Annotated in this window: 51 protein-coding genes and 1 pseudogene (1 of these 52 cut by a window edge); 19 read left to right on the forward strand and 33 right to left on the reverse strand. The window is 71.5% G+C overall.

Annotated elements, in window-relative coordinates:
* Positions 1–571: 571 nt before the first annotated feature.
* Positions 572–1576 (forward strand): tryptophan--tRNA ligase, encoded by a 1005-nt coding sequence (trpS, locus tag ACIQRL_RS07000; protein WP_401328189.1) that lies wholly within the window; start codon positions 572–574, stop codon positions 1574–1576.
* A 172-nt stretch (positions 1577–1748) separates the two neighbouring features.
* On the opposite strand, the gene proC is transcribed toward trpS, so the two are convergent.
* The 3 genes and pseudogenes from proC to ACIQRL_RS07015 all read right to left on the reverse strand — a co-directional run.
* Entirely contained in the window at positions 1749–2558 is an 810-nt protein-coding gene (proC, locus tag ACIQRL_RS07005; protein WP_401328192.1) for a pyrroline-5-carboxylate reductase, read from the reverse strand.
* A gap of 218 nt (positions 2559–2776) precedes the next feature.
* The gene (locus ACIQRL_RS07010; RefSeq protein WP_401328195.1) at positions 2777–3601 is read right to left on the reverse strand and encodes an ABC transporter permease; all 825 of its coding nucleotides are present in this window, start codon (positions 3599–3601) and stop codon (positions 2777–2779) included.
* 185 nt (positions 3602–3786) lie between these two features.
* A pseudogene (locus ACIQRL_RS07015) lies at positions 3787–4596 on the reverse strand (ABC transporter ATP-binding protein); the annotation flags it as partial.
* A gap of 368 nt (positions 4597–4964) precedes the next feature.
* On the opposite strand from ACIQRL_RS07015, the gene ACIQRL_RS07020 reads away from it, so the two are divergent.
* Complete coding sequence (locus ACIQRL_RS07020; protein ID WP_401328197.1) at positions 4965–6386, forward strand: SulP family inorganic anion transporter; 1422 nt, start codon at positions 4965–4967, stop codon at positions 6384–6386.
* Here ACIQRL_RS07020 and ACIQRL_RS07025 read toward each other — a convergent pair.
* The 3 genes from ACIQRL_RS07025 to ACIQRL_RS07035 form a co-directional block, all read right to left on the reverse strand.
* Positions 6350–7180, reverse strand: a complete 831-nt coding sequence (locus ACIQRL_RS07025) for a class I SAM-dependent methyltransferase (RefSeq protein WP_401328200.1) — start codon at positions 7178–7180, stop codon at positions 6350–6352. The genes ACIQRL_RS07020 and ACIQRL_RS07025 overlap by 37 nt on opposite strands.
* Positions 7181–7348: 168 nt before the next feature.
* On the reverse strand, positions 7349–7846 hold the full coding sequence (locus ACIQRL_RS07030) for an EamA/RhaT family transporter (RefSeq protein WP_401328203.1): 498 nt from the start codon (positions 7844–7846) through the stop codon (positions 7349–7351).
* Positions 7847–7939: 93 nt separating this feature from the next.
* Positions 7940–8251, reverse strand: coding sequence for a hypothetical protein (locus ACIQRL_RS07035; protein WP_401329504.1), 312 nt, complete (start codon positions 8249–8251; stop codon positions 7940–7942).
* A 134-nt stretch (positions 8252–8385) separates the two neighbouring features.
* Here ACIQRL_RS07035 and ACIQRL_RS07040 point away from each other — a divergent pair, with 134 nt between their 5' ends.
* Positions 8386–10551 carry a PQQ-binding-like beta-propeller repeat protein gene (locus ACIQRL_RS07040; RefSeq protein ID WP_401328206.1) on the forward strand — a complete coding sequence of 722 codons (2166 nt, stop codon included), beginning with the start codon at positions 8386–8388 and terminating at the stop codon, positions 10549–10551.
* Between the two features lie 61 nt (positions 10552–10612).
* Here ACIQRL_RS07040 and ilvD read toward each other — a convergent pair whose 3' ends face one another.
* The 4 genes from ilvD to ACIQRL_RS07060 form a co-directional block, all read right to left on the reverse strand.
* Positions 10613–12466, reverse strand: a complete 1854-nt coding sequence (ilvD, locus tag ACIQRL_RS07045) for a dihydroxy-acid dehydratase (protein ID WP_401328209.1) — start codon at positions 12464–12466, stop codon at positions 10613–10615.
* Between the two features lie 327 nt (positions 12467–12793).
* Positions 12794–13411, reverse strand: coding sequence for a TetR family transcriptional regulator (locus ACIQRL_RS07050; RefSeq protein WP_401328212.1), 618 nt, complete (start codon positions 13409–13411; stop codon positions 12794–12796).
* A complete protein-coding gene (locus ACIQRL_RS07055) occupies positions 13408–14232 on the reverse strand; it encodes a sugar phosphate isomerase/epimerase family protein (protein ID WP_401328215.1) in 825 nt (274 codons plus the stop codon). The genes ACIQRL_RS07050 and ACIQRL_RS07055 overlap by 4 nt, the downstream gene beginning before the upstream one ends.
* 421 nt (positions 14233–14653) lie before the next feature.
* The gene (locus ACIQRL_RS07060) at positions 14654–15586 is read right to left on the reverse strand and encodes a Ppx/GppA family phosphatase (protein ID WP_401328217.1); all 933 of its coding nucleotides are present in this window, start codon (positions 15584–15586) and stop codon (positions 14654–14656) included.
* Positions 15587–15711: 125 nt separating this feature from the next.
* Here ACIQRL_RS07060 and ACIQRL_RS07065 point away from each other — a divergent pair, with 125 nt between their 5' ends.
* Positions 15712–16551: a hypothetical protein gene (locus tag ACIQRL_RS07065; protein ID WP_401328220.1), complete on the forward strand. Its 840-nt coding sequence runs from the start codon at positions 15712–15714 to the stop codon at positions 16549–16551.
* A 50-nt stretch (positions 16552–16601) separates the two neighbouring features.
* Here the strand turns inward: ACIQRL_RS07065 and ACIQRL_RS07070 are convergent, their stop codons facing one another.
* Positions 16602–18392 carry a hypothetical protein gene (locus tag ACIQRL_RS07070; RefSeq protein WP_401328223.1) on the reverse strand — a complete coding sequence of 597 codons (1791 nt, stop codon included), beginning with the start codon at positions 18390–18392 and terminating at the stop codon, positions 16602–16604.
* 412 nt (positions 18393–18804) lie between these two features.
* On the opposite strand from ACIQRL_RS07070, the gene radA reads away from it, so the two are divergent.
* Positions 18805–20214 (forward strand): DNA repair protein RadA, encoded by a 1410-nt coding sequence (radA, locus tag ACIQRL_RS07075; protein ID WP_401328226.1) that lies wholly within the window; start codon positions 18805–18807, stop codon positions 20212–20214.
* 68 nt (positions 20215–20282) lie between these two features.
* Complete coding sequence (gene disA / locus ACIQRL_RS07080; RefSeq protein ID WP_389083478.1) at positions 20283–21407, forward strand: DNA integrity scanning diadenylate cyclase DisA; 1125 nt, start codon at positions 20283–20285, stop codon at positions 21405–21407.
* 54 nt (positions 21408–21461) lie between these two features.
* Here the strand turns inward: disA and ACIQRL_RS07085 are convergent, their stop codons facing one another.
* A complete protein-coding gene (locus ACIQRL_RS07085; protein WP_401328228.1) occupies positions 21462–22301 on the reverse strand; it encodes a hypothetical protein in 840 nt (279 codons plus the stop codon).
* Positions 22302–22492: 191 nt separating this feature from the next.
* Here ACIQRL_RS07085 and ACIQRL_RS07090 point away from each other — a divergent pair, with 191 nt between their 5' ends.
* The 5 genes from ACIQRL_RS07090 (at position 22493) to cseC (ending at position 27107) form a co-directional block, all read left to right on the forward strand.
* Complete coding sequence (locus ACIQRL_RS07090; protein WP_401328231.1) at positions 22493–23410, forward strand: A/G-specific adenine glycosylase; 918 nt, start codon at positions 22493–22495, stop codon at positions 23408–23410.
* A 251-nt stretch (positions 23411–23661) separates the two neighbouring features.
* Positions 23662–24201, forward strand: coding sequence for a SigE family RNA polymerase sigma factor (locus ACIQRL_RS07095; RefSeq protein ID WP_328554197.1), 540 nt, complete (start codon positions 23662–23664; stop codon positions 24199–24201).
* On the forward strand, positions 24189–24839 hold the full coding sequence (locus ACIQRL_RS07100; RefSeq protein ID WP_401328234.1) for a hypothetical protein: 651 nt from the start codon (positions 24189–24191) through the stop codon (positions 24837–24839). Before ACIQRL_RS07095 ends, ACIQRL_RS07100 begins: the two co-directional genes overlap by 13 nt.
* A 19-nt stretch (positions 24840–24858) precedes the next feature.
* Entirely contained in the window at positions 24859–25566 is a 708-nt protein-coding gene (cseB, locus tag ACIQRL_RS07105) for a two-component system response regulator CseB (protein WP_401328237.1), read from the forward strand.
* A gap of 8 nt (positions 25567–25574) precedes the next feature.
* Positions 25575–27107, forward strand: a complete 1533-nt coding sequence (gene cseC, locus ACIQRL_RS07110) for a two-component system sensor histidine kinase CseC (protein WP_401328239.1) — start codon at positions 25575–25577, stop codon at positions 27105–27107.
* A 63-nt stretch (positions 27108–27170) separates the two neighbouring features.
* Here cseC and ACIQRL_RS07115 read toward each other — a convergent pair whose 3' ends face one another.
* The 3 genes from ACIQRL_RS07115 to ACIQRL_RS07125 all read right to left on the reverse strand — a co-directional run bounded on the left by ACIQRL_RS07115 (position 27171) and on the right by ACIQRL_RS07125 (position 29954).
* Complete coding sequence (locus ACIQRL_RS07115) at positions 27171–27617, reverse strand: VOC family protein (protein ID WP_401328242.1); 447 nt, start codon at positions 27615–27617, stop codon at positions 27171–27173.
* A gap of 94 nt (positions 27618–27711) precedes the next feature.
* Entirely contained in the window at positions 27712–28152 is a 441-nt protein-coding gene (locus ACIQRL_RS07120) for a helix-turn-helix transcriptional regulator (RefSeq protein ID WP_401329506.1), read from the reverse strand.
* Positions 28153–28322: 170 nt separating this feature from the next.
* Complete coding sequence (locus tag ACIQRL_RS07125; protein WP_401328245.1) at positions 28323–29954, reverse strand: MDR family MFS transporter; 1632 nt, start codon at positions 29952–29954, stop codon at positions 28323–28325.
* Positions 29955–30127: 173 nt separating this feature from the next.
* On the opposite strand from ACIQRL_RS07125, the gene ACIQRL_RS07130 reads away from it, so the two are divergent.
* On the forward strand, positions 30128–30739 hold the full coding sequence (locus ACIQRL_RS07130) for a TetR/AcrR family transcriptional regulator (protein ID WP_401328247.1): 612 nt from the start codon (positions 30128–30130) through the stop codon (positions 30737–30739).
* Positions 30740–30826: 87 nt separating this feature from the next.
* Here ACIQRL_RS07130 and ACIQRL_RS07135 read toward each other — a convergent pair whose 3' ends face one another.
* A complete protein-coding gene (locus tag ACIQRL_RS07135) occupies positions 30827–31513 on the reverse strand; it encodes a M23 family metallopeptidase (RefSeq protein WP_401328249.1) in 687 nt (228 codons plus the stop codon).
* 985 nt (positions 31514–32498) lie between these two features.
* Between ACIQRL_RS07135 and ACIQRL_RS07140 the strand changes: the two genes are divergently transcribed.
* Positions 32499–32801 (forward strand): hypothetical protein, encoded by a 303-nt coding sequence (locus tag ACIQRL_RS07140; RefSeq protein ID WP_401328251.1) that lies wholly within the window; start codon positions 32499–32501, stop codon positions 32799–32801.
* Positions 32802–32909: 108 nt separating this feature from the next.
* On the opposite strand, the gene ACIQRL_RS07145 is transcribed toward ACIQRL_RS07140, so the two are convergent.
* Positions 32910–35435, reverse strand: coding sequence for an ATP-dependent Clp protease ATP-binding subunit (locus ACIQRL_RS07145; RefSeq protein WP_328449721.1), 2526 nt, complete (start codon positions 35433–35435; stop codon positions 32910–32912).
* A gap of 430 nt (positions 35436–35865) precedes the next feature.
* Here ACIQRL_RS07145 and ACIQRL_RS07150 point away from each other — a divergent pair, with 430 nt between their 5' ends.
* Positions 35866–36654, forward strand: coding sequence for an SCO3374 family protein (locus ACIQRL_RS07150; RefSeq protein ID WP_401328254.1), 789 nt, complete (start codon positions 35866–35868; stop codon positions 36652–36654).
* Here ACIQRL_RS07150 and ACIQRL_RS07155 read toward each other — a convergent pair.
* From ACIQRL_RS07155 to ACIQRL_RS07200, 10 genes are all read right to left on the reverse strand, one after another.
* Positions 36633–36968 carry an Lsr2 family protein gene (locus ACIQRL_RS07155; protein ID WP_401328257.1) on the reverse strand — a complete coding sequence of 112 codons (336 nt, stop codon included), beginning with the start codon at positions 36966–36968 and terminating at the stop codon, positions 36633–36635. The two genes, ACIQRL_RS07150 and ACIQRL_RS07155, sit on opposite strands and share 22 nt — an antisense overlap.
* A 227-nt stretch (positions 36969–37195) precedes the next feature.
* Entirely contained in the window at positions 37196–37765 is a 570-nt protein-coding gene (locus tag ACIQRL_RS07160) for an amino-acid N-acetyltransferase (RefSeq protein ID WP_401328260.1), read from the reverse strand.
* 9 nt (positions 37766–37774) lie between these two features.
* Positions 37775–38191, reverse strand: coding sequence for a BlaI/MecI/CopY family transcriptional regulator (locus tag ACIQRL_RS07165; RefSeq protein ID WP_401329508.1), 417 nt, complete (start codon positions 38189–38191; stop codon positions 37775–37777).
* A 183-nt stretch (positions 38192–38374) separates the two neighbouring features.
* Positions 38375–38560: a hypothetical protein gene (locus ACIQRL_RS07170; protein ID WP_328554209.1), complete on the reverse strand. Its 186-nt coding sequence runs from the start codon at positions 38558–38560 to the stop codon at positions 38375–38377.
* A gap of 13 nt (positions 38561–38573) precedes the next feature.
* Positions 38574–39170, reverse strand: a complete 597-nt coding sequence (locus ACIQRL_RS07175) for a hypothetical protein (RefSeq protein WP_401329511.1) — start codon at positions 39168–39170, stop codon at positions 38574–38576.
* Between the two features lie 406 nt (positions 39171–39576).
* A complete protein-coding gene (locus ACIQRL_RS07180) occupies positions 39577–40374 on the reverse strand; it encodes a type III pantothenate kinase (RefSeq protein WP_401328262.1) in 798 nt (265 codons plus the stop codon).
* 8 nt (positions 40375–40382) lie between these two features.
* Positions 40383–41360, reverse strand: coding sequence for a carboxylating nicotinate-nucleotide diphosphorylase (gene nadC / locus ACIQRL_RS07185; protein WP_401328265.1), 978 nt, complete (start codon positions 41358–41360; stop codon positions 40383–40385).
* A gap of 5 nt (positions 41361–41365) precedes the next feature.
* Positions 41366–43135, reverse strand: coding sequence for an L-aspartate oxidase (locus ACIQRL_RS07190; RefSeq protein WP_401328267.1), 1770 nt, complete (start codon positions 43133–43135; stop codon positions 41366–41368).
* Entirely contained in the window at positions 43132–44124 is a 993-nt protein-coding gene (gene panC / locus ACIQRL_RS07195; protein WP_401328270.1) for a pantoate--beta-alanine ligase, read from the reverse strand. Before panC ends, ACIQRL_RS07190 begins: the two co-directional genes overlap by 4 nt.
* Complete coding sequence (locus tag ACIQRL_RS07200) at positions 44121–45059, reverse strand: Rossmann-like and DUF2520 domain-containing protein (protein WP_401328273.1); 939 nt, start codon at positions 45057–45059, stop codon at positions 44121–44123. Before ACIQRL_RS07200 ends, panC begins: the two co-directional genes overlap by 4 nt.
* Positions 45060–45277: 218 nt before the next feature.
* Between ACIQRL_RS07200 and ACIQRL_RS07205 the strand changes: the two genes are divergently transcribed.
* Positions 45278–46519 carry a threonine aldolase family protein gene (locus ACIQRL_RS07205; RefSeq protein ID WP_401328275.1) on the forward strand — a complete coding sequence of 414 codons (1242 nt, stop codon included), beginning with the start codon at positions 45278–45280 and terminating at the stop codon, positions 46517–46519.
* 89 nt (positions 46520–46608) lie between these two features.
* Here the strand turns inward: ACIQRL_RS07205 and ACIQRL_RS07210 are convergent, their stop codons facing one another.
* Entirely contained in the window at positions 46609–46827 is a 219-nt protein-coding gene (locus ACIQRL_RS07210) for a hypothetical protein (protein WP_401328278.1), read from the reverse strand.
* Between the two features lie 169 nt (positions 46828–46996).
* On the opposite strand from ACIQRL_RS07210, the gene ACIQRL_RS07215 reads away from it, so the two are divergent.
* Entirely contained in the window at positions 46997–48103 is a 1107-nt protein-coding gene (locus ACIQRL_RS07215; protein ID WP_401328280.1) for a DUF5937 family protein, read from the forward strand.
* Positions 48104–48256: 153 nt separating this feature from the next.
* On the opposite strand, the gene ACIQRL_RS07220 is transcribed toward ACIQRL_RS07215, so the two are convergent.
* From ACIQRL_RS07220 to ACIQRL_RS07230, 3 genes are all read right to left on the reverse strand, one after another.
* Entirely contained in the window at positions 48257–48889 is a 633-nt protein-coding gene (locus tag ACIQRL_RS07220; RefSeq protein ID WP_401328283.1) for an AAA family ATPase, read from the reverse strand.
* Between the two features lie 76 nt (positions 48890–48965).
* A complete protein-coding gene (locus ACIQRL_RS07225) occupies positions 48966–49637 on the reverse strand; it encodes a response regulator (RefSeq protein WP_401328286.1) in 672 nt (223 codons plus the stop codon).
* Between the two features lie 67 nt (positions 49638–49704).
* The gene (locus ACIQRL_RS07230) at positions 49705–50910 is read right to left on the reverse strand and encodes a sensor histidine kinase (protein WP_401328289.1); all 1206 of its coding nucleotides are present in this window, start codon (positions 50908–50910) and stop codon (positions 49705–49707) included.
* Between the two features lie 118 nt (positions 50911–51028).
* Between ACIQRL_RS07230 and ACIQRL_RS07235 the strand changes: the two genes are divergently transcribed.
* Positions 51029–52222 carry an SAM-dependent methyltransferase gene (locus ACIQRL_RS07235; RefSeq protein ID WP_401328292.1) on the forward strand — a complete coding sequence of 398 codons (1194 nt, stop codon included), beginning with the start codon at positions 51029–51031 and terminating at the stop codon, positions 52220–52222.
* On the opposite strand, the gene ACIQRL_RS07240 is transcribed toward ACIQRL_RS07235, so the two are convergent.
* Positions 52187–53371 (reverse strand): NADH-quinone oxidoreductase subunit D, encoded by a 1185-nt coding sequence (locus ACIQRL_RS07240; protein WP_401328295.1) that lies wholly within the window; start codon positions 53369–53371, stop codon positions 52187–52189. The genes ACIQRL_RS07235 and ACIQRL_RS07240 overlap by 36 nt on opposite strands.
* On the opposite strand from ACIQRL_RS07240, the gene ACIQRL_RS07245 reads away from it, so the two are divergent.
* Entirely contained in the window at positions 53370–53873 is a 504-nt protein-coding gene (locus ACIQRL_RS07245) for a PH domain-containing protein (RefSeq protein WP_401328297.1), read from the forward strand. The two genes, ACIQRL_RS07240 and ACIQRL_RS07245, sit on opposite strands and share 2 nt — an antisense overlap.
* 77 nt (positions 53874–53950) lie before the next feature.
* On the forward strand, positions 53951–55270 hold the full coding sequence (locus ACIQRL_RS07250; protein ID WP_401329514.1) for a PH domain-containing protein: 1320 nt from the start codon (positions 53951–53953) through the stop codon (positions 55268–55270).
* Positions 55271–55369: 99 nt separating this feature from the next.
* Here ACIQRL_RS07250 and ACIQRL_RS07255 read toward each other — a convergent pair whose 3' ends face one another.
* On the reverse strand, positions 55370–56386 hold the 3' portion of the coding sequence (locus ACIQRL_RS07255; RefSeq protein ID WP_401328300.1) for a hypothetical protein. The gene runs 744 nt beyond the window's last position; the window shows 1017 of its 1761 coding nt (coding positions 745–1761); its start codon lies beyond the right edge, outside the window — the gene reads right to left on this strand; its stop codon occupies positions 55370–55372.

Here is a 56386-nt window from a genome sequence, read left to right on the forward strand (position 1 = left end):
CGACTCTATCAGACCGTTTCCGTATCCGATTTCCTCGGTGCTTTCCAGGTTCCCGCTTCCGCGTTTCCCTTTCCGGCGAGTCCGACTCTATCAGATCCTTTCGGGCCTGACTCCCAGTCAGCGGGGTTTGTCTTCCCGGCTGTTGGGCCGTTCCGACGAGTGAGACTTTAGCGGATTCCTGGCTCCCGAGCTAATCGGGGTGGCGTCCTTTCGAACGCGGAATCCTCATTTCGCAAACACGCATGAAAACGAGCCGACGACGAGTCGTCGATCGTTGAATGGTGGTGCGGAATGGCTGTCCGGGGACCGACCGGAGTCGGCGCTCACGTCGGACAACTCGGAGAACACTACGTACGGGCAGGGGTCGTGTCAACTCCACTCCGGACGGGCCACCCGAGGCGTACGCTGCGTCCATGACTACGCATACGTGCACCCGCCAGTGGTGGGCCGCCTGACAGGCGGCCGTACACACGTATGTACCCAACGGCCGCCGCCCTCGGCGGCCGTTCTTGTGTCTCCCTCCCGGGGAGCCGGCCGGTGGGCGCGGCGGCCTCGACCAGGAGGTGGAGAGATGACGCGGATCTTCAGTGGGGTCAAGCCGACCGGGCATCTGACGCTGGGGAACTATCTGGGAGCCGTACGCCGCTGGGCCGCCGTCGATCAGCACCGGGCCGAAGCCCTGTTCTGCATCGTCGATCTGCACGCGCTGACCGTGGACCACGATCCGGGGCGGGTCCGCAGGCTCAGCAGGCAGGCGGCGACCTTGTTGCTGGCCTCGGGGCTCGATCCCGAACTGTGCACCGTATTCGTACAGAGTCATGTGGACGAGCACGCGCGGCTGTCGTATCTGCTGGAGTGCGTCGCGACCGACGGAGAGATGCGGCGGATGATCCAGTACAAGGAGAAAGCCGCGCTGGAACGGAAACGCGGCGGGAGCGTGCGGCTGTCGTTGCTGACGTATCCCGTACTGATGGCGGCCGACATCCTCGCGTACGGAAGCGACGAGGTGCCGGTCGGGGACGACCAGACACAGCATGTCGAGCTGACCCGGGATCTGGCGGTGCGTTTCAACCAGCGGTACGGCCATACGTTCGTGGTGCCCCGGGCCACCCGCCCCGAGGTCGCGGCGCGGGTCATGAATCTGCAGGAACCGACGTCGAAGATGGGGAAGACCGACGATGTCGGACCGGGAGTCGTCTATCTGCTCGACGAGCCGGAAACCGTACGGAAGAAGATCATGCGCGCGGTGACGGACAGCGGTCAGGATGTCGCTTACGACCCGGAGGAGCGGCCCGGGGTCTCGAACCTGCTGGAGATCCTCGCGGCCTGTGAGGGCGGGAACCCCGCGGACTTGGCCGGTGCCTACGCGTCGTACGGCGCTCTGAAGAAGGACACCGCCGAGGCCGTCGTCGAACTGCTCCGCCCCGTGCAGGAGAGGCACAAGCGGTTGTGCGCGGACTCCACGTACGTGGAGGGGGTGTTGCGGGACGGTGCGGCCAGGGCCAGGCAAATGGCGCGGCCGACCGTGGACGCGGCGTACGGGGCGATCGGGTTGCTGCCGCCCACGGCCGCCTGAGGACCGACCGTGGGCCGAGGACTGGCGCCGGCCGTGGGCCTAGGACTGGCGTCGCCCCTGGGCCGAGGACCATGGCCGGCCGTGGGCGGAGGACCGACGGTCGGCTGAAGGCCGGTGGTCGTCCTCGCTCCCGGCCGTGCCTCGGTCCCGAGGGACGGCCGGGAGCGGTGGGTCAGCTGTTGCCGGAGGCGAGTTCGCGGCTGCGGTCGCGGGCCGCTTCCAGTGCGGCGATGAGTGCCGCGCGTACTCCGTGGTTCTCGAGTTCGCGGATCGCGTTGATCGTGGTGCCCGCGGGAGACGTGACGTTCTCGCGGAGCTTCACGGGGTGCTCGCCGCTGTCGCGCAGCATCACGGCGGCGCCGATCGCGGACTGGACGATCAGGTCGTGCGCCTTGTCGCGGGGCAGGCCGAGCAGGATGCCCGCGTCCGTCATGGCCTCGACCAGGTAGAAGAAGTACGCCGGTCCCGAACCGGAAAGGGCGGTGCAGGCGTCCTGCTGCGACTCGGGGACGAGGAGGGTCTTGCCGACGGCGCCGAAGATTTCCTCGGCGTACGCCACGTGCTCGGCGGTGGCGTGAGTGCCGGCGGAGATGACGGACATCGCCTCGTCGACGAGGGCGGGGGTGTTCGTCATGACGCGGACGACGGGGGTACCGGCGGCCAGCCGCTCCTCGAAGAAGGAGGTCGGGATGCCTGCCGCACCGCTGATGATCAGGCGGTCGGCGGGGATGTGCGGGGCGAGTTCGTCGAGGAGGGCGCCCATGTCCTGCGGTTTGACCGTGAGGATCAGGGTGTCGGCGGTCTTCGCCGCCTCCGCGTTGCCGACCGGGGTGACGCCGTGGCGTTCCTGGAGTTCCCTGGCCCGCTCCGGGCGGCGGGCGGTGACCAGGAGATCGGTGGGGGCCCAGCCGGCTCGGATCATTCCGCTGAGCAGGGCTTCGCCGATCTTGCCGGTACCGAGGACTGCGACTTTCTGAGGCATGGTTGCGGGTGCCCTCCGAGGGTTGAGTCGTCCGCGTTCATCCTCCCACCGGGATCATGGGGGCGGGTGGGATGTCCGGTGGGCGGACGGTGCGTCGCTCTCGGTCCCGGCGGGCGGGGGCGGCACGTCGCCTCGGCCCCGGTGGGCGGACTGCGCGTCGCCTCGGCCCCGGTGGGCCGGGGCGGGGCGGACCGGTCCGCCCCGCCCGTCACGGGGACCTACGGCGTCCTGCGTCGCAGAGTCGCCGCTCCGAGTCCCAGGACCAGCAGCGCGCTCCCGGCGACGATCAGTACGTCGCGCAGGAAGGTCGCGGTCATGTCGGTGTGCTTGAGGACCTCGTTCATGGCGTCGACCGCGTACGACATGGGGAGGACGTCGGAGATGGCCTCCAGGACGGGGTGCATGTCGGAGCGCGGGGTGAACAGGCCGCAGAGGAGGAGCTGCGGGAAGATCACCGCCGGCATGAACTGGACGGCCTGGAACTCGGAGGCGGCGAACGCCGAGACGAAGAGGCCGAGGGCCGTTCCGAGGAGGGCGTCGAGGAGGGCCACCAGCAGGAGGAGCCAGGGGGAGCCCGTGACGTCCAGGCCGAGGAACCAGACCGCGAGTCCGGTGGCCAGGGCCGACTGGACGATCGCGATCGCGCCGAACGCGAGGGCGTAGCCGGCGATCAGGTCGCCCTTGCCCAGGGGCATGGCGAGGAGGCGTTCGAGGGTGCCGGAGGTGCGCTCGCGCAGGGTCGCGATCGAGGTCACCAGGAACATCGTGATCAGCGGGAAGATGCCGAGGAGGGAGGCGCCGATGGAGTCGAAGGTGTGGGGGCTGCCGTCGAAGACATAGCGGAGCAGGACCAGCATCACGCAGGGGACGAGGATCATCAGCGCGATGGTGCGCGGGTCGTGTCGGAGCTGGCGCAGGGCGCGGGCCGCGGTGGCCGTCGTACGGGAGACGTTGAGCGCGCTCGGGCGTGACGCCGGTGCCGTCGGCCCGGAGGTGTCGGGGCTGGTGGGCGCGATGGGGGTCGTGGACGCGGTGGAACTCATCGTGCGTTCTCCTCGCGGGGCTGGGCACCGGCGGGGCGGGGATCGGCGCCGTCGGTGGGGGCCTCCGAGGACCGGTCGTCGGTGGGCTCCGAGGCCGGGGCCTGCGAGGCCGGGACGGAGGGCTCGGAGGGCAGCGGCTCCGGGGCCGGGGGCTCGGCGGTGGGGTTTCCCGGCGGGTTCGTGGTGGTCGTCGCGGGCTGCCGCGCGGCCGCGACCGCCTCGTCCACGAGGTGGAGGAAGGCGGCTTCGACGGTGTCCGAGCCGGTCCGTTCGCGGAGGGCCTCGGGGGTGTCGTCGGCGAGGATCCGGCCCTCGCGCATCAGGAGGAGCCGGTGGCAGCGCTCGGCCTCGTCCATGACGTGGGACGAGATCAGCAGGGTCGTACCGCGCTGCTCGGCGATGGCGTGGAAGAGGTTCCACAGGTCGCGGCGAAGGACCGGGTCGAGGCCGACGGTCGGTTCGTCGAGGACCAGGAGTTCCGGGGTTCCGAGGAGGGCGACGGCGAGGGAGACACGGCTGCGCTGGCCACCCGAGAGGTTGCCGGCGAGGGAGTCGGCGTGGGAGGCGAGGTCGACATCGGCGATGGCCCGGGTGACGTCGGCGTGGCGGCGTTCGGAGGCGGCCCGGCCCGGGTCGAGGATCGCGGCGAAGTAGTCGAGGTTCTGGCGGACGGTCAGGTCGTCGTAGACGGAGGGCGCCTGGGTGACGTAACCGATGCGGGAGCGGAGTGCGGCGTCGCCCGCGGGGAGGCCGAGGACTTCGAGGGTGCCGCCGACTTTGGCCTGGGTGCCGACGGTCGCGCGCATCAGGGTGGATTTTCCGCAGCCGGAGGGGCCGAGCAGGCCGGTGATCTGGCCGCGCGGGACGGTGAAGTCGAGTGCGTGCAGGACGGTGCGGGTGCCGCGGACGACGGTGAGGCCTTCGGAGCGGACGGCGGGCGGGGAAAGGGGCACGGGTGTTCCTGTGGGGTCGGGCGGGCGCGGACGAATAATCATCACTTGATGAATATTCCTCGCGTGAGGTGCGCGGGTCAAGGGTCAGGCCGTACCGGCCGGACGACGGAGCAGCGGGCGGAGCGGCGGCCGGAATGCTGGGCGGTGCGATTGGCGGAGCGATTGGCGGAGCGCTGAGCGGCGCAGGCGCGCGTCGGCGCGAACGGAACGGGATCGTCCGCGGTGCCGGCGGACCATGCGCTCCCGCGTTCGCGTGATGGTGGCCCTGAGGGGCTGCGCGATCAACTGGCTTACCTGACAATGGATTTCACTGTGCGATACGGCTCAATGCCGTGTCGCACAGGTCCGTCGTGCCCTCCCCCGGCACGGCACCCACGCATCTCCCGCTGTCGACCGGAGGTGCTGTCGTGATGCGCAAAGCCGATCTGTTCGCGTCCCTCGTCGTCTTTCTGGTGGCGCTGCCCCTGTGTGTCGGGGTCGCCATAGCGTCCGGTGTGCCCGCCGAACTGGGGCTGGTGACCGGAATCGTCGGTGGGCTGGTCGCCGGGATACTGCCCGGCAGCAGCCTCCAGGTGAGCGGGCCCGCGGCCGGGCTGACCGTGCTGGTGTACGAGGCTGTGCAGGCGTACGGGGTCCAGGCACTGGGTGTGCTGGTGCTCGGGGCCGGGCTGGTGCAGCTCGGCCTCGGGGTTCTCCGGCTCGGGCGATGGTTCCGGGCCGTGTCCGTGGCCGTCGTCCAGGGGATGCTCGCCGGGATCGGGCTCGTGCTGATCGCGGGCCAGGTCTACGCCATGGGTGACGCGGCCGCGCCCGCCGACGGGCTCGGGAAGATCGCCGGGCTCGTCTCGCTGGCCGGCGCCGCGGATCCGGTGGCGCTGGCGATCGGCGGCGCCACCGTGGCTGTACTCCTGCTGTGGCCGCGCTGGCGGCGGGGAGCGCGCGTGGTGCCCGCGCCACTGCTGGCGGTGGCGCTCGCCTCGGCCGTGACCGGGGTCTTCGATCTGGCGGTACGACGGGTCGAGGTGCGGGGGCTGTTCGACGCCGTGCGGCCGCCGTCCGTCGCGGACCTGGGCCGGCTCACGGAAGTGGGCGTGATCGGGACGGTCCTGGCGTTCGCGCTGATCGCTTCGGCGGAGTCGTTGTTCAGTGCGGCGGCGGTGGACCGGCTGCATCGGGGGCCGCGTACCGACTACGACCGGGAGCTCATCGCGCAGGGCGCCGGGAACGCCGTGTGCGGGATGCTCGGGGCGCTGCCGATGACCGCCGTGATCGTGCGGAGTGCCGCGAACGTGCAGGCCGGGGCGCAGACCAAGGTGTCGCGGGTGCTGCACGGGGTGTGGCTGCTCGTCTTCACGGCCGTGGTGCCCGCGGTGCTCGGGTTGATTCCGGTGGCGGGGCTCGCGGGGCTGCTGGTGCACGCGGGGTGCAAGCTCGTGCCGGTGCGGGAGGTGCGGACGCTGTGGCGGGGGCATCGCGGTGAGGTGGTCGTGCTCGCGGTGACCGCGGTGGCGATCATGGTCGGGAACCTGTTCGAGGGGGTGCTGGTCGGGCTCGCGCTCGCGGTGGCCAAGACCGCCTGGGACATCAGTCATGTGCACGTGGAGACCGAGGACCGGGGCGCCGCGGGCATGGTCGTACGCGTGGTCGGCAACGCCACGTTCCTCCGGCTGCCGAAGCTGCTGGACGCCTTGGAGGCGTTGCCGCCCGACCGTGACGTACGGCTGGAGCTGGGCGGGTTGCGGCACGTCGATCACGCGTGTGCGGCGGCCCTCGACGCGTGGGCCGCCGGGCGGGATCACGAACGGATCGCCACCAGCAGTTCCACGACATAGGTCTCCTCCACGAACCCTTCCGGGAACGCCTGGAGGAGGTGGTTCCGTTCCTCGGCGAAGAACGCTCCGGTGGCGTCCTCGCCGAGGACCAGGAACTGCGAGTGGCTGCCGACACTGGCGAGGCGCGTGTCGATCGCGATGCGCCGGCTCCAGCGGACCTGGCGGCGCTCGAAGGAGAGGCGGCGGCTGGGATCGGCGGAGAGGAACTGGGCGGCGCGGGCGCCGCTGCCGTTCTTCTCGACCACCGGATCCCACCCGAGGAAACGCTCGGCGCGCCGGGCGGCCGCCTCGATCCACGGGACGTCGAGCGCCTCGGTGTTCCACCACAGGGCCAGCGCCCCGCCGGGACGCAGCACGCGCAGCGCCTCCGGCACCGAACGGTTCGGGTCGGTCCAGTGCCACGACTGGGCGTAGGTGAGGAAGTCCGCGGAGGCGGTCGCGAGGGGCAGGGCGTCGCCGCTGCCCCGGACGATCGGGATGCGGGGGTGGGCGCGACGGAACTCGGCGGCCATGCCTGGGCCGGGTTCCACGGCGAGGACATCCGCCCCGCGGGCGTGCAGCAGCCCGGTGGAAATCCCGGTGCCCGCGCCCACGTCGACGACCCTGGCGCCGTCCAGCGAGCGGGCCGCGAGGGCTTCGACGGCGTCGAAGAGGGCCGGCGGATACGACGGGCGGTTCGCGGCGTACTGCGTGGCGGCGGCGTTGAAGGAGTGGGCGCGCGCGGTGTGTTGGATGCCGTCGGAAGCGGTGGAGGGGGAGGGGGATGGGGACGAGGAGGAGGCAGCCGGGGTCATGGATTCATGATCGTGGATGGTGCGAGGGGCGGGGTAGGGCGTTTCCTGCCGTCGTACGGGGCTGGATCGACTGGGGCTCTGGCTCTGGGCTGGGCCCTGACCGGTTCGAAGCGGTTCAGCACCGGTTCGAAGCGGTTCAGGAGCGGTTCAGGGCCGGTTCGAAGCGGTTCAGGAGCGGGGGGTCTTCTTCGCGGGATTGCCGGCTCGGCGCGTGGTGCGGCGGGTGTACTGCTGCTTGGCCGCCTCGTACTCCTCGCGGTGGAGTTTCTCGCCCGGGGCCTCGGTGAGGGAGCGGAAGCAGTAGGCGAGGAGGGAGCCGACGAAGCCGATGGCGAGCAGACCACGCAGGGATGCCTGGCGGTCGGGGTCGGGCCGCTTGGTGAAGGACTCCGAGGTGTGGCGGAACGCGAGGGCGCTGCACACCGCGAACATCACCACGACCAGCACGCTCACGAGCGTCCCCACGTCCGCGATGGTCAGGCCCTGGTAGGCGAAGCGGAGCACGAAGCAGGCGGCCACGGCGGCGGCGAGGGAACCGACGGCCACGCCGATCCGGCGGCCGGTGTAGCCGCCGTCGTGCTCCACCCAGGTCGTCCCGAAGAAGCGCAGGGGCTCGGGCTGGGGCCCCGCGGGGGTGCCGGTTCCGGTGCTGGTCTCGTCGCTCACGCGACGATTATCGCTCCGGTGACGGCTCCACCGGCTATCGCTCCGGTCACAGCCACGTCGGCCGCCGCGGGTGCCCTTGCCTCAAGGTGTCGGTCAGGAGCACGCAGGGGCGATGTAGCCGTCGCTGCCCGTCTGCACGTAGGCGTCCGACACGAACTGGCCGTTCGAGATGTTGTCCCAGACGTTGCTCGTCCCGTACGGGCCGGCCACGGATTCGCCTGGGCACTGGCAGTAGATCGGAACGCGCGAGCCCGCCGGCAGGGTGCGGACGATGCTGAAATGGGTGCCCGGACCGCTGCGGACGTTGACGTTGTGACCCGGAGCGAGCGGGTAGGTGCGGAGCGCCTGGGCCGACAGCGGCTCCGCCTCCGCCGCGTCCGTGACGGCGATGTCTTCCACGGCCATGTCGATCTCCCCCGTTGTTTGGTTCACGCCAAAATCATGCTGGGCGCCGAGGCTAGCAAGCCGTCGAGGTTTCGTACGAAGGATCGACTAGGCTCTGCGCGTCGCGCACGCGGTCGAACCCACGGGGGTGAGTGATGCCGCCACAGCGCAGCACCGGTACGGACTCGGAAGCGGAACATCCGCGCTATGCCGGGCAGTACCTGCTGGAGACGAGACTCGGCTCCGGTGGCATGGGAATCGTGCATCTGGCGCGCTCCGCCTCCGGATTGCGGCTGGCTGTCAAGGTCGTTCATGCTGAGTTCTCCCAAGACCCCGAGTTCCGGGGGCGGTTCCATCAGGAAATCGCGGCCGCACGCCGGGTCAGCGGTGCCTTCACCGCGCCCGTGGTGGACGCCGACCCCGAGGCCGAACGCCCTTGGATGGCAACCCTGTTCATACCCGGGCCGACGCTCGCCGAGCACGTGAAGCGGAACGGCGCGCTGTCCACGGACCGGCTGCGCCATCTGATGGCCGGGCTCGCCGAGGGCCTGCGGGACATCCACCGGGCCGGTGTCGTCCACCGCGACCTCAAACCCAGCAACGTCCTGCTGGCGGAGGACGGGCCGAAAATCATCGACTTCGGCATCTCGCGCCCCGCCGACAGTGAACTGCGCACGGAGACCGGGAAGTTGATCGGCACTCCGCCGTTCATGGCGCCGGAACAGTTCAGCAGGCCACGGCATGTCGGGCCTGCCGCCGACGTGTTCGCCCTGGGGTCGGTGATCGTGCACGCGGCCACCGGGAGCGGGCCGTTCGACTCGGACAGCCCCTATCTGGTCGCCTATCAAGTCGTCCACGACGAGCCGGACTTGACGGGCGTGCCGGAGGAGATGGTCGACCTCGTCTCGCGCTGTCTCGCCAAGGAGCCCGAGGACCGGCCCACCCCGGACGAGCTGATGGTGGCGCTGCGCTCGGTCTCGGCCTCGTACGACACGCGGGCCTTCATCCCCGAACAGCGCAAAGGGGAGAAGGAGTCGGCGCCCCCGGGACGGAAAGTGGCTCTGCGGCCACGGCACGAGCGTCCGGAGGGCGCCGAGGACCTCACCCACGTGGCCGCCCGGAAGAGGGGCGGCCGAGGTCGTCGGCTGCCCGCGGTCCTCGCGGTCGCCGGACTCGCCGTCGCCGGTGGGGCCGTCGGCGCCTTCGATCTCCTCGGCGGGTCGCAGACTCCCGTAGCAGAACAGCACGCCGCACCGCCGTCCAAGAGTGCCTCCCGGCCGTGGCAACTCGACCTCCGGGCCTCGGGCGCCGAGGCCCGCGGTCTGTCGCAGTGCACGTACGCCCCCCGGGCACTGCTGTGCGTCCGGCCCGGTGTCCTCGCCGCGGCAATCGACCCGGACGACGGCAAGGTGCTGTGGTCCCGGAGCGCGACGGGGAACACGAGCACCTACGCCACCCCGGCCCCGGTCCTCTCCGACGGGCTCCTGCTGGTCGGCAGCGGGGACGGGCACCGGCTGACCGCGCTGGACCCCGGCACGGGCGCGACGCGCTGGAGCCGGGACGTCACGCGCTACGACGGCCGTATCACCCACGTCGCCGGCATGGTCCTGCTCACCGGCCCCGACTCCGAGGTCATCGCCCTGAGCGCCGCCACCGGCGAGGAGGAGTGGCGTCACTCCGTCCCCGGGGTGAAGCTCCCTCAGTTCCACTCGTTCGGGGACGGCGTCGCCTACGTGGTCTCGACACCCACGGCGGCCGAAACCCGGGTGACCGCCGTGGACCCGCGGACCGGTGCCACGACCTGGCAGCGAACCCTGAACGGGGAGCTGAGCATGGTGGCCGCCCACGACGGAACCGTCTGGTTCACGTCGGTCACCATCGACCAGTACACGGATGCCGTACTGCGCTACGACGTGACGAACCGCAGGACTCACCGCATCGCGCTGCGCATCCCGCAGGCCCAGGCACAGGTGGCCGTGCGGGGGGACGTCGCCTATCTGCTCGGGAACGACGGTTCGCTGGTCGCCGTGAACACGAAGACGTCGAAGCAACTGTGGCGGGTGGAGACATCCGTCAGCAAGGCGTCGGCCCCCACCGTGGCGGAGCGCCGTCTCTATCTCACCGCGGTGGACGGGCGTCTCATCGCCGTCGACACCGGCCGGGGGGCGCTGCTCGGCCAGACAGAGGCGCGACCGGGGAGCGACCGGGGCTCACTCGTCAGCGCGCTCCCGGCCCCCGTCGCCGCCGACAACCATGTCTACGCCACCACCCCCGACGGATCCCTCATCGCTGTCGGCGCGCGGGATCCATCGGCCTGGTGAGACGTGAAGGGGTGTCCCCGGCCGGGGACACCCCTTCACACCTCTTCAAGGACGGGACGGGCTAGCCCAGCTTGGAGACGTCCCGCACCGCGCCCTTGTCCGCGCTCGTCGCCATCGCGGCGTACGCGCGCAGGGCGGCCGAGACCTTGCGCTCGCGGTTCGCGGGGGCGTAGACGCCGTTCAGGGCCTCGCGGCGGGTGGCCAACTCCTCGTCGGACACGAGCAGTTCGACCGTGCGGTTCGGAATGTCGATGCGGATGCGGTCGCCGTCCCGGACGAGGGCGATCGTGCCGCCGGACGCGGCCTCCGGGGACGCGTGGCCGATCGACAGGCCCGAAGTCCCTCCGGAGAAGCGGCCGTCGGTGATCAGGGCGCAGGTCTTGCCGAGGCCGCGGCCCTTGAGGAACGAGGTCGGGTAGAGCATCTCCTGCATACCGGGGCCGCCCTTGGGGCCCTCGTAGCGGATGACGACGACATCGCCGTGGGTGATCTCCTTGCGGAGGATCTTGTCGACGGCCTCGTCCTGGGACTCGCAGACGACCGCCGGGCCCTCGAAGGTCCAGATGGACTCGTCGACACCGGCCGTCTTCACGACACAGCCGTCGACGGCCAGGTTGCCCTTGAGGACCGCGAGACCGCCGTCCTTGGAGTAGGCGTGCTCGGCGGAGCGGATGCAGCCGCCCTCGGCGTCCTCGTCCAGGGCCTCCCAGCGCTCGGACTGGGAGAAGGCCTCGGAGGAGCGGACACAGCCGGGGGCCGCGTGCCACAGCTCGATCGCCTCGGGGGACGGGGAGCCGGCGCGCACGTCCCACGTCTTCAGCCAGTCCGACAGCGACGGGCTGTGGACGGAGTGGACGTCCTCGTTGAGCAGGCCGGCGCGGTGGAGTTCGCCGAGGAGGGCCGGGATGCCGCCGGCCCGGTGCACGTCCTCCATGTAGTACGTGCGGTCCTTGGCGACGTTCGGCGCGACCTTGGCGAGGCACGGCACCCGGCGCGAGACCTCGTTGATCTCGTCCAGGCCGAAGGGGACGCCCGCCTCCTGGGCGGCGGCCAGCAGGTGCAGGATCGTGTTCGTGGAGCCGCCCATGGCGATGTCGAGGGCCATGGCGTTCTCGAAGGCCGCGTGCGTCGCGATGTTGCGGGGCAGGACCGACTCGTCGTCCTGGTCGTAGTAGCGGCGCGTGATGTCGACGACCGTGCGGGCCGCGTCCTCGTACAGGCCCTTGCGGGCGGTGTGGGTGGCGAGGACGGAGCCGTTGCCGGGCAGGCTCAGGCCGATGGCCTCGGTCAGGCAGTTCATCGAGTTGGCGGTGAACATGCCGGAACAGGAGCCGCAGGTGGGACAGGCGTTCTCCTCGATACGGAGGATGTCCTCGTCCGAGATCTTGTCGTTCACGGCGTCGGAGATCGCGTCGACCAGGTCGAGCGTACGGACCGTGCCGTCGACCAGGGTGGCGCGGCCGGACTCCATCGGGCCGCCGGAGACGAACACCGTCGGGATGTTCAGGCGCAGGGCCGCCATCAGCATGCCGGGCGTGATCTTGTCGCAGTTCGAGATGCAGATCAGGGCGTCGGCGCAGTGCGCCTCGACCATGTACTCCACCGAGTCCGCGATCAGGTCGCGGGAGGGCAGGGAGTAGAGCATGCCGCCGTGGCCCATCGCGATGCCGTCGTCGACGGCGATCGTGTTGAACTCGCGGGCGATGCCGCCGGCCGCCGTGATGGCCTCGCCGACGATCCGGCCGACCGGCTGGAGGTGGGTGTGACCCGGCACGAACTCCGTGAAGGAGTTGGCCACCGCGATGATCGGCTTCCGTCCGATGTCCGCGCCCGGGACACCGGAGGCGCGCATCAGGGCGCGTGCGCCCGCCATATTGCGGCCGTGGGTGACTGTGCGGGACCTCAGCTCGGGCATCGTCGCTCGCTCCTTCGGGGAGGTATGAGGAGGGTTATGACTGAAGTCGAGCGTACGCCGGTGCTCCAGGATCCGGACAGGCCGTCCGCATCTCGAAACATACATCTCGACCAGCGGCCGCCTCCGGATGACATACGCGCACGTCAGCGGCGTTCCGGTGCGACGGAACCCCTTCGACGGACGGCCCGCTCGCTCATGAGTTCGCCGGTGTCGTCAGGTGTCGGTCGGGGGGCGTGGGGGGTCGTGGGGAGCGTCAGGGGTCGGTCGGGGGTCGCGGGGGCGCGCGGGGGGCGTCACGGGCCGTGGGGCGTCAGAGGCCGTGGGGCGTCAGGGGTTCGTCAGGTGTCCCTGGACCACGGGTGCCACCCTGGCCACGATGCGCTCCAGGTCCACCGAGGCCAGCGGCTCGACCTTGATCACATAGCGCAGCATGGCGACCCCGACGAGCTGGGCCGCCGCCAGTTCCGCACGCAGCTCCGCGTCCGGGACGTCGAGCCGGCCCGCGATACGGCGCAGGACCTGCGCGGCGACCAGACGGCGGAAGACGGCGGCCGCGGTGTCGTTGTTCACCGCCGAGCGGACGATCGCGAGCAGCGGTGTGCGGCTCGTGGGGTTCTCCCAGATGCCGAGGAAGAAGCGGGTCAGGCGTTCGCCGACGCCCTCGACGGAGCCCTCGACCAGCGTCTCGGGCGCGCCGAGCACGGGGGCGAAGGCGCCCTCGATGGCCGCCTCGAAGACCTGTTCCTTGGTGCCGAAGTAGTGGTGCACGAGCGCGGAGTCCACACCGGCGGACTTGGCGATGCCGCGGACCGACGTCTTCTCGTACCCGCGCTCGGAGAACTCCTCGCGGGCCGCCTCCAGGATGCGGTCCCGGGTGGCGGGGCCCGCCTCCGTCTGCGTACGGGTGGGGCGTCCCCGGCCGCGGCGGGGGGCGGCGTCCGTCATCTACGGGGCACCTTCACGGCGGAGGCGAGGTGGAGCCGGGTGAAGGCGAGGGCCTCCGCGAGGTCGGCCTCGCGTTCGGCGCTGGACATCGCGCGGCGGGTGTTGACCTCGATGACGACATGGCCGTCGAAGCCGGACACCGCGAGCCGGTCCAGGAGTTCGGCACAGGGCTGGGTGCCGCGGCCCGGGACCAGGTGCTCGTCCTTGTTGGAACCGTTGCCGTCGGCGAGGTGGACGTGTCCGAGGCGGTCGCCCATGCGGTCGATCATCTGCAGGGCGTCGGTGCGGGCGGTCGCGGTGTGGCTGAGGTCGATCGTGAAGTGCCGGTAGTCGTCCTTCGTGACGTCCCAGTCGGGGGCGTACGCGAGCATCTCGCGGTCGCGGTAGCGCCACGGGTACATGTTCTCGACGGCGAACCGGACGTCCGTCTCGTCGGCCATGCGCCAGATCCCGGTGACGAAGTCACGGGAGTACTGGCGCTGCCAGCGGAACGGGGGATGGACCACGACGGTGCTCGCGCCGAGCCTCTCGGCGGCCGCCCTGGCGCGCTGGAGCTTGATCCACGGGTCGGTGGACCAGACCCGCTGGGTGATCAGCAGACAGGGGGCGTGAACGGCGAGGATCGGCATCCGGTGGTAGTCGCTGAGGCGGCGCAGCGCGTCGATGTCCTGGCTGACGGGATCGGTCCACACCATGACCTCGACGCCGTCGTACCCGAGGCGCGCGGCGATCTCGAAGGCCGTCGCGGTCGACTCCGGGTACACGGAGGCCGTGGACAGCGCGACCTTCGCATCCGGGATGCGCACCACTGGTTCTGCCACGAGGGACAGCGTACGGGGTGCTTCCGGCGGTCGGGCGAGGGGCGGTGAGCTTGGCCGGGAGGCTCCTGTGGGCCCCCGGCGGGGGTTCGTTGGGCTCCCGCCGGGAGGTGTCCTGGCCCTTCGGACCGGCGGTGGATCGGCCTCCGACCTGAGGGTGGACGGACCTCCGGCCCGGCGTGCGGTGGCCGTCGGCCCGAAGGACGCGACACCCCCGCCGGGATGCTCCGGCGATCGATGCCACGCACCTGCCGGTGTGGTCGCGTGATCAACGCCACCCGCTGCCCGGGTGCTCACGTGACCGAGGCCACGCACCCGGGCCGGGTGCTCGCGTCGCATCGGCCGGGCCCGTTCCGTACTACGGCGCCGGTCCGAGGCCGTCCGGTCCTCGGCCGTCCGGTACCAGGCAGTCCAGTCCGGGCGGCTACTCCGAGGCCATCTGGTCCAGGCGGCGCAGGATGACGCCCTCGCGGAGGGCCCAGGGGCAGATCTCCAGGGTTTCCACGCCGAAGAGGTCCATGGCGGCCTCGGCGACCAGGGCGCCGGCGAGGAGCTGGCCGGAGCGGCCCGGGGAGACGCCCGGGAGCTCGGCCCTTTCGTCGGCCGTCATGGCCGTGAGGCGGGGGACCCAGTCCTCCAGGGAGCGGCGCTTGAGCTCGCGCTGGACGTACAGGCCGTCGGTGGAGCGTGCGGCGCCGGCGATCCGGGCGAGCTGCTTGAACGTCTTGGAGGTGGCGACCACATGGTCCGGGGCGCCGAAACGGCTGAACTCTCCGACCGTCCGGGCGATCTGGGCCCGTACATGCCGGCGCAGCACCCGCACGGCCGCCGGGTCCGCCGGGTCGGTCGGCAGCCAGCCCGCGGTCAGCCGGCCGGCGCCGAGCGGCAGCGACGCCGCCGCGTCCGGCTCCTCGTCCATGCCGTAGGCGATCTCCAGGGAGCCGCCGCCGATGTCGAGGACGAGCAGCTTGCCCGCCGACCAGCCGAACCAGCGGCGGGCCGCCAGGAAGGTGAGCCGGGCCTCCTCCGCGCCGGTGAGTACCTGCAGCTCGACATCGGTCTCGGCCTGCACCCGGGCGAGAACCTCGTCGGCGTTGCTGGCCTCGCGCACGGCCGACGTCGCGAACGGCAGCAGGGCCTCGACACCCTTGTCCTCGGCGGCCTCCAGGGCGTCCTGGACGGTCTCGATCAGTTTGTCGACGCCCTCGGGGCCGATCGCCCCGCTCTCGTCGAGCAGTTGGGCAAGCCGCAATTCGGCCTTGTGCGAGTGGGCCGGCAGCGGCCGCGCGCCGGGGTGGGCGTCCACCACCAGCAGATGCACCGTGTTCGATCCCACGTCGAGGACACCGAGTCTCATGGACGGAACGCTACTGCCCGCACGACGATTCACCAGGGGCGGGGCGAAAGCCCACGTCGAACGGTGATCTACGGGCAGCCGCCCGGGCGTCCCCGGAGCGGGCGGATGCGACTTACCCTGGACCCGTGCCAAAGACGAAAAAGGCGAAGCCCGACAAATCAGCCACGGGCTCCCCGCAGGCGAAGGCCACCAAGTCCGGGAAGTCCGTGAAGAAGAGCGACGAGAAGGGGCTCGACTTCGCTCGCGCGTGGGTGGAGTTCCCTGATCCGGCCGATGACGAGCAGGTCTTCCGGTGCGATCTGACCTGGCTGACCTCTCGCTGGAACTGCATCTTCGGGAGCGGCTGCCAGGGCATCCAGGCGGGGCGCGCCGACGACGGCTGCTGCACGCTCGGGGCCCACTTCTCCGACGAGGACGACGAGAAGCGGGTGGCCGGGCACGTGGCCCGGCTCACGCCGGAGATCTGGCAGCACCACGACGTGGGCGTGGAGACGGGCTGGGTGTCCAAGGACGAGGACGGGGACCGCCAGACCCGCCCGTACGAGGGCTCCTGCATCTTCCAGAACCGTCCCGGCTTCGCCGGTGGCGCGGGCTGCTCGCTGCACATCCTGGCCATCAAGGAGGGACGCGAGCCCCTGGAGACCAAGCCCGACGTCTGCTGGCAGCTTCCCGTGCGTCGCACGTACGAGTGGGTCGACCGGCCCGACGACACGCGGGTGCTCCAGGTGTCCATCGGCGAGTACGACCGCCGCGGCTGGGGGCCGGGCGGCCACGACCTGCACTGGTGGTGCACGTCGGCGACCTCGGCCCACGGAGCGGGCGACCCGGTGTACGTCTCGTACCGTCCGGAGCTGATCGAGCTGATGGGCAAGGCGGGATACGACCGCCTGGTCCAGCTCTGCGAGGAGCGGCTGGCCTCGCAGCTTCCGCTGCTGGCACCGCATCCCGCGGACCCGGTGGACTGAGTCCGCGTCCGGACGTACCGCCGGTGGCTTCTCGGCCGACGGCTCGGGTCCTACGGCACGGCCGGGTCACCGCTGTCGCCCGGCGGCGGTGACGAGCCGCCGGGGTCGTCGGAGGCCGAGTCGGTGACGGTCGGCGTCGGCGTCGGGTCGGCCGGGGTCGGGGACGGGTCCGGACCGGTCGGGGTCGCCGCCGGGGTGGAACCCGGTCCCGAGGGGCTCGGGCTGCTCGCGGTGGGGGTGGGGCGGGACGAGCCCGCCCTCCCGTACCCGGTGATGGTGACCACCGCGCCCGCCGGGGCGATCGCCACCCGCGCGGTCCAGTGGCCCACCGGCTCACGAAGGTGATCGACGTACACCTTGATCGTCACGGACCCGCCCGGTTCGAGCGTTCCCGAGGACGTGCTGAGGTAGAGCCAGGACACACCGGTGCCCGCGGACCACGGGACGGGTGAGCTGCCCGCCGCGGTCAGCGTGACCAGGGTCGTGTCTCCGCTGCTCGCGGCGGTCACCGACAGGTGTCCCGGGGTGGTTCCGCGGGCGCTGACGACCTCCACGGAGACATCCGGGGAGCCGCTGCCCTTGGTGAAGCGGGAGCCGGGTCCCGCGCTGGCGTTGCCGGCGTTCTCGTAACCGCCCGCCTGGCCGCCGTCCAGGCCCTCGGGGTCCTGGGCCTCGCTCGTGCTGGCCGGGCGGCCGTCCACGCCCTCGCCGGTCAGGGGCGCGCCCCGGTACGCCGCCCAGAGGGCGAGAACGGGCGCGGCGACGACGGTGGCGACGATCGTCGTCGTGACGGCACGCGCGCGGAGACGGTCCCTTCGGGCGGCGTGGTCCTTGGGGTCCATCGGGAAACCGCGCCGGTCGAAGCGTGGAGCGCCGCCCCGCGCGCGTGGGGCGTGCGCCATCGCGACGCGCAGGGCCGCGTGCGGGGCCTCCAGCACGGGCAGCGCGGCGGGCGTGACGCTGGTGCCGGGCCAGGCGCCGGGGACCGCGCGCTCGGCGGTGCGGCGGCAGCGCGGGCAGTCGTCGACGTGCCGGACCAGCTCGCCACGCAGGGTGGTGCTCAGCACGAGCCGGCTGTCGCCGGTGAGCCGGGCGACGCCGGGACAGGCGCCGGTCTCCACGACGGCGAGGGCCGCGCGGGTGCGTTCGACCTCGCAGGCGGCGGAGGCGAGCAGCTCGCGCGCCGCGGCGAGGTCCATGCCGAGGACGGCTGCGACCTCGTGGGCGGCGAGCTGGTGGCGCACGGCGAGTTCGAGCGCCTCGCGCTGTTCCGGGGTGGTTCCGGCGGCCTCCGGCCAGGCCAGCAGGCCGAGTTCACGCCGACGGTGGTCCTGGACCTCCTCGGACACGGGAGCGACGCTCAGCGCCTCCGCCGCGCGCCGGTCCGCGGCGTCCTTGTGCGCACCGGCACCGGTGAACGCGGCCTCTTCATGAAGGCCCTTGGAAGCTCCCTGGAGGTCGCTCCTGTGAGGGGTCCGCCGCCCTGAGGCGTGTGCCGCCTGCCGCTTGCGCCGCGCTTCGGTGAGCTTGCGCAGACAGGACCAGCGGGCGAGCGCGTAGAGCCAGGCCCTGCGGTCGCCGGCGGACTCGGGGCCGCGCGGGCCGCGCCGCTCGGCCAGCGCCAGGGCGTCCCCCAGGGCCGCGGTGGCCGCGTCGTGGTCGCACAGCACGGACAGGCAGTAGGTGAACAGGCCGTCCAGGTAGGGCTCGTACCGCGCGGGGGGACGCTGGACCAGGGTGCGGGGGGTCGCGCCACGGGGCGCGCCGGTCCGCTTGCGCGCGGCCCCGTGCGCCCGGTGTGCGCCGGTGGTGTGCGTGGAGGTCTCCGGACTGCTGCTCATCACCCGTGCGACCGTAGGTGCCCTGGGGCAGCCCCTTCCTCCCCCTTGAGCACATTTAATCCGTACGGGTGAAACGATCCCTCATAAGAGGACAGGAACCCCCGACCCCTGGCCTGGGCCGTCACCGGCGGCGATGGCAGTCCATGGCAGATGGGCCGGCGAGGGCACCGCGCGGAGCCCGGTCGCGCGGAGGCGGGAACGGTGCGCGGGGGCTCGCGGCACGGTCCCGGTGGTTCGGGAACAGCGAACACGACGGCTCGGAGACATGGGGTCACGACGGCTCGGAGACAGGGGTCACGACGGCTCGCGGCACGGGTCGCCGGGACGCGGAACGCGGGCCGGGGGCGCAGGTCCGGGGCGGGGCCGTACCGGCGCGTGCGGGGTTGTCAGTGGCTCCGGCTACGGTTCGGTCATGGCTGCCCGTACGAAAACCGCGAAGGACCGGCCGTCCTACCGCTGCACCGAGTGCGGCTGGCAGACGGCCAAGTGGCTCGGCCGCTGCCCCGAGTGCCAGGCCTGGGGGACGGTCGAGGAGTACGGCACGCCCGCTGTCCGCACGACGGCGCCGGGGCGGGTCACCACGTCCGCGCTGCCCATCGGGCAGGTCGACGGCCGTCAGGCAACCGCCCGCAGCACCGGCGTGCCCGAGCTGGACCGCGTCCTCGGCGGCGGTCTCGTGCCCGGGGCGGTCGTCCTGGTCGCGGGCGAGCCGGGCGTCGGCAAGTCCACCCTCCTGCTGGACGTGGCGGCCAAGTCCGCGAGCGACGAGCACCGCACGTTGTATGTGACCGGCGAGGAGTCGGCCAGTCAGGTGCGGCTCCGCGCGGACCGCATCAAGGCGATCGACGACCATCTCTATCTCGCGGCGGAGACCGATCTGGCGGCCGTCCTCGGCCACTTGGACGCGGTCAAGCCGTCGCTGCTGATCCTGGACTCCGTCCAGACGATCGCCTCCCCGGAGATCGACGGCGCACCCGGTGGCATGGCCCAGGTCCGGGAGGTCGCGGGCGCCCTCATCCGCGCCTCCAAGGAGCGCGGCATGTCCACCCTGCTCGTGGGCCATGTCACCAAGGACGGCGCGATCGCCGGACCCCGGCTGCTCGAACACCTCGTGGACGTCGTGCTGTCCTTCGAGGGCGACCGGCACGCGCGCCTGAGGCTGGTCCGAGGGGTCAAGAACCGCTACGGCACGACGGACGAGGTCGGCTGCTTCGAGCTGCACGACGAGGGCATCACCGGCCTCACCGACCCCTCGGGGCTCTTCCTGACGCGCCGCGCGGAGCCCGTCCCCGGCACCTGTCTGACCGTCACGCTCGAAGGCCGCCGTCCGCTGGTCGCCGAAGTGCAGGCACTCACCGTGGACTCCCAGATCCCCTCCCCGCGCCGTACGACATCCGGCCTGGAGACCTCCCGCGTCTCGATGATGCTCGCCGTCCTGGAGCAGCGCGGCAAGATCAGCGCCCTCGGGAAGCGGGACATCTACTCGGCGACGGTCGGCGGCGTGAAGCTCTCCGAGCCCGCCGCGGACCTCGCCATCGCGCTCGCCCTGGCGTCCGCGGCCAGTGACATCCCGCTGCCCAAGAACCTCGTGGCGATCGGCGAGGTGGGGCTCGCGGGCGAGGTCAGACGGGTCACGGGTGTCCAGCGCAGGCTGTCCGAGGCGCACCGTCTGGGCTTCACGCACGCTCTCGTACCGACCGATCCGGGCAAGGTCCCGGCCGGTATGAAGGTCCTGGAAGTGGCGGACATCGGCGCGGCGCTGAGTGTCCTTCCGCGCTCGCGTCGTAGAGAGGCCCCACGGGACGAGGAGCAGCGCCGGTAGACTTTGCCCTGGTCTCGCCCGTCCGTACGAACCGAGGGCGGCCGGAAACCTTCGACCGGAGGAGTGCAGTGGCAGCCAACGACCGGGCAGCAGCTCCCGGAAAGTCCGGTGGGAGCTCCGGTGCCGATGGCCTGATGCGCGCCGCACTGAGCGCCGTGGCACCCGGCACGGCACTGCGCGACGGGCTTGAACGGATCCTCCGCGGCAACACGGGCGGACTCATCGTGCTCGGCTCCGACAAGACCGTCGAAGCGATGTGTACGGGCGGATTCGTCCTGGATGTGGAGTTCACCGCGACCCGTCTGCGGGAACTGTGCAAGCTCGACGGCGGCATCGTGCTCGACAAGGACATCACCAAGATCCTCCGGGCGGGCGTGCAGCTGGTGCCCGACCCGACGATCCCGACGGAGGAGACGGGCACGCGGCACCGCACCGCGGACCGGGTGAGCAAGCAGGTCGGCTACCCCATCGTGTCGGTCTCCCAGTCGATGCGTCTGATCGCCCTGTACGTCGGCGGTCAGCGCCGCGTCCTGGAGGACTCCGCCGCGATCCTCTCGCGCGCCAATCAGGCCCTCGCCACACTGGAGCGGTACAAGCTCCGCCTGGACGAGGTCGCGGGCACCCTGTCGGCGCTGGAGATCGAGGACCTCGTCACCGTCCGGGACGTCTCCGCGGTCGCCCAGCGGCTGGAGATGGTGCGCCGTATCGCCACCGAGATCGCCGAGTACGTCGTCGAACTGGGCACGGACGGGCGGCTGTTGACCCTTCAGCTCGACGAGTTGATCGCCGGCGTTGAGCCCGATCGCGAGCTGGTCGTACGGGACTACGTGCCCGAGCCGACCGCCAAGCGGTCCCGCACGGTCGACGAGGCGCTGTCCGAGCTGGACGCGCTCGCCCACGCCGAGTTGCTCGAACTCTCCACGGTGGCAAAGGCGTTGGGCTACACCGGCTCCCCCGAGGCACTCGACTCCGCGGTCTCCCCGCGCGGCTTCCGCCTGCTGGCCAAGGTGCCGCGCCTGCCCGGCGCGATCATCGACCGGCTCGTGGAGCACTTCGGCGGGCTCCAGAAGCTGCTCGCCGCGAGCGTGGACGACCTCCAGACGGTCGACGGCGTGGGCGAGGCACGGGCCCGCAGCGTCCGCGAGGGGCTGTCCCGGCTCGCGGAGTCGTCGATCCTGGAGCGCTACGTCTGAGGGTCCTCACCGGTTGAGGCACCCCTCGCACCGGGCCCGGCCGGTCGAAGGCCCTCAGTCCTTGGACAGCACGAACGACGTCTGGGCCTTCGTCAGGCCCGGTGCCTTCGCCTCGACCAGGTAGGTGCCGGCGGGGGCCGAACCCGAGGGGGGCGTCGCGCACGAGGGGGCGCCGGGCTTGCGGTCCCACTTCACCTCATAGACGGCCTGGCTGCCGGCCGGTACGCGGTAGAGGACGGCCGCGGCGTTCTTGGGGCAGTCGTCCGAGGCCCAGATGTTCTTGTCGCTGCCCGCCTGAGTGATCGTCAGAACCGTGTTCTTCGGGCCGAGATCGACCTTGCAGTCACTGCTCGCGGTGCTCGTGGCGATGAGCTGGATCACCGGCTGCTCACCGGGGGCGTACGTGTTGTGCACGCTCTTGAGTGTCAACTTCACTTCGCCCGGGGTGCAGTTGGGAAGCGTGGAACCGGCCGGAAGCTGATCGGCCGATCCGCCTCCGCCGTTCTTCGCCCCGTCGTCGGAGCCGCCGCCGGTGCTCGCGCCGGAGCCCGTGGACCCGTCGCCGGAACCGTCACCGGAGCCGCCGCCGGACCCCGCACCGCCGTCGCTCCCGCTCCCGCCGGTGCCGCCGCTGTCACCCCCGCCGCTCGACTGGTCGCTGCCGCCCGGGTGTTGGCTGATCGCGGGACCCGAACGGGGCGGCCCGGGTGTGATGGAGGCCGCGGGGTTCTTGCCGTTCGACCCGCCCGCGCTGTTGTTGCCGCCCCCGCCGCCGGTGCCGACGACCCAGACGGTGAACAGCGCCAACAGCCCTACTACGGACAGCAGAACGGCCCTCCGACGCCAGTAGATGGTGGAGGGGAGCGGCCCGACCGGATTGCGCAGAGATCCCACGGCGCAAACTGTACGAGAGATCGGCCGCGCCGCTCGCCCCACCCGCCGCCCCGGTACCAACTTTTCCGGATCATCATCCCGGCGGCCACCCTTCCCGGCGCCGCGACGGCCGCCGGGTGCCGTCTTTCACCACCGCCCGCCCCGGCGTCGTCCCCGCATCCTCACCGCCGCATGGCAGGATCGACATCGTCATGACTGCACCCACCAAGCCCACCGAGCCCACCCGGAACGCTCCCGGCGAGAACCTCCACACCCCCGTCATCGCCTGGTTCGACGAGCACGCCCGCGATCTGCCCTGGCGGCATCCCGATGCCGGCCCCTGGGCGGTGATGGTCAGCGAGTTCATGCTCCAGCAGACCCCGGTCAACCGCGTCCTGCCCGTGTACGAGCAGTGGCTGGCCCGCTGGCCGCGCCCCGCCGATCTGGCGAAGGACGCGCCCGGGGAAGCCGTCCGTGCCTGGGGGCGGCTCGGCTATCCGCGCCGCGCCCTGCGGCTGCACGGCGCCGCGGTGGCCATAACGGAGCGGCACGGCGGCGACGTACCGACGGAGCACGCGCAGCTCCTCGCGCTGCCCGGCATCGGGGAGTACACGGCGGCGGCGGTCGCGTCGTTCGCGTACGGCCAGCGGCATCCCGTGCTGGACACGAACGTCCGCAGGGTCTTCGCCCGCGCCGTCACCGGCGTGCAGTACCCGCCGAACGCCACCACCGCCGCCGAACGCAGGCTCGCCCGCGCCCTGCTGCCCGAGAGCGAGAGCACGGCGTCCCGCTGGGCCGCCGCGTCCATGGAACTGGGCGCGCTGGTCTGCACGGCGAAGAACGAGACCTGTCACCGCTGCCCGATCGCCGCGCAGTGCGCGTGGCGGCTGGCCGGCAAGCCGGCGCACGACGGACCGCCGCGCAAGGGGCAGACGTACGCGGGCACGGACCGCCAGGTGCGCGGCAAGCTGCTGGCCGTCCTGCGGGAGGCGCATGTGCCGGTTCCGCAGACCGCGCTGGACCGGGTGTGGGACGAACCCGTCCAGCGGGGCCGGGCACTCGACGGACTCGTCGCCGACGGACTCGTGGAGCCGCTCCCCGGCGGTCTGTATCGGCTGCCTTTGACATAGCGGCGACACCAAAAACGGATCAACCGGGAGATACGACCCCCTCCCTTTACCCCGCACCTACGACCGTTACACAACCGACGGACAGCCGAGTGCTGGCCGCAGGCTGTCTCGGACAACCCCGTGACAACCCGTCCGTAGCTTCAGTGCCGTACCGCAGGAAGGGCCGCAACGAGCGGCGGTGGAACGGCGGTTCGCAGGCAACGGACAACCGGCAGCAGGCAGGTCGGAAACGGGGATGGAGGCGGTTGATCATGGCGCACGGCGAGGTGCTCGAATTCGAGGAGTACGTCCGCACTCGGCAGGACGCGCTGCTGCGCAGTGCCCGCCGCCTGGTCCCCGACCCGGTCGACGCCCAGGACCTGCTGCAGACGGCGCTCGTGCGGACGTACGGCCGCTGGGAGGGCATCGCGGACAAGCGCCTCGCCGACGCCTACCTGCGCCGCGTGATGATCAATACGCGCACCGAGTGGTGGCGGGCCCGCAAGCTCGAGGAGGTGCCCACCGAGCAGCTTCCGGACGCCTGCGTGGAGGACGCCACCGAGCAGCACGCGGACCGTGCGCTGCTGATGGACATCATGAAGGTGCTGGCACCCAAGCAGCGCAGTGTCGTGGTGCTGCGACACTGGGAGCAGATGTCCACTGAGGAGACGGCCGCCGCACTCGGTATGTCGGCCGGAACGGTCAAGAGCACGCTGCACCGGGCGCTGGCCCGGCTCCGCGAGGAGCTGGAGAACCGCGACCTGGACGCCCGCGCGCTCGAACGTGAGGAGCGGGAGCGTTGCGCGGCCTAGGAGTCCGGGCCAGAGCGGCCCTGAAGGCGGGGAGTTCGGCGGCGGCCGGGCTCACCGCCCTCGGCCTTTTCGTGACCGCGTGCGCCACCGGCGGCACCGGCGCCCGCGACGAGGGACCGGCGGGCAGTGACGCGGTCGCCAAGGGCAGCCTCGCGCCGGTCGTCTCCGGCACGCCCTCCAAGGCGCCCAAACGCGTGGACGCGGTCAAGATCGTCGAAGACGACCCGGCGGTCAGCGCGGCGGTCAAGCGCGACCTGAAGCCGTGCGTCGCCGACGAGTACCCGGTCGACGTGTCGTACGGGAACCTGACCGGCGGGCCCTCGAACGACGTCGTGATCAACGTGATGACCTGTGCCGATGCCGTCGGCGTCGGCTCGTACGTCTATCGCGAGGAGAACGGCAGGTACCAGAATGTCTTCAAGGCCGAGGAGCCGCCGGTCTACGCCGAGATCGACCGGGGCGACCTGGTGGTCACCCAGCAGCTGTACGAGAAGGGCGACCCGGTGTCGTACCCCTCCAGCGAGGAAGTGATCACCTACAGCTGGTCCGCGGCGCGCTTCGTCGAGCAGTCCCGGATCCACAACGACTACAGCAACGCGGTGGGCGGCGGCAGTTCGCCCACCCCCGACGGGAACTGAGAGCGGGCGGAGCGGCCGGATGGCAGAGCAGACCCACGTCCTGTTCGTCGAGGACGACGACGTCATCCGCGAGGCCACACAACTCGCCCTGGAGCGCGACGGCTTCGCGGTGACAGCCATGCCCGACGGGCTCTCGGGCCTGGAGGCGTTCCGCGCCGACCGTCCCGACATCGCCCTGCTGGACGTGATGGTCCCCGGACTCGACGGGGTCTCGCTGTGCCGCCGTATCCGCGACGAGTCGACCGTGCCGGTCATCATGCTGTCCGCGCGCGCCGACTCGATCGACGTCGTGCTCGGCCTGGAGGCCGGCGCCGACGACTATGTGACCAAGCCGTTCGACGGCGCCGTGCTGGTCGCCCGTATCCGTGCGGTGCTGCGCCGCTTCGGGCACGCGAGCGGCGGCGTGGGCGCGCCGGGCGAGGGGGCCGTGCCGGTGGACGGCGGGGTGCTCGCCTTCGGTGACCTGGAGATCGACACCGAGGGCATGGAGGTGCTCAGAAGCGGGACGCCGGTGGCGCTGACACCCACCGAGATGCGGCTGCTGCTGGAGTTCTCGTCCGCGCCCGGTACGGTGCTGAGCCGCGACAAGCTGCTCGAACGGGTGTGGGACTACGGCTGGGGCGGGGACACCCGGGTGGTCGACGTCCATGTGCAGCGGCTGCGTACGAAGATCGGCCAGGACCGTATCGAGACGGTCCGCGGTTTCGGCTACAAGTTGAAGGCCTGAGCAGGGGTATGCGGGGGATATTTCAGCGCTCGGCTCCGGGGAAGCCCTCGGTTCCGGGGCAGGGACGGGTTCCGGGCGGGCGCGGGGGCGCGGGCGGCGGCGTGCACGCGGGGTCGCGCGACGGCCTCGGCCCCGGCCTCGGCGGAGACGCGGGCAGGGGCGACGTCCTCGGTGCGGATACCGGCAGGGGCCGGAGCATCGGCATCGGGATACACCGGGGCGCCGATTCGGGTACGAGCATTCGTACGGGCATCCGCTGGAAGCTGAGCACCGCGATCGCCCTGGTCGGCGCGCTGGTCGCCATCGCGCTGAGCCTGGTCGTGCACAACGCGGCCCGCGTCTCGATGCTGGACAACTCGCGCGACCTGGCCGACGAGCGCATCCAGCTCGCCGAGCGCATGTACGGGCCGGGCCGGCCGCCGCCGTTCGGGGCCAAGATCGACGATCCCGCCATTCCGGCGGACCTGATGACCAAGGTGTCGGAGGGGCGGCGGGCGACCTACGTCTCCGACAGTTCGAACGGCGTGCCGGACATCTGGGCCGCCGTGCCGCTCAGGAACGGCCAGGTGCTGTCCTGGCACGAGCGGTTCACGGACCGCAACGCGGACGTGATGAAGGACCTCGACCAGGCGCTGGTCATCGGCTCCATCGCGGTCGTCTTCGGCGGCAGCGCGCTCGGTGTGCTCATAGGCGGCCAGTTGTCACGCAGGCTGCGCAAGGCGGCGGCCGCCGCGAACCGGGTCGCCAAGGGCGAGCGGGACGTCCGGGTGCGGGACGCGATCGGCGGTGTCGTGCTCGACGAGACCGACGACCTGGCGCGCGCCGTGGACGCCATGGCCGACGCGCTCCAGCAGCGCATCGAGGCAGAGCGCCGGGTGACCGCGGACATCGCGCACGAACTGCGCACTCCGGTGACCGGGCTGCTCACGGCGGCCGAACTCCTGCCGCCCGGCCGCCCCACCGAGCTCGTACGGGACCGGGCGCAGGCCATGCGCACCCTCGTCGAGGACGTCCTGGAGGTCGCCCGGCTGGACGGCGCCTCCGAGCGGGCCGAGCTGCAGGACATCATGCTCGGCGAGTTCGTGACCCGCCGGGTGGCCGCGAAGGGCGCGGACGTCGAGGTGCGGGTGGTGCACGAGTCGGAGGTCACGACGGACCCGCGCCGTCTGGAGCGCGTCCTGCTCAACCTCCTGGCGAACGCCGCCCGGCACGGCAGACCGCCGATCGAGGTCACCGTCGAGGGCCGCGTCATCCGCGTCCGCGACCACGGCCCCGGCTTCCCCGAGAAGCTCCTCGCCGAGGGGCCGAGCCGCTTCCGCACCGGCAGCGCCGACCGCGCGGGCGACGGCCACGGACTCGGCCTCACCATCGCCGCGGGCCAGGCCCGGGTGCTCGGCGCGCGGTTGACCTTCCGCAACGTACGGCCCGCCGGGGCCCCGGAAGAGGTACCCGCCGAGGGCGCGGTCGCGGTGCTGTGGCTGCCGGAGCACGCGCCGACGAGCACCGGGAGCTACCCGATACTGCCGGCGTCCGGGAAGTAGCCGCGGGGCCGGGAGCCGGCCGGAAGCCCCGGCCCGGCGCCTCCGGACCCGGTGGCTCCACTCCTAGCGGCTCCACTCCTTGTCCAGGTCGAGTTCGCCCGGGCGGTGCTGGGTGAAGGAGAACCAGTTCCCCGAGTCGTCGCGGAACAGCGCTTCCGTGCCGTACGGGCGCTCCTGCGGTTCCTGGAGGAACTCCACCCCGCGGTCCTTGAGCTTCTTGTAGTCGCCGTGGACGTCGTCGGTCCGCAGCACGCCCGCGCCGAGCACGCCCTTGGCGATCAGCTTCTTCATCATCTCGGCGGACTCGGGGTCCATCGCGGGCGGTCCGGGCACCATGAGGGTCAGGTCGATCCCGGGCTGGTCCGGCGCGCCGACGGTGAGCCAGCGCATACCGCCCTCGCCCATCGTCATGTCCGTACGGAGTTCGAGCCCGAGCTTCTGGGTGTAGAACTCCTTGGCCCGGTCCTGGTCGAGGACCCAGACGGTCGAGATGGCGAGTCCTTTGATCATGGTGTGCTCCAGGTGTGCTGGATCGCGCGGTGAACGCGGTCGGGCCGGTTCGTCGTCCTCTGTGCCTGCCCTGCCACCGTAGGCGGCCTCCGCGTCACGGCGCTTCTCCGGAATTGCGCTCTCCCCCGCCGTCACCGGATCCCGCGCCCGGACCGGTCCTGAAGCCGCCGGCCCAGAGCATCGCGTAGCAGCCGGGTATGAGCGCGGCGCCCCGCCCGACGTGCCGCTCCCGGTACTCGCTCGGGGTCAGCCCGGTCCAGGCCTTGAAGCGTGCCGAGAAGGTGCCGAGACTGCTGAAGCCGACCAGATGGCAGATCTCGGTCACCGAGAGGTTCGCGGTGCGCAACAGGTCCTCGGCCCGGTCGATGCGCCGGTGGGTCAGATACTGGCCCGGGGTCTCGCCGTACGCCGCCTTGAAGGCCCGTATGAAGTGATAGCGCGAATATCCGGCGCGTGCGGCCAGCGCGTCGAGATCGGTGCCGGGCTCGGCCCAGTCCCGGTCGATGGCGTCCTTGGCGAGCCGCAGCCGCCGCATTCGGTCCACGTTCCCGATGGTGGCACGCGGCACTGACAGTGACCCGGCACGGGAGAAGGCCCGTGCGGGAGAAGGCCCGGCACAGGAGAAGGCCCCCGGGGCGGACAACGCCGGGGGCCTTCGTTCCGAGGAGTTCAGGGGCCGTCGGAAGGACCGGCCCCGCGATCAGGTCAGACCGGCTCGGCGATGTGGATCTGGGGTGCCTCGTCCGGGGTGCCGTCCTCGCCGGGCTTGGGCGCTCCCGCTCCCTTGAGGGCGACCTCCTTGACGAACACCGACGAGATCATCACGACCACGGCCACCGACGCGCCCAGCAGGAAGGCCGTGTGCGTACCGGCCGACACCGCGTGCTGGTAGGCCTCGCGCGCCACCGCCGGCAGCTTCGCCAGGCTCGCCGCGTCCAGCTGCGGGGACTGCTCGGTGATCTTCGAGCCCAGCGCGCCGGCCTTCTCGGCCATGACGTCCTTGACGCGGCTGTTGAACAGCGCGCCCATGACGGCGACACCGAACGACGAGCCGAGCGTACGGAACAGGGTGGTGGAGGAGGACGCGACGCCCATGTCCTTCATCTCCACGCTGTTCTGAGCCACCAGCATGGTGACCTGCATCAGACAGCCCATGCCCAGGCCGAGGACGGCCATGTAGACGCCGGACATGAAACGGGTGGTGTCCGTGTCCATCGTCGACAGCAGGTAGAGGCCGATCACCATCAGCACACCGCCGAGGACGGGGAAGATCTTGTAGCGGCCGGTGGCGGTGGTGACCCGACCGGCGACCATCGACGTCACGAGCATCGCGCCCAGCATGGGCAGCAGCAGCAGACCGGAGTTGGTCGCGGACGCGCCCTGCACCGCCTGCTGGTACAGCGGGAGGAACAGCGTGGCGCCGAACATGGCGAAGCCGGTGACGAAGCCGATGATCGACATCAGGGTGAAGTTGCGGCTGCGGAAGATGTGCAGCGGCACGATCGGCTCGGCGGCCTTGGTCTGCCAGAAGACGAACCCGACCAGCGCGGCGACGCCGAGGCCGATGAGCTCCATGATCCGCGCGGACGACCAGGCGTACTCCGTGCCGCCCCAGGTGGTGACGAGGACGATGGAGGTGATGCCGACGGTGAGCAGCGCGGCACCGAGGTAGTCGATGCGCGTCTGGGACCGCTTCTTCGGCAGGTGCAGGACGATGCTGATCGCGGCGAGCGCGACCGCGCCGAGCGGCAGGTTGATGTAGAAGGACCAGCGCCAGCCCCAGTTGTCGGTGATGGTGCCGCCGATCAGCGGACCGCCGATCATCGCCAGCGCCATGATGCCGGCCATCATGCCCTGGTACTTGCCGCGCTCACGGGGCGGGATCAGGTCACCGATGATCGCCATGACGCCGACCATGAGACCGCCGGCGCCGAGACCCTGAATGGCCCGGAATCCGATCAGCTCGCCCATGTTCTGGGCCATGCCGCTCAGTGCGGAGCCGATCAGGAAGATCACGATCGAGGTCATGAAGGCGCCCTTGCGCCCGTACATGTCCCCGAGCTTGCCCCAGATCGGGGTGGAGGCCGCGGTGGCGAGGGTGTACGCCGTCACGACCCAGGAAAGGTGCTCGAGTCCGCCGAGGTCACCCACGATGGTCGGCATGGCCGTGCCGACGATCATGTTGTCGAGCATCGCCAGCATCATCGTGAGCATCAGCGCGAGCAGGACCACGCGCACGCTGCGCTGCCGCTTCCCGCCCTCGACCACCGGTTGGCCGTCGGCCCCTGGCCCGGCCTGCTCGGCGGCCGGTTCGGCCGCTTTCGTCTTGTCCGCCATCGTTCTTCCCACTCCCCTAGTACCTCTGCCGCCGTCCGGCTACTTACTTGCCGACCGGCAAGCTGACTACACTCAGGGAAAATAGCCTCGCAACTAGCCGGGCGTCAAGTAAGTATGACTAGTTTTACCAGCCGGTCGACAGGTAAGTTTCAGGGAGCGCGAGGAATACGAGGATGGGCGGCACGATGGACGGCACCAAGCGGCAGCGCCGGGGCGACACGCGGCAGCGCATCCAGGACGTAGCCCTCGAACTCTTCTCCGAACAGGGCTACGAGAAGACCTCGCTGCGCGAGATAGCCGAGCACCTCGATGTCACCAAAGCGGCGCTCTACTACCACTTCAAGACCAAGGAAGAGATCCTCATCAGCATCTTCGAGGATCTGACGCGGCCGCTCGACGAGCTGATCGAGTGGGGCAGGCAGCAGCCGCACAGCCTGGAGACCAAGCAGGAGGTGCTGCGCCGCTACAGCGACGCCCTCGGCGGCGCGTCCCCGCTCTTCCGCTTCATGCAGGAGAACCAGGCGACGGTGCGCGAGCTGAGCATCGGCGAGACCTTCAAGGACCGCATGATCAGCATGCTGGAGATCATCAAGGAGCCCGAGTCGCCGCTGACCGACCAGGTCCGCTGCATCAGCGCGCTCTTCACGATGCACGCCGGCATGTTCGTGCTCAAAGACGTCGAAGGCGACCCCGAGGACAAGCGCAAGGCCGTCCTGGAGGTCGCGATCGATCTGGTGACACAGGCCCACGGGGGCGGAGCGGCCCACGGAGGCGGAGTTTCCTAGCGCCGCTTCCGGACGCCGGGGCTCCGCCTCGGGCTCTGCTCCGGCACACCTCGCCGGGCTCCGCGCCGGGTCACCGGCGCGGGTGGATCAGACCTTCACACCCATGCTGTGCAGGAACACGACGGGGTTGATGGCCGAGCCGTAGTTCGGGGTCGTACGGATCTCGAAGTGCAGGTGCGGGCCACTGGAGTTACCGGTGTTGCCGGACAGGGCTATGTGCTGACCGGTGGCGACGACCTGGCCGACGCGCACGTCGATGCGCGACAGGTGGGCGTACTGCGAGTACCTGCCGTCGGCGTGCTTGATGACGATGGCGTTGCCGTACGCCGGACCGTCACCGGCGCCGTTGCCGCCCGCCTTGACGACGGTGCCGCCGTGCGCGGCCATGACGTTGGTGCCCTGCGGCACGGCGAAGTCCTGACCGGAGTGCTTGTGGGCCCACATGCCGCCGGCCTGGTCGAAGGTCGCGGACAGGGTGTACTTCGCGACCGGGTCGATCCAGGAAGCGGCCTTCTTGGCGACGGCCTTCTTGGCGACGGCGGCCTTGTTGGCGGCCGCGGCCTTCTTCACCGCGGCGGCCTTGGCCTGCGCGGCGGCCTGCGTCTGTACGGCGTTGGCCGCGGTGACGGTCGCGCTGGTGCTGACGCCCGTTTCGGCGGCGGTCGCGACCCCTGCGCCCAGTACGGCCGAGGCGCCCAGACCGACGGCCAGGACGGCCGCCCGAGTGCGGACCAGGGAAGTAAGGGACTTGCGGGACGTGACGCGCTTCGACATGGATACCTCGTGGTGCCGGGGACAAGGGACTGAACAACCACTCCGGCGCCGTGCTTGCCGCCGAGTGGGCCATTCATTGGTAACCCGCACCCCCAGGCCGACTCAAACCCCCCATCTACGACGTGAACTAGTACTTCATGGCAAAACTTGATGAACCTTGACACCTCGGACATTCGGGAAGGGATCTTGTCGCTTTCGCCCGGGAAACATGGTTTAACCCCACTTCGGGACGGCACACCCCTTGCCAAACACGCCCTCGGCCCGCACTTCCGGGCGACGCGCCACAAGCCCTCCCCACCCCGGGCCAAAGGTCCTTTATGTCCGTTTTCGTGTGTCTACTACTCGCTCTAGTACCGGCTGAAACGCCTGTGCCCCTTGTCACCGGGCCGCCCGATCCGGGACCCCTCGAATGTGACGCGGGCTACGCTTCCGCCCCTGGTTTCAAGGCTCTTGGGAGGGTCGTGCGGCCCATGAACGGGCTCTGCTGTGCGATCGGCCCCCGGCCCCTACGGTGGCCTCCGGGCTCAACGTTTTCGCGGGGGGATCGTCATGGGCCCAGTAGCCGTCGGCGCGCTCCTGGCCTCGAGTGTGGCCGGGCCTCTCATCAGGAAAGCCCGGCCACGGGAACGGGCCGAGCTGTCGGGCGCCTTGACGAGCGCGGCGGCGCGGCTCGACGGGCCGTCCGCGACCCGCGTACGGCTTCTCGCCCTCGCCTCGCTGGAACACGCCACGCAGCTCGCGCCCGAGGTGCGGGCCGCCGTGGAGGACGACGGGGCCACACTCATCCCGCCGAGGACATCGGAGGAGGCCCGCGCCCTGGCCGAGGCCGACCCCTTCGTCCTGGAGCTGCTGCCCGGACCCGAGGGACTGACCGAGGCCGGGACCCGAGGGGTCGTGGTCACCGCCTCACTGATCGCGGGCTGTACCTGCTGTTCGCCTCGGGACGGCCCCCGGCAGTCCCCTGCACACCCTGTGGCTGAGCCGGGTGCCCGGCGAGCTCACTCCCGACGACTGGTCCGAGGTGGCCGCACTACCGGGGCTCAGGGAACCGCGGATCCACCGGGCCGCCCTGGAATCCTTCGAATCGGCGCCGCCGCTGCCGGCCGTGGAGCACCTGGAACTCAGAAAACTGGCGGGGACCGAGGACCTTTCCGGACTGCGGGCCCTGCTGCCGAATCTACGGACGGTCAAATTCGTCCTCCATTCGGACACCGGCGCCGCACCGGAACAACTCTCGTGTCAATTGCCCGGCGAACACACGACGATCCCGACCCACGACGTTCTGTAACTCCCGCCCTTCCCTCCGCTCCTGTTCCCTCCGCTCCACTCCAAAAGGAAAAGGGGCTGCCCCGGGACCGAAGTCCCGGGGCAGCCCCTTTTCAGACGGACCCGCAGGTCACGCCTCCTTGCTCAGGTTGGGACCGGCGCCGCCGGCGGCCTGCTCGATCGGCGGGACGTCGGGGAGCGCCGACTTCTCCTCACCGCGGAAGGTGAAGGCCTTGGCCTCGCCCTCGCCGTCCGTGTCGACGACCACGATGTGGCCGGGACGGAGCTCACCGAAGAGGATCTTCTCGGAGAGGACGTCCTCGATCTCGCGCTGGATGGTCCGGCGCAGCGGCCGGGCGCCCAGCACGGGGTCGTAGCCCTTCTTCGCGAGGAGGGACTTGGCGCTCGGGCTGAGCTCGATGCCCATGTCCCGGTCCTTCAGACGCTCGTCCACCTTCGCGACCATGAGGTCGACGATCTGGATGATGTCTTCCTCGGTCAGCTGGTGGAAGACCACCGTGTCGTCGACACGGTTCAGGAACTCGGGGCGGAAGTGCTGCTTCAGCTCCTCGTTGACCTTGGCCTTCATCCGGTCGTAGTTGCTCTTGACGTCGCCCACGGCCGCGAAGCCGAGGTTGAAGCCCTTGGAGATGTCCCGGGTGCCGAGGTTGGTCGTCATGATGATGACCGTGTTCTTGAAGTCCACGACCCGGCCCTGGGAGTCGGTCAGACGACCGTCCTCCAGGATCTGCAGCAGCGAGTTGAAGATGTCCGGGTGGGCCTTCTCGACCTCGTCGAAGAGGACGACGGAGAACGGCTTGCGGCGGACCTTCTCGGTCAGCTGGCCGCCCTCTTCGTAGCCCACGTATCCGGGGGGCGAACCGAAGAGACGCGAGACCGTGTGCTTCTCGCTGAACTCCGACATGTCGAGGGAGATCAGCGCGTCCTCGTCACCGAAGAGGAACTCCGCGAGGGTCTTCGACAGCTCCGTCTTACCGACACCCGAGGGGCCGGCGAAGATGAAGGAACCACCGGGACGCTTCGGGTCCTTCAGACCCGCTCGCGTACGGCGGATCGCCTGCGAGAGCGCCTTGATGGCGTCCTTCTGGCCGATGACCCGCTTGTGGAGCTCGTCCTCCATGCGCAGCAGACGCGAGGACTCCTCCTCGGTCAGCTTGAAGACCGGGATACCGGTGGCGGTGGCCAGGACCTCGGCGATCAGCTCGCCGTCGACCTCGGCCACGACGTCCATGTCGCCGGCCTTCCACTCCTTCTCGCGCTTGGCCTTCGCCGCCAGCAGCTGCTTCTCCTTGTCGCGGAGAGAGGCCGCCTTCTCGAAGTCCTGGGAGTCGATGGCCGACTCCTTGTCGCGGCGCACGCCCGCGATCTTCTCGTCGAACTCACGGAGGTCCGGCGGTGCGGTCATCCGGCGGATGCGCATCCGGGAGCCCGCCTCGTCGATCAGGTCGATCGCCTTGTCGGGCAGGAAGCGGTCCGAGATGTACCGGTCGGCGAGCGTCGCCGCCTGCACCAGGGCCTCGTCCGTGATGGACACACGGTGGTGGGCCTCGTACCGGTCGCGCAGACCCTTGAGGATCTCGATCGTGTGGGGGAGGGAAGGCTCCGCCACCTGGATCGGCTGGAAACGGCGCTCGAGGGCCGCGTCCTTCTCGAGGTGCTTGCGGTATTCGTCCAGCGTGGTCGCACCGATGGTCTGGAGCTCACCGCGGGCCAGCATCGGCTTCAGGATCGAAGCGGCGTCGATGGCGCCCTCGGCGGCACCCGCACCGACCAGCGTGTGCAGCTCGTCGATGAACAGGATGATGTCGCCGCGGGTGCGGATCTCCTTGAGGACCTTCTTCAGGCGCTCCTCGAAGTCACCGCGGTAGCGGGAGCCGGCGACCAGCGCGCCGAGGTCGAGGGTGTAGAGGTGCTTGTCCTTGAGGGTCTCGGGCACCTCGCCCTTGACGATGGCCTGGGCGAGGCCCTCGACGACGGCGGTCTTGCCGACGCCGGGCTCACCGATCAGCACCGGGTTGTTCTTCGTACGGCGGGACAGGACCTGCATGACCCGCTCGATCTCCTTCTCGCGCCCGATGACCGGGTCGAGCTTGGATTCACGGGCGGCCTGGGTGAGGTTCCGGCCGAACTGGTCGAGGACCAGGGACGTGGAGGGGGTGCCCTCGGCAGGACCGCCGGCGGTGGCGGTCTCCTTGCCCTGGTAGCCGGAGAGCAGCTGGATCACCTGCTGCCGCACCCGGTTGAGGTCTGCGCCCAGCTTGACCAGGACCTGGGCGGCGACGCCCTCGCCCTCACGGATCAGGCCGAGCAGGATGTGCTCCGTGCCGATGTAGTTGTGGCCCAGCTGAAGGGCCTCGCGGAGCGAGAGCTCCAGCACCTTCTTGGCACGGGGGGTGAAGGGGATGTGGCCCGAGGGCGCCTGCTGGCCCTGGCCGATGATCTCCTCCACCTGCTGGCGGACCGCCTCGAGCGAAATCCCGAGGCTCTCCAGGGCCTTAGCGGCGACACCCTCACCCTCGTGGATCAGGCCCAGGAGGATGTGCTCGGTGCCGATGTAGTTGTGGTTGAGCATCCGGGCTTCTTCCTGAGCCAGGACGACAACCCGCCGCGCGCGGTCGGTGAACCTCTCGAACATCGTTAATCGCTCCTCAGAGCGGTCAGGCAGTAAGGGGACGCTCCCCTCCCTGTCCTTCCGCAGCTTAGTCCCGCAAGCGGGGACCGCTCATTCCAACTGCCGACACCGTCCTTGGCCTCCTGACCCCGAACGCCGACATCTGCTCCAACCTGATGGTGCGAGACGATGTTCCCGCAGGCCAGGCAGATACCCTCTCCCGCTGTACGCCGATGGCGAACGTGAGATGCCCGAGCCGTGCGTGTCGCCCCTCCCACTAGGGATGTCTTACCCGTACGCACGGACACTCCATGCCGCGCGCACCGGTTCCCTCAGCTACGGGCGAACATCCATGCCCGGCCGAACGCTCCCGCACGCCCCTCTTCCCGGAACTCTGTGCGTTCGCTTAAATGCCCAGCGTAACTCCGGGGCTCTTGTGGCGGTTGCTCGTTGCATGGTTTCCACCGTCCCTGTCGCTCGTCGGCCGTTCGATCCCGGTGATCCGGTCGATCCGGTGCACCAGTGGTACGAGAACGAACTGGGATGGGCGGCAGTGCCCGGGTCGCCGGTACGGCTCGTCACGGGGCTGCGCTTCGACGTCCTGGAGGTGCCCGCGGAGGCGGGATTCGCGGCGCTTCGGCATCTGGGGCCCGCCTCTCCGGTGGCGCTGCACGGGGAGCGGATGCGGCTGCTGGTGGCCGCCGGAAGCGCGGAGGAGCTGCCGGGGCTGCTCGACTGGCTGGAATGGGGCGCTCTCGCGCTGGATCTCACGGCGATCGGCGCGGACGGAAGCATCGAGGCTCCCCCACCGCCGGATCTCGGCGTCCCGGTGGCGCGGGAGCGCGGAACGGTGACGCCGGCACGGGACCGCGCAGCCGGCTCCGCGGCGCCGGGCTTCGGGGCTCCGGCCTCGCCGGGCCCCCGTGCTCCGCGGCCGGCCGGATGCGGGGACCGGCCCGAGGACCCGTCCGAGGACCACCCGCGAGCCCGTCCCGAGGACCGACTCCTGACCGGTCCGGAAACGCAGAGGGGCCCACGAGGGGCCGCCCGCTGGCTGCGCCCCCCGGAGCCCGGCCGCGAGGTGGAGCCGGAACTGCCGACGCTGTCGGCGCTGGGTGGCAGGGCCGTCGGCGGGGGCGTTGGGGGCGCCCCCGATCTCGTACGACTGGTGCAGACGATGGCGACACAGTGCCATCGGATGAGGCTGCGCCGAGCGTGCGCTCAGCCGTTGGCCTTCTCGTAGGCCTCGCGAATGGACGCGGGAACGCGGCCGCGGTCGTTGACCTCGTAGTCGTTCTCCTTGGCCCAGGCGCGGATCTGCGCCGTGTCCTGGCTGCCACCGGAAGCGGCGCGGGCCTTTCCGCGTCCGCCCGAAGCACGGCCTCCGGTACGACGGCCACCCTTCACGTAGGGGTCGAGAAGGCCACGGAGCTTGTCCGCATTGGCGGTCGTGAGATCGATTTCGTACGTCTTGCCGTCCAACGCGAACGTCACCGTCTCGTCCGCCTCGCCACCGTCGAGGTCGTCGACAAGAAGGACCTGAACCTTCTGTGCCACCGGATTTCCTTTCATCGATAACTTCAGGGCAAGGAGGGCCCGCGGCGTCCGCCGTTTCGCCGTCCCTTGTTATATGCAGTACTGCAGTACGTCGGAAAGCAAACCGCTTTTGCTGGAAAAACACAAACCCCTGGCAGAGACTCACTGGACACCGCCCGCCCGGAAACGTGCGCGTTTCGGACATAGGGAACGTGGGCAACGCACTCCGCCGGAATAGCCGGGGGCGATCACAGATGCAGAAGCATCCGGCTGTTGCCCAAGGTGTTCGGTTTCACCCGTTCGAGACCGAGGAACTCCGCCACGCCCTCGTCATAGGAACGCAGGAGCTCGGCGTAGACATCGGTGTCGACGGGTGTCTCACCGATCTCCACGAAGCCGTGCTTCGCGAAGAAGCCGACTTCGAAGGTCAGACAGAAAACCCGTCGAACGCCGAGCCACCGAGCGGTCTGCAGCAACTTCTCCAGCAACTGATGACCGACGCCCAGGCCCTTGACCACGGGGTTCACCGCGAGAGTGCGGACTTCCGCGAGGTCTTCCCACATCACATGCAGGGCGCCACAGCCGACCACCTCGGCGTTGTCGTCGCGTTCCGCGACCCAGAACTCCTGGATGTCCTCGTAAAGGGTGACCGTGGGTTTGTCGAGCAGGATACGGCGGCGCACGTTCGCGTCGAGGAGTCGGCGTACCGCCGCGACATCGCCGGTCCTGGCCCGCCGGACGGTGACGGCTTTCGCGGTGACTTCGGGATGCTGCGCCGGAAGCTCTGCCGGAACCTCCGCGGGATGCTCTGCTGGCATGAGCGGACGCTATCGCCCGGAGGCGCCCCCGTCGGCGGCGGGGTTCTCCTCGGAGGGCTCGGGCACCGGTGGCCTTTCGGCGGCTTCGGGGGCTTGGGGTTCGGGCCCTTGCACCATGCGTACGGCATCCCTGAGCGCGACCCGCTGTTCCTCGCTCATCATCCCGAAGAAGGCGACGAGAGCGGCCGCCGGGTTGTCGCTCTGCGACCAGGCGTCGTTCATCAGGGCCGCCGAGTAGGCGGCGCGTGTGGAGACGGCCTCATATCGATAGGCCCGGCCTTCCGCCTCGCGACGCACCCAGCCCTTCTGATGGAGATTGTCCAAAACGGTCATCACCGTGGTGTACGCGATGGACCGTTCCTGTTGAAGGTCTTCCAGGACTTCCCGAACGGTCACCGGGCGGTTCCACTTCCACACCCGCGTCATGACCGCGTCTTCGAGTTCTCCCAATGGGCGAGGCACAGTTCAGAACAATAGTGGGAGATGGTCAACAAAAAGGGCGTACGACTCGAAGAACGTATGAAACGTCCGAGTCGTACGCCGATGACAGCGCCCGCCGGCGCGGGACTGCCGTACGCCGAAGGGTGTTCGCGGGGCCGCCCGGGGGGCTCAGGCCCCGGCGTCCTTGGGGGCCGAGGCCTGCTGGGCGGCCTCCACGCGCGCGAGGGCGGCGTCGACGACACCGTCCTCCTTGGCCTTGTTGGCCCCGCCCTGACTCTTCACGATCGTCACGATGAGCCCGATGAAGAACACGGCCATCACTACCGGGGGCACGAGCGCGGAGACATAGTCCATGGCTCCAGAGTAGCTAGCCCGCCGCGAGCTGCTGCGGCGGGTTCGCCGGAGGCGGTCCTGGCTTGCGCCGCGGCGGGAAGACCTCGCCCGGGGTGGGGATGGGACGGTCCGGGCGCGGCGTCCCGACCGGCGGCTGGGACTGCGGTTTCGGCTCGGGTTTCTTGTCGGGCTCCCCGGCGGCACGACCCCCGGGCAGGGCCAGCAGCCGGGTGCGGGACGAGGGGACCGAGGCGACCACGCGGCCCGCGAGCCGGGCGCGCACGTCCTGCTCGGCGAGGACCCGGCAGCGGTCCAGGAGCGCGGCCGCGGTGGGGTTGCCGCGCAGCGCGCGGAGCGCGGCGAGGTCGTCCGGGTTCGGCCGGTAGCCGGAGGTGAGGACCTCCTCCAGGAGAACGAGGTAGCCGGCGGCGGTGCCCGGCAGCGCGGCCCGGTACCGGGTGAGGTCGGCCAGCAGGAAGGCCCGGAGCCTGGCTCCCTCACGAGCCGCCTCGTCGACGGACTCGGCGAGGCGGAGGCAGTCCTGGACGTCCTCGGCCGAGACGGGACTGGGGTGCAGGGCGAGGGCGAGGGCACGACGGAGCACACGCAGCTCCTCCGCACCGAACGCCATACCGCCGTGGGATCCGTAGGGCGTGGGCATGCGGCGACGATACGCGCTAATCAGACAAAATCCGCATAGCGGTAGAAATGTGGCGCGTCCTGCTTTCGTGGAGTCACGTCCCCGGGACGCGCCGTCGCCGGAACGCCCCGACCGAGAACAGCGGGCCGAGAACAGCGGGGCCGAGAACACCGTGCCTGACAACGCCGTGCCTGAGAACGCCAGGACCGAGAACGCCGGGACCGAGAACTCCGTGACCGAGAGACGCCGTCGACCACGGAATGCAGGCCATGGAATTCCGAATCGGATTCCGGAAGGACCCCCACCGTCGGCCACCGCCCGCCGAAATCGACGCCGAAGGGGCCCCGCGTTCGCGGGGCCCCTTCGGTTCCGGCTCCATCAAGCGCGCGGGCGGAGCTCACATGCGCGAGACGTTCCGCTCGTACACCAGGCGCAGCCCGATCAGCGTCAGCCACGGCTCGTGCTCGTCGATCACCGAGGACTCGCCGAGGACCATCGGAGCCAGCCCGCCCGTGGCGATGACGGTCACGTCCTCGGGGTCGTCGGCGAGCTCGCGCGCCATCCGGGTCACGACCCCGTCGACCTGGCCCGCGAACCCGTAGATGATGCCGGACTGCATCGCCTCGACGGTGTTCTTGCCGATCACCGCGCGCGGCCGCGCCACCTCGATCTTCCGGAGCTGCGCGCCCCGGACGCCGAGCGCCTCGACGGAGATCTCGATGCCGGGGGCGATGACGCCGCCGACGTACTCGCCCCGCGCGCTGACCGCGTCGAACGTGGTCGCGGTACCGAAGTCGACGACGATCGCCGGTCCGCCGTACAGCTCGACGGCCGCCACGGCGTTGATGATCCGGTCGGCGCCGACCTCCTTGGGATTGTCCGTGAGGATCGGCACGCCCGTCTTGACGCCGGGTTCGACGAGGACGGCGGGGACATCGCCGTAGTAGCGCCGCGTCACCTCGCGCAGCTCGTGGAGCACGGAGGGCACGGTGGCGCAGATCGCGATGCCGTCGATGCCGTCGCCGAGCTCCTCGCCGAGCAGCGGGTGCATGCCCATGAGGCCCTGGAGCAGCACGGCGAGCTCGTCGGCGGTCCGGCGCGAGTCGGTGGAGATGCGCCAGTGTTCGACGATCTCCTCCCCGTCGAAGAGGCCGAGGACCGTGTGGGTGTTGCCTACGTCGATGGTCAGCAGCATGGTCGCGGTTACTCCGCCGCTCGCAGGTCGAGACCGATGTCGAGGATCGGGGAGGAGTGCGTGAGCGCGCCCACGGCCAGGAAGTCGACGCCCGTGCGCGCGTACGCGGCGGCGTTGTCGAGGGTGAGCCGCCCGGACGCCTCCAGGAGGGCCCGGCCCTCGACGACGCCCACCGCCTCCTCGCACTCCAGGGGCGTGAAGTTGTCCAGCAGGATCAGGTCGGCGCCCGCGTCCACGACCTCGCGGAGCTGGTGCAGGGTGTCGACCTCGACCTCGACCGGGACCTCCGGGAACATCTCCCGTACGGCCTTGAAGGCCTGTGCCACGCCGCCCGCGGCGACCACGTGGTTGTCCTTGACCAGCGCGGCGTCGGCGAGCGACATGCGGTGGTTGACGCCGCCGCCGCAGCGCACCGCGAACTTCTCCAGGGAGCGCAGACCCGGCGTCGTCTTGCGGGTGTCCCGCACCCGGGTCTTGGTGCCCTCCAGGGCGTCCGCCCACGCGCGCGTGGCGGTCGCGATGCCGGACAGGCGGCACAGGAGGTTGAGGGCGCTGCGTTCGGCCGTCAGCAGGTCGCGGGTGCGCGTGGTGACGGTCAGCAGCTTCTGGCCGGCCTCGACGCGGTCGCCGTCGTCGACGTGCCGCTCGACCTCGAACTCGTCGGTGCAGATCACGGAGATGACCGCCTCGGCGACCCGCAGACCCGCGACCACGCCCGCGTCCCGGGCGGTGAAGTCGCCGGTGGAGACGGCGTCCTCGGGGATGGTCGCGACCGTCGTCACGTCCACCCCGTGGTCGAGGTCCTCCTGGATCGCCACGTTCGCGATGTCCTCGACCTCCAGGGGGTCGAGACCGGCGTCGGCGAGGAGCTGGGCTAGCGCGGGATCGAGGCCGCACTCCATGTACGCCTCGTCCGTGTCGGCGCCGCAGCCGCAGCCGTCGCCGCAGCCGCCGCTCTGGGCGAGGGGAAGGTCGTGGGTGCTCACTTCGGTCACTGCTCCTGGGGACGGGACTGGGGCGCCGCGTGGGGCTGCCGGGATGTCGGGGGGAAGTCTGCGGTATCGGTGGTCCGGACCGCGAGCGTCCGGTCGGGATTCAGCCGTACGACGATGTGACGGCGCCACCGGGCGTCGTCCCGGTCGGCGTGGTCCTCGCGCCAGTGGCAGCCCCGGGTCTCCTCGCGCTGGAGGGCGGCGGCGACCAGGACACGGGCCACGCACAGCAGGTTGGTGGCCTCCCAGGTGTCGACGCCGGGCTCGGAGGTCTTGCCGTTCTCGTCGAGGGCGTCCCGCGCGTCGGTGTGCAGCCGCTGGAGCTGGTCGGCCGCGGTCGCGAGGGACTCGGCGGAGCGCAGCACACCGGCGCCCACGGTCATGATCCGCTGGATCGCGAACCGGTCCTCGGGGGCGAGCAGCGGGTGCGCGGGCTTCTCGGGGTGCGGGACGGGTTCGGGCACGCGCGCGTGGAGACCGTCCTCGGCGTGGCTCGCCACGATGTCGGCGGCGATCCGCTCTGCGTAGACAAGGCCTTCGAGAAGCGAGTTGGAGGCGAGCCGGTTGGCGCCGTGGACGCCCGTGCAGGCGACCTCGCCGCACGCGTACAGGCCAGGGACCGTGGTGCGGCCCCGGGCGTCGGTCCGTACGCCTCCGGAGGCGTAGTGCGCCGCGGGGGCGACCGGGACGGGCTCGGTCACCGGGTCGATGCCGTTGGCGCGGCAGGCGGCCAGGATCGTGGGGAAGCGGTGCTCCCACATGTCGGCGCCGAAGTGCCGGGCGTCGAGGAACATGTGCTCGGCGTCCTGCTCCTGCATCCGGCGCGTGATGCCCTTGGCGACGATGTCCCGGGGCGCCAGCTCGGCCAGTTCGTGCTGGCCCACCATGAAGCGCACGCCGTCACCGTCGACCAGATGGGCGCCCTCGCCGCGTACCGCCTCGGAGACCAGCGGCTGCTGGCCCTCCGCGTCCGGCCCGAGGAACAGCACGGTCGGGTGGAACTGCACGAATTCGAGGTCGGAGATCTCGGCGCCCGCGCGCAGGGCGAGGGCCACACCGTCGCCCGTGGAGACCGACGGGTTGGTGGTCGCGGAGTAGACCTGGCCCATGCCGCCCGTCGCGAGGACCACGGCGGGGGCGTGCACGGCGCCCACCCCGTCGTGCTGGCCCTCTCCCATGACGTGCAGGGTCACGCCCGCGGTGCGGCCGTCGGCGTCCGTGAGGAGGTCGAGGACGAGCGCGTTCTCGACCGTGCGCAGGCCCCGCGCGCGGACCGCCTCGACGAGGGCCCGGGAGATCTCGGCGCCGGTCGCGTCACCGCCGGCGTGCGCGATGCGGCGCCGGTGGTGGCCGCCCTCGCGGGTGAGTTCGAGCCTGCCCTCGGAGGACTCGTCGAAGTGGGCGCCGGTCTCGATGAGCCGGCGGACGGCGTCGGGGCCCTCGGTGACGAGGATGCGTACGGCCTCCTCGTCGCACAGGCCCGCGCCCGCCACCAGGGTGTCGTCGAGGTGCTGCTCGGGGGTGTCGCCCTCGCCGAGGGCGGCGGCGACGCCGCCCTGGGCCCAGCGCGTGGAACCGTCGTCCAGGCGCGCCTTGGTGACGACGACGGTCCTCAGCCCGGCCGCCTGGCAGCGCAGCGCCGCGGTGAGACCGGCGACGCCGGATCCGACGATCACGACGTCCGCGGTGAGGGACCAGCCGGGGGCGGGCGCGTGCAGTCGTATGCCGGTGCCCTTGGCTGTGTCTGAACCTGTGCCATTGCCGGTCACGAGGCGGCTCCGAAGGTGAGGGGGATGTTGTCGATCAGCCGGGTCGTCCCGACCCGGGCGGCGACGGCGAGGACCGCCTCGCCGGTGAAGTCGTCCGGGATCTCCGTGAAGTCGGAGGGGTCGACGAGAGCGAGATAGTCCAGGACCAGCGGCGGCTTCAGGCGGGCCGCCTCCTCCAGGACCAGCCGGGCCGCCGAGCGGACGCCGCCCGGCCAGCCGGGGACGGCCTTCGCGACGGCGTGCGCGTCGGCCGCGGCCCGCGACTCGCCTATGGCGCTCAGTGCCTCGGCACGCGCGCGTGTGGCGGGCACTTCGAGGGCCCGCGCGCGCAGCGCCTCCTGGGCCGCGTGCCGGTCGCGGCCCGCGAACAGGGCCTGCGAGAGGGCGAGCGCGGTGCGCCGCTCCTCGGCCGAGAGGTAGCGGTTGCGGCTGGAGAGGGCGAGTCCGTCCTCCTCGCGCACGGTGGGGACGCCGGCGATCTCCACGCCGAAGTTCAGGTCGCGCGCCATGCGCCGGATCAGGGCGAGCTGCTGGGCGTCCTTCTGGCCGAACAGCGCCACATCGGGCCGGGTGAGGTGCAGCAGCTTGGCGACGACGGTGAGCATGCCGTCGAAGTGGCCGGGCCGCACGGAACCCTCCAGACGCTCGCCCATCGGTCCCGCGGAGATCCGGACCTGGGGCTCGCCGCCGGGGTAGACCTCCTCGACGGCAGGGGCGAACACCACGTCCGCGCCCGCCTGTTCGGCGATCTTCAGGTCGGCGTCGAGCGTGCGCGGGTAGCGGTCGAGGTCCTCGCCCTGACCGAACTGAAGGGGGTTCACGAAGACCGTCACGACCACTTCGCCCCCCTCGCCCGCGACCTCGCGGGCGGTGCGGATCAAGGTGGCGTGACCCTCGTGGAGGGCGCCCATGGTCATCACCACGGCTCTGCGGCCGGTCCGGGCCCGCGCGGACAGTTCGTCGGCGGTACGCAGCAGGGCGGTGGTCATCGGGCGTCTCCCTCGGTCCCCTGGGTCCCGTCCGTCCCGTCGGCGAGAACCCCCAGGAGGTCCTCGGCGAGTTCCGGCTTGAGCAGTCCGTGGGCGAGCGCGCGGTCGGCGGTCGCGCGGGCCATGGCCAGATAGCCGGCGACGGTCTGCGGGGCGTGCTCGCGCAGTTCGGCGACGTGCGCGGCGACCGTGCCCGCGTCCCCGCGCGCCACGGGTCCGGTCAGGGCCGCGTCGCCCGACCTGAGCGCGTTGTCCAGAGCGGCGCCGAGCAGCGGGCCCAGCATCCGGTCGGGGGCCTCCACACCGGCCGTGCGCAGCAGCTCCATCGACTCGGCGACCAGGGTCACCAGGTGGTTGGCACCGAGCGCGAGGGCCGCGTGGTAGAGCGGCCGGGACTCCTCGGCGATCCACTCGGGCTCGCCGCCCATCTCGATCACGAGGGCCTCGGCGGCCAGCCGGAGCTGCTCGGGCGCGGTGACCCCGAAGGAGCATCCGGCGAGCCGCTGGACGTCGACGGGGGTCCCCGTGAACGTCATCGCGGGATGCAGCGCGAGCGGCAGGGCGCCCGCCCTGAGGGCCGGGTCGAGCACCCGCGTGCCGTACCGCCCTGAGGTGTGCACCATGAGCTGGCCGGGGCGGACGGCGCCCGTCTCGGCGAGCCCTTCGGCGAGCCCGGGGAGAGCGTCGTCCGGAACGGTCAGCAGCACGAGGTCGGCGCGCTCCAGGACCTGCGCCGGGGACACCAGCGGCACGTCGGGCAGGAGCTGCGCGGCCCGCCGCCTGGAGGCGTCGGAGACGCCGGAGACGGCCACCGGGCGGTGTCCGGCGAGCTGGAGCGCCGCGGCGAGCGCGGGTCCGACGCGGCCGGCGCCGACGACGCCGACGGTCAGCCGCGCGGGGCGGTCCTTGGGCTCTGTCTGGGGATACGTACTCACTCGACGGCGGCCTTCCGTTCCAGTCCGCTCCGGGTACCGGACGATTTCTCGTCATGTTAACGCGATTGGTTCGGGGGCAGTTCGGCCGTCCACAGGCTGTGGGTTTCCGCAGGCCGCGGGCACCCGACCTGCACCGACCGCGTGAACGAGATTTCCGCAGGTCACCGGCGCACGGAAATCGCGTGACCGACCGGGCCGGCTCGGGACATCATCCTGGGATGAGTGATACGGCGGCACGAAGCGGTACGGAGCCTGCGGAACGGGCCGGGGAGGAGACGGCCGCGTCGTCTCCCGAGGAGGAGCGGGCGGAGCGGTCTCCCGACCAGGAGCGGTTCGAGCGGCGCGTGGCCGCCTGGAAGGCGGCCGAGCGGGTGCTGTGGCGGCCCGGCCACCAGCAGACGCTCCGCGAGCGCCTGGCCTGGCTGAGCGAGGCGGCAGGCGAGGTGTACGACCTCGACGAGCGGGTCGACATGTACGGCGACGGCCTCGTCGAGGCTCTGGAGGAGCGGGTCGCCGCGCTGCTGGGCATGGAGGCGGCGGCCTTCTTCCCGACGGGGACCATGGCCCAGCAGGTCGCCCTGCGCTGCTGGGCGGGCCGGACCGGGGACACGACCGTGGCGCTGCACCCCCTCAACCACCCCGAAGTCCATGAGCGGCAGGCGTTCAGCCAGGTCAGCGGCCTGCGTCCGGTCCGTCTGACGAACGAGCCCCGGATGCCGACCGCCGAGGAGGTGCGGGACTTCCCCGAGCCGTTCGGAGCGCTGCTGCTGGAGCTGCCCCTCAGGGACGCCGGTTTCGTCCTGCCCACCTGGGAGGAGCTCACCGAGGTCGTGGAGGCCGCCCGGGAGCGCGACGCGGTGGTCCACTTCGACGGGGCCCGGCTGTGGGAGTGCACCCCGCACTTCGACCGCCCCCTGAACGAGATCGCGGGCCTCGCGGACAGCGTGTACGTCTCGTTCTACAAGTCGCTCGGCGGCTTCGGCGGTGCCGCCGTCGCGGGGCCGAAGACGCTCGTGGACGAGGCGAAGACCTGGCGGCACCGGTACGGCGGCATGATCATCCAGCAGTTCCCGACCGTCCTGTCGGCACTGATCGGCCTGGAGCGGGAGCTGCCCCGGCTGCCGGACTACGTCGCCCACGCGCGCGTGGTGGCCCGCGCCCTGCGCGAGGGCCTCACAGAGGCAGGGGTCCCGTGGGTCCGCGTCCACCCGGAGGAGCCGCACACCCACGAGTTCCAGATCTGGCTGCCGTACGAGCCGGACGTCCTCGGGGACGCGGCGCTGCGGCACGTCGAGGAGACGGGGACGGGCCTCTTCGCCCAGGGCTGGAACCGGGGCGGCCCCGGACTCGCGTACACCGAGGTCACGGTGGCCGGTCCGGCTCTGGAGTGGACGGCGGACGACGTGAAGGCGGCGGTGCGGACGTTCGTGGAGCGACTGCCGGACGGGATCACCGGATAGCCCGGGATCACCTGGACGGCACGGCATCACCGGACAGCTCGCGACGACCGGACGGCTCGGCATCACCGGACGGCTCGGGGGCGAAGACCTCAGTGGGCCGGGTGCCGGCGCTGTCCGTGCAGCCACCGCCTCAGGGCGCCGCGTATCCGGCCGTGGGCCGGGTGTCCGGCCACGACGGCCCGGAACTGCCGGTAGTCGCGCAGCTCCCGCGCGACCTCCCAGTCGTGGCTGCCGGGTGCCGGAGGTGCCGCTTCCCCGTGCCGCGAGGCCCGGTAGGTGTCCAGGAGGTACTGCTGGGTGATGCTCATGACCGATCGCCTCTCGGGACGAGGGATGGGATCCGTAGGCCCCGCGCGGACTGCCCCGGTCGTCCCAGGTTGCGCCCGATCGCACCTGATCACAACGGCTGCCGCCCCGATTGACGGTCACCGTCAATCGACGGCGGCCGTTGTCGGTGGCGCGGTGCACCATGGGGACATGAGCGTGCACATCGACATCGGCGGGCTGCGGCCGGAGCGGATCGCCGTCGTGCCCTCGCCGCTGGCCGAGCTGGGGATGGCGCTGCACGCACTGGCCGAACCGGCACACCACCCCGGACTGCAGGGCTGGGTGACGGGGGTGACGGCCGGGCTCGATCCCCATCTCGCGGACCGGATGTGCGAGGCGGACTTCCTCTGGCGTACGACGTTCTCGGACCTGTTCCTGGCGTGTGCGGGCGTCCCGGGCGGGGCCTCGCTGCCGGGCGCGACGCTCGCCGAGGACCTGGACCTGCTGGACAAGCTCACGGACGAGCAGTTCGTGGACGCGGCCCTGGAGTTCACCTGCGCGCTGGCCTACAGCTCCGAGGGGCCGCACGCGCTCTCCGACCCCGAGGTGCGGCGGCGCGCCGTCGATCTGGCCGCCTCGCGCGGGCCGCAGCAGACACGGTTCACCGAGCGGCTGCTGACGGACCCGCCGGGCGTGCGGGCCTGGCTGCGGCAGTTCCTGGAGGACTGCGACGAGGCCTTCTTCGCCGAGACCTGGTCCCGGCTGCGCCAGCCGCTCGCCGCGGAGGCCCGGCACAAGACGGATCTGCTCCGGCACAAGGGCCTGTCCGAGGCGCTGGCCTCCGTGTCGTCCGCCCTGTCCCTGGACGAGGGGGCGCGGCGCATCACCGTCGACAAGCTGACCGAGGGGCGCACGGTCACGGCGGACAGCGGTCTGCTCCTCGTCCCCACCAGCCTCGGCCGCCCGCACCTGATGGTGCTGTACCGGTACCGGTGGCAGCCGGTGCTGCACTACCCGGTCAGCTCTCCCGAGCTCGCCGCCCCGCCCTCCGTCGAGCAGCTCACGCTGCGGATGGCCGCCCTGTCCCACCCGGTCCGGATGCGCATCTGCCGCCACCTGGCCCGCAGCGCCTACACCACCGGCGAGCTGGCCCAGGCGCACGGCATGACCGCACCGGAGATATCCCGGCACCTGAGCGTGCTCAAGAAGGCGGGCCTGATCACCACGCGGCGCCGCGGCCGATACGTGCTGCACCAGCTCGACGTCGGCGTGGTGGCCCGGCTGGGCAGCGATTTCCTGGAGGGCATCCTGCGTTAGGGCCCGGCGTCGGCGCGCGGGCACACCGATGCGGGCACAGGGGCACAGGGCACGCCGGAACACCGCTCCCCCGGCACGCGGGCGCCGCCCAAGCGCGGGGACGCACCCACGCCCTCGGCGCGTACGGCCGGCTCATCGGCGCGTACGGCCGGCTCAGTCGAAGCGGATGTGGCGCGCGCTCGTCCACGCTCGCCGCAGACGTCCGCGCAGGGCCCCGTCCCGGTTCGGCGTGAGCGTCAGTCCCGCGAGGACCGCTATGCGGTCGGCGGTCTTGGCGACCGTCGTCTGGTCGGTCCACAGATGCTCGGCGAACTCCGGCTCGCGCAGCCGCTCCAGGCAGTGGTCGAGCTGCTGCACGGCCCAGCTCTCGCGCCGCAGCGGAGCGTCCTTTCCGGCGACGTAGCGCAGAAGCTGCCCGAAGCCGCGCTCGCGCAGCCGCCCCAGTACGGTCTCGCGCTCGGCCAGCAGCGCGAAGTGCCGTACGTCGTGGCCCAGTTCACGCAGCCGTCCGACCGTCTCCGCGAAGTACACGGGGTTCGTGACCGTCATGGGAGCGATGACCACACCGTCCCGCTTGCCGAGCGCGAGGTCGAGCACCTCGACGACGCCCTGCCGCCAGGTCACCAAGTCCTGGAAGTCGCCGCGGAGTTCGGGCGGAAGCATGCGGCGCAGGCCGAAGCCGGCGTGTTCCGGATCGCAGATGACGCTGCCGGGCAGCCGGCGCTGGATCTCGTGTGCGGTCTGTGTCTTGCCGCCCCCGAAGGGGCCGTTGATCCACAGGAGCATGGGCAGACCCTAGTGGGCGCCGGTCACGTCCCGGTCACGCTCCCGCCCCGGCCGTCAGCCGGGAGCCGACGGGGCGTCAGCCGAGACCGCCCGCGCGGACGAGCCCCGTCTCGTAGGCGAGCACGACCACCTGGACCCGGTCGCGCAGCCCCAGCTTGGTGAGGATGCGCCCGACGTGGGTCTTCACGGTGGCCTCGGAGAGGACGAGGCGGGCCGCGATCTCCCCGTTGGACAGGCCCTGCGCGACAAGGATCATGACCTCGCGCTCACGCTCGGTGAGCCGCTCGAGACCCTTGTGCTGGGGCTCCCTGCCCGCGTTGGGCAGCAGCGGCGCGAACCGGTCGAGCAGACGCCGGGTGGTGGACGGCGCGACCACGGCGTCGCCGCTGTGCACGGACCGGATGGCGGCGAGCAGTTCGCCCGGGGGCACGTCCTTGAGCATGAAGCCGGAGGCGCCGGCCTTCAGTCCGGAGAAGGCGTACTCGTCGAGGTCGAAGGTGGTGAGGATCAGCACCTTCGGCGGGTTCGGGTCCGAGCAGATGCGGCGGGTGGTCTCCACGCCGTCCAGCTTGGGCATGCGGACGTCCATCAGGACAACGTCGACCTCGGTGGCGCTCAGTACCTGCAGGGCCTCGACGCCGTCGCCCGCCTCGGCCACGACCTCCATGTCCGGCTGGGCGGCGAGCACCATCCGGAAGCCGGTGCGCAGCAGCACCTGGTCGTCGACGAGCATCACGCGGATCGCCATCGGGGGCCTTTCACTTCGTAAGGATCATTCGGGGGAATCATTCGTAAGGATCGGGTGTGTACAGGTGTCAGTGGGCCGCCTTGAGCGGCAGCAGGGCGCTGATGCGGAAGCCTCCGCCCGGCCGCGGTCCCGCGTCCAGGGTGCCGCCGACCATGCCGACGCGCTCGCGCATACCGATCAGGCCGTGGCCCTGCCCGTCGGAGCCGCCCTCCTCGTACAGCTCGTGGGGCGCGCCCGTGCCGTCGTCCTCGACGAGCAGACCGAGGCCGTCGTCGAAGTAGACCAGGCGGACGCTCGCACCCGCGTTCGGTCCCCCGTGCTTGCGGGTGTTGGTGAGCGCCTCCTGCACGATGCGGTACGCCGTGAGCTCCACGCCGCTGGGCAGCGGGCGCGGGGTGCCCTCCACCTTGAAGTCGACGGGGAGTCCGGAGGTGCGGCACTGCTCGATGAGGTCGTCGAGCTGTTCGACGTCCGGCTGCGGCACGTACTCGCCGCCCTCCTGGTGCTCGCCGGTGCGCAGGACGCCGAGCAGCCGGCGCATCTCGGCGAGGGCCTGGCGGCCGGTCCCCGAGATGGTCTCCAGCGCCTTGCGGGCCTGGTCCGGGGCGGTGTCCATGACATACGCGGCGCCGTCGGCCTGGACCACCATCACCGAGACGTTGTGCGCGACCACGTCGTGCAGCTCGCGCGCGATCCGGGCGCGCTCGGCGGCGACCGCGACCTTGGCCTGCGCCTCGCGCTCCTTCTCCAGACGGGCGGCACGCTCCTCCAGTTGCGCGAGGTAGGCGCGGCGGGTGCGGATCGAGTCGCCGAGCACCCAGGCGAGCGCGAACGGAACGGTCTGGAAGATCGCTATGAGGACACCGCCGAGACCACCGGTCTCGTGCGTGGGCCAGCGGATCTGGGAGAGCGTGCCCGCGCACAGCCCGCCGATCAGCGCGAACCGGGAGGCCCAGCGGGCGCCGTCCGCGGCGACGGTGTAGATGATCACCAGCATCGCGAAGTCCTCGGGCGCCGAGGGGACGTCCAGGACGAGCTGGGCGAGGCCTGCCGCCACGGCCAGGATCAGCATCTTCTCGGGCATACGGCGGCGCAGCGCGACGACCAGGCTCATGACGACGGCGATCGGGAGCGCCGCGGCGACCGACCCCCGCTGGTCCGCGGCTCCGTTGACATTGCTGATGCTCACCCCGGAGATCCCGAGCAGGGCGACGGCCCAGAAGCTGTCGACCCATGTCGGGTACCTGCGGAGAAAGTCATAGAGGCGCTGCACGTAACCCAGAGTAGGGAAGCGTGCAGCGTGCAGGGGTCAGCCGGAGGATCGATCCGGGACCGCCCCTCGTACTCCCCAAGGTGGAGGCCCCCCGCTCCGGGACGCTTAGCCTGGCCCGGTGGAATGTGCGGCGACGGGCGAGTGGCGTGGGTGGCGCGAGGCTACGGAGGAGGCGCTGTACGGCCCCTCCGGCTTCTACCGGAGGCCCGAGGGACCGGCGGGACACTTCAGGACCTCGGTGCACGCGTCGCCGTTGTTCGCGGGCGCCGTGGCGCGGCTGCTGTGCCGTGTCGACGCGGCGCTCGGCCGCCCGGAGGCGCTGGCCTTCGTCGACATGGCGGCCGGCCGCGGCGAGCTGGTGACCGGCGTCCTGGCCGCCCTCCCCGCCGACGTGGCCTCCCGCGCGCGCGGGTACGCGGTCGAGCTGGCCGGGCGGCCGGCCGGTCTCGACCCGCGGATCGCGTGGCTCGCCGAGCCCCCGCAGGGGGTCACCGGGCTGCTGTTCGCCAACGAGTGGCTGGACAACGTGCCCGTGGACGTCGCCGAGGTCGGCCCGGACGGAGTGCCGCGACGGGTCCTCGTACGCGGCGACGGAGCCGAGCGTCTCGGGGAGGCCGTCACCGGGGCGGACGCGCGGTGGCTGCGGACCTGGTGGTGGCCGCCGGCCGGAGCGCGGCCCGGCCGCACCCCGGCACCGGGAGCGTGGCCGGCCGGCACGGCCCCACAGGAAGCACAGGAAGCACCGGACGCTCAGGGAGCGCGCAGGTCTCCCGAAGAGCCCCCCGTGCCCGCCGAGGGCGCCCGTGCCGAGATCGGGCTCCCCCGGGACCTCGCCTGGGCCTCCGCCGTGTCCACGCTCGACCGGGGTCTCGCCGTCGCCGTGGACTACGCGCACTTCGCGGGCGGACGGCCGCCCTTCGGGACGCTCACCGGTTTCCTGGAGGGGCGCGAGACGGCGCCGGTGCCGGACGGGTCGTGCGACATCACCGCGCATGTGGCGCTCGACGCGTGCGCGCTGCCCGGGGCACGCGTGGTGACCCAGCGCGCGGCACTGCGCGCGCTGGGCGTGAGCGGCGCGCGTCCCCCGCTCGCCCTGGCCTCGACGGACCCGGCCGCCTATGTGCGCGCCCTGGCGGGCGCCGGCGCGGCGGCGGAACTCACCGCGCCGGGCGGGCTGGGCGGCTTCGGCTGGCTGCTCCAGCCCGTCGGCCTCCCCGACGTGCTCCGGGACACCCCGGACGCTCCGGACGCCGGGAACGCCGTCCTGCGCGATGCCCTACTTGTCGATGTCCCCGACCACGAAGAACAGTGACCCCAGGATCGCCACCATGTCCGCGACCAGCGTCCCGGGCAGCAGTTCGGTGAGCGCCTGGATGTTGTTGAAGGAGGCGGAGCGCAGCTTCAGCCGGTACGGGGTCTTCTCGCCCTTGCTGACGAGGTAGTAGCCGTTGATGCCGAGCGGGTTCTCGGTCCAGGCGTACGTGTGCCCCTCGGGCGCCTTCAGGACCTTCGGCAGGCGCTGGTTGATCGGGCCGGGCGGCAGCTCGGCGAGCCGGTCGAGGCAGGCGTCCGCGAGGTCCAGGGCGACGTGCGTCTGCTCCAGGAGGCACTCGAAGCGGGCCAGACAGTCGCCCTCCTCGCGCGTGACGACCCTCAAGGTGTCCTGGAGCTCGCCGTACGCGAGGTAGGGCTCGTCGCGGCGCAGGTCGAAGTCGACACCGGAGGCGCGCGCGATGGGGCCGCTGACGCCGTACGCGTGCACGGCCCGCGCGGAGAGGACGCCCACACCGCGCGTACGCCCCCGGAAGATCTCGTTGCCGAGCACCAGGTCGTCGTACACGCCCATCCGCGAGCGCAGCGCGGCGACGCAGGCACGCGCGCGTGTGGTCCATCCGGCCGGGAGGTCCTCCTTGAGGCCGCCGACGCGGTTGAACATGTAGTGCATGCGCCCGCCGGAGACCTCCTCCATGACGTGCTGGAGTTCCTCGCGCTCCGTGAAGGCGTAGAAGATCGGGGTGATCCCGCCCAGCTCCAGGGGGTACGAGCCGAGGAACATCAGATGGTTCAGGACGCGGTTGAGCTCCGCCAGGAGTGTGCGCGTCCACACCGCGCGCGCGGGGACCTCCATGCCGAGCATCCGCTCCACGGCCAGGACGACACCCAGCTCGTTCGAGAAGGCGGACAGCCAGTCGTGACGGTTGGCGAGCATGATGATCTGGCGGTAGTCACGCGCCTCGAAGAGCTTCTCCGCGCCGCGGTGCATATAGCCGATGACCGGCTCCGCGTGCTGGATCCGCTCGCCGTCGAGGACGAGCCGCAGGCGCAGCACGCCATGGGTCGAGGGGTGCTGGGGGCCGATGTTGAGCACCATGTCGGTGCTCTCGGCAGCGCCGCCGATACCGACCATGGTCTCCGTCGTGGGAGTCATGGGCACAGTCTCTCGTACGTACGCTTGCGTCATGGAGACGGGGAGCACGCGGACCGACGAGAGCGCGACGGGGGAGCCGGTCTGGACCGGGCTGCCTCCGGGGCTGCTGCGGATGCGACGGCTGTTGCTGGTGGTGTGGCTGGGACTCCTGACGATCGCCGTCGGACTGCTCCTCGCCGTGTTCGCCGGTCCGCGCTGGGCGGCCTTCGCGCTGCTGCCGGTCGCGCTGGCCGCGTGGGGCTGGCGCATGCTGGGGCGCAACTGGCGCTCCTGGCGGTACGCCGAACGCGCGGACGACCTGCTGATCAGCCGGGGTGTGCTGTGGCGTGAGGAGACCGTGGTGCCGTACGGGCGCATGCAGCTCGTCGAGGTGACCTCCGGGCCTCTCGAACGCCATTTCGGGCTCGCCGGCGTGCAGCTGCACACGGCCGCCGCGGCGACCGACGCGCGCATCCCGGGGCTCGACCCGGCCGAGGCCGAGCGGCTGCGGGACCGGCTGACCGAACTCGGCGAGGCACGATCGGCGGGACTGTGAGCGCGGACTCCCCGGCCTCCCCCGACTCCCCGGGGCACCCGTCCGCCACGGCCGGCGTTCCCTCCGGCACGGCGGCCCTGCCGGACGGCGACAGCTCCGTACGGGAGGAACAGCCGCTGTCCGAGCGGCGGTTGCACCCCGTGACCCCGTTCCGGCGCGCCTGGGCACCGGTCGCCGTGCTCGCCGGCTGGGCCGTCCACGACCCCAGCCAGGCGCAGGAACAGCTCACCAGACTCACCACGACCGCGCTGCTCCTCGGACTCGCCGTGATCGTCCCGGGCGCCGCCCTCTACGGCTTCCTGAGCTGGTGGTTCACCCACTTCGCGGTGACCGACACCGAACTGCGCATCCGTACCGGCCTGTTGTTCCGCCGCACCGCGCACATCCGGCTCGAAAGGCTGCAGGCCGTCGACATCACCCAGCCGCTGCTGGCCCGTGTCGCGGGCGTCGCCAAGCTCAAGCTCGATGTCGTCGGGGCGGACAAGAAGGACGAACTGGCCTACCTGGGCGAGGGCGAGGCCCGGCGGCTGCGGGCCGAACTCCTCGCCCGGGCCGCCGGGTTCGCGCCCGAGGCCGCCCGCGAGGTGGGCGAGGCACCGGTCCGCCGGCTGCTGCACGTCCCGCCCGGCGTCCTCGCCGCCTCCCTGCTGCTCACCGGCGCCACCTGGGGCTCGCTGGCCGCCGCCCTCGTCGTGCCCACCCTGCTGTGGCTCGCCACGCACAGCGTGTGGACGGTCCTCGCGACCGGACTGCCGCTGCTCGGCGCGGCGGGCGCGAGCAGCGTGGGGCGGTTCGTCGGCGAGTACGACTGGACGGTGGGCGAGTCGCCCGACGGCCTCCGTATCGACCACGGGCTCCTGGACCGTACGCACGAGACGGTGCCGCCCGGACGCGTGCAGACCGTACGGATCGTCGAACCCCTGCTGTGGCGGGGCAGATGGGTGCGCGTCGAGCTGGACGTGGCCGGGTCGTCGAACTCGGTCCTCGTGCCCGTCGCTCCGCGCGAGGTCGCCGAGGCCGTGATCGCCGCGGTGCTCCCCGGGGTGACCGTTCCGGCGTCCCTGGACCGGCCGCCGCGGCGGGCCGGCTGGTGCGTGCCGTTCTGGTGGCGCGGGTACGGACTCGCCGTCACCGACACGGTCTTCGCGGCCCGCCGCGGGCTGCTGCGGCGCCGCCTCTCCCTCGTCCCGCACGCGAAGGCGCAGAGCGTACGGCTGACCCAGGGGCCCTGGCAGCGCTTCAAGGGACTCGCCGACGTCCACATCGACGCCGGCGCCGGCAAGACGGTGTCGGCACGGCTGCGCGATGCCGCGGAGGCGAGGAAGTTGCTCCAGGCGCAGGCGGACCGGTCCCGCACGGGACGGCGGGAGGCCCGGCCGGACCGGTGGATGGCCTGAGGCCCGCTCAGGGTGAGGGCCGTGGCGGCGTAACGCGGTGAGGGCAGTGGCAACCGCCACTGCCCTCACCGCGTTACGTCCGCCCGGCGAGCGGGTGGTTCAGGACACCGCGCTCCGCAGCCCCGTCATGTTGATGTGCTCGGTCTCGTCGTGCGCGGTCAGGTCGATGACCTGGCGGTCGGCACCGCGCGAGGCCTCGCTCGCGGGCTTGAACCCGGACTCGGCCTCGGCCTTGTGCAACGCGAGCGCCTCCTGGCCGACCACATCGGCCAGGTCCTCGTTCTGCATGGCCTCCATGGCGGCGGCGTCGGACGCCTCCTTCTGCGTACCGAAGAAGTCGAACCCTCCCTCGACCGAGGGGCGTCGCACCGGCGCGGTGTGCGGGACGACGGCCACCGCCGTCGGCACGGTGAAGTGCCCGGACCGCTGGGCGGGCTTGGCGGGATGCGGCGCCCGCACCGGCTGTGCCACCTCGGCCCGGGGGGACGTGGTGGACGTACCGGACGGGGCGGGCTGCGTCGGCTCGGCCTCGGCGGCCGCGCGCTGATGCTCGCCGACCGCCTCGGGCTTCCCCTGCGCCCCACCCGCCTCCGCGACGGACGCCGCGGACGGACCCGTCTCGGTGGCCGAAGCACCCTTCGGGGCCTCGCCGTTCGCGACCGCGTCCTTCGCCGCGACCAGTTCCTTCGTCGCCACGAGTTCCTTCGTCGCGACCGCGCCCTTCTGCATCGCCGCGCGCTTCTTCGCGGCCGCATCCCGCTTGACGGCCGCGTCGAGCGCGGACCCACGGCGGGCGGACACGCTGTTCGGGGACTCGGCCGTCGCCGGGTCGGCGTCGGGTGCGGCAGCCGGGACGGCGTCGTCGGGGTCGGGATCCGCATCGGGCTCCGCGTCCGGCAGCGCGAGGGCCACGGACCCCGAGACCGTCCTGGCCTTGGCCTTGGCACCCTCGGCCTCTTGAGCGCTGCCCCCGATCCGGCTCAGCGCCGCTCCGGCCCGCAGGAAGAGCGACGACCCGGCCGGGGAGAAGACCTCGGGAGACTCGTCCGTTCCGGCCTCTGCCTCGACCTCGGCCTCGGCGCCGGACTCCGCCGGCGCCTCCGCGTCCGCTTCGAG

The sequence above is a fragment of the Streptomyces sp. NPDC091209 genome, from assembly GCF_044757755.1.
In the GTDB taxonomy this organism is placed as follows: domain Bacteria; phylum Actinomycetota; class Actinomycetes; order Streptomycetales; family Streptomycetaceae; genus Streptomyces.

Coding starts and splice junctions, on each gene's coding strand:
- ACIQRL_RS07170 (WP_328554209.1), bottom strand. CDS start 38,560: ATGGACTATGTCTCCGCGCTCGTGCCCCCGGTAGTGATGGCCGTGTTC.
- ACIQRL_RS07245 (WP_401328297.1), top strand. CDS start 53,370: ATGGAGACGGGGAGCACGCGGACCGACGAGAGCGCGACGGGGGAGCCG.
- ACIQRL_RS07060 (WP_401328217.1), bottom strand. CDS start 15,586: ATGAGACTCGGTGTCCTCGACGTGGGATCGAACACGGTGCATCTGCTG.
- ACIQRL_RS07020 (WP_401328197.1), top strand. CDS start 4,965: ATGCGCAAAGCCGATCTGTTCGCGTCCCTCGTCGTCTTTCTGGTGGCG.
- ACIQRL_RS07070 (WP_401328223.1), bottom strand. CDS start 18,392: ATGAGCAGCAGTCCGGAGACCTCCACGCACACCACCGGCGCACACCGG.
- ACIQRL_RS07145 (WP_328449721.1), bottom strand. CDS start 35,435: ATGTTCGAGAGGTTCACCGACCGCGCGCGGCGGGTTGTCGTCCTGGCT.
- panC (WP_401328270.1), bottom strand. CDS start 44,124: ATGACCACCGCCCTGCTGCGTACCGCCGACGAACTGTCCGCGCGGGCC.
- ACIQRL_RS07150 (WP_401328254.1), top strand. CDS start 35,866: ATGGTTTCCACCGTCCCTGTCGCTCGTCGGCCGTTCGATCCCGGTGAT.
- ACIQRL_RS07125 (WP_401328245.1), bottom strand. CDS start 29,954: ATGGCGGACAAGACGAAAGCGGCCGAACCGGCCGCCGAGCAGGCCGGG.
- ACIQRL_RS07240 (WP_401328295.1), bottom strand. CDS start 53,371: ATGACGCAAGCGTACGTACGAGAGACTGTGCCCATGACTCCCACGACG.
- trpS (WP_401328189.1), top strand. CDS start 572: ATGACGCGGATCTTCAGTGGGGTCAAGCCGACCGGGCATCTGACGCTG.
- ACIQRL_RS07210 (WP_401328278.1), bottom strand. CDS start 46,827: ATGAGCATCACCCAGCAGTACCTCCTGGACACCTACCGGGCCTCGCGG.
- ACIQRL_RS07225 (WP_401328286.1), bottom strand. CDS start 49,637: ATGGCGATCCGCGTGATGCTCGTCGACGACCAGGTGCTGCTGCGCACC.
- radA (WP_401328226.1), top strand. CDS start 18,805: ATGGCTGCCCGTACGAAAACCGCGAAGGACCGGCCGTCCTACCGCTGC.
- ACIQRL_RS07035 (WP_401329504.1), bottom strand. CDS start 8,251: ATGGCCGTGGAAGACATCGCCGTCACGGACGCGGCGGAGGCGGAGCCG.
- ACIQRL_RS07165 (WP_401329508.1), bottom strand. CDS start 38,191: ATGACGCGGGTGTGGAAGTGGAACCGCCCGGTGACCGTTCGGGAAGTC.
- ACIQRL_RS07050 (WP_401328212.1), bottom strand. CDS start 13,411: ATGACGGACGCCGCCCCCCGCCGCGGCCGGGGACGCCCCACCCGTACG.
- ACIQRL_RS07205 (WP_401328275.1), top strand. CDS start 45,278: ATGAGTGATACGGCGGCACGAAGCGGTACGGAGCCTGCGGAACGGGCC.
- ACIQRL_RS07220 (WP_401328283.1), bottom strand. CDS start 48,889: ATGCTCCTGTGGATCAACGGCCCCTTCGGGGGCGGCAAGACACAGACC.
- ilvD (WP_401328209.1), bottom strand. CDS start 12,466: ATGCCCGAGCTGAGGTCCCGCACAGTCACCCACGGCCGCAATATGGCG.
- ACIQRL_RS07095 (WP_328554197.1), top strand. CDS start 23,662: ATGGCGCACGGCGAGGTGCTCGAATTCGAGGAGTACGTCCGCACTCGG.
- cseC (WP_401328239.1), top strand. CDS start 25,575: ATGCGGGGGATATTTCAGCGCTCGGCTCCGGGGAAGCCCTCGGTTCCG.
- ACIQRL_RS07215 (WP_401328280.1), top strand. CDS start 46,997: ATGAGCGTGCACATCGACATCGGCGGGCTGCGGCCGGAGCGGATCGCC.
- ACIQRL_RS07135 (WP_401328249.1), bottom strand. CDS start 31,513: ATGTCGAAGCGCGTCACGTCCCGCAAGTCCCTTACTTCCCTGGTCCGC.
- ACIQRL_RS07175 (WP_401329511.1), bottom strand. CDS start 39,170: ATGGCGTTCGGTGCGGAGGAGCTGCGTGTGCTCCGTCGTGCCCTCGCC.
- ACIQRL_RS07115 (WP_401328242.1), bottom strand. CDS start 27,617: ATGATCAAAGGACTCGCCATCTCGACCGTCTGGGTCCTCGACCAGGAC.
- ACIQRL_RS07130 (WP_401328247.1), top strand. CDS start 30,128: ATGGGCGGCACGATGGACGGCACCAAGCGGCAGCGCCGGGGCGACACG.
- ACIQRL_RS07160 (WP_401328260.1), bottom strand. CDS start 37,765: ATGCCAGCAGAGCATCCCGCGGAGGTTCCGGCAGAGCTTCCGGCGCAG.
- ACIQRL_RS07120 (WP_401329506.1), bottom strand. CDS start 28,152: ATGCGGCGGCTGCGGCTCGCCAAGGACGCCATCGACCGGGACTGGGCC.
- ACIQRL_RS07010 (WP_401328195.1), bottom strand. CDS start 3,601: ATGAGTTCCACCGCGTCCACGACCCCCATCGCGCCCACCAGCCCCGAC.
- proC (WP_401328192.1), bottom strand. CDS start 2,558: ATGCCTCAGAAAGTCGCAGTCCTCGGTACCGGCAAGATCGGCGAAGCC.
- ACIQRL_RS07025 (WP_401328200.1), bottom strand. CDS start 7,180: ATGACCCCGGCTGCCTCCTCCTCGTCCCCATCCCCCTCCCCCTCCACC.
- cseB (WP_401328237.1), top strand. CDS start 24,859: ATGGCAGAGCAGACCCACGTCCTGTTCGTCGAGGACGACGACGTCATC.
- ACIQRL_RS07090 (WP_401328231.1), top strand. CDS start 22,493: ATGACTGCACCCACCAAGCCCACCGAGCCCACCCGGAACGCTCCCGGC.
- ACIQRL_RS07040 (WP_401328206.1), top strand. CDS start 8,386: ATGCCGCCACAGCGCAGCACCGGTACGGACTCGGAAGCGGAACATCCG.
- ACIQRL_RS07180 (WP_401328262.1), bottom strand. CDS start 40,374: ATGCTGCTGACCATCGACGTAGGCAACACCCACACGGTCCTCGGCCTC.